This window comes from Pseudomonas sp. WC1, from assembly GCF_050586565.1.
Classification (GTDB): Bacteria; Pseudomonadota; Gammaproteobacteria; order Pseudomonadales; family Pseudomonadaceae; genus Aquipseudomonas.
The window spans coordinates 1-57,018 of the sequence record NZ_JBOBDQ010000016.1 but is presented as its reverse complement, the minus strand read 5'-3'; the positions used below and the strand labels follow the sequence as shown (position 1 = coordinate 57,018).

Annotated in this window: 52 protein-coding genes (1 of these 52 only partly in view); 23 read left to right on the top strand and 29 right to left on the bottom strand. The window is 63.5% G+C overall.

What is annotated here, in order from left to right; genetic code table 11:
• The 5 genes from ACQ4OD_RS09975 to ACQ4OD_RS09955 form a co-directional block, all read right to left on the bottom strand.
• On the bottom strand, positions 1-1,290 hold the 5' portion of the coding sequence (locus tag ACQ4OD_RS09975; RefSeq protein ID WP_430944224.1) for a hypothetical protein. It extends 852 nt beyond the left edge of the window; 1,290 of the gene's 2,142 nt are visible here — the first part of the coding sequence; its start codon is at positions 1,288-1,290; the stop codon falls past the left edge of the window.
• A 66-nt stretch (positions 1,291-1,356) separates the two neighbouring features.
• Positions 1,357-3,459: a hypothetical protein gene (locus tag ACQ4OD_RS09970; RefSeq protein ID WP_430944223.1), complete on the bottom strand. Its 2,103-nt coding sequence runs from the start codon at positions 3,457-3,459 to the stop codon at positions 1,357-1,359.
• A gap of 445 nt (positions 3,460-3,904) precedes the next feature.
• Positions 3,905-4,729 (bottom strand): ATPase, encoded by an 825-nt coding sequence (locus ACQ4OD_RS09965; protein WP_139669376.1) that lies wholly within the window; start codon positions 4,727-4,729, stop codon positions 3,905-3,907.
• Positions 4,730-4,816: 87 nt separating this feature from the next.
• Positions 4,817-5,812, bottom strand: a complete 996-nt coding sequence (locus tag ACQ4OD_RS09960; RefSeq protein WP_430944222.1) for an NAD-dependent epimerase/dehydratase family protein — start codon at positions 5,810-5,812, stop codon at positions 4,817-4,819.
• 49 nt (positions 5,813-5,861) lie between these two features.
• Positions 5,862-6,752: a LysR family transcriptional regulator ArgP gene (locus ACQ4OD_RS09955; protein WP_139669372.1), complete on the bottom strand. Its 891-nt coding sequence runs from the start codon at positions 6,750-6,752 to the stop codon at positions 5,862-5,864.
• Between the two features lie 124 nt (positions 6,753-6,876).
• Here ACQ4OD_RS09955 and ACQ4OD_RS09950 point away from each other — a divergent pair, with 124 nt between their 5' ends.
• The 9 genes from ACQ4OD_RS09950 (at position 6,877) to ACQ4OD_RS09910 (ending at position 20,397) form a co-directional block, all read left to right on the top strand.
• The gene (locus tag ACQ4OD_RS09950; RefSeq protein ID WP_430944221.1) at positions 6,877-7,476 is read left to right on the top strand and encodes a LysE/ArgO family amino acid transporter; all 600 of its coding nucleotides are present in this window, start codon (positions 6,877-6,879) and stop codon (positions 7,474-7,476) included.
• 238 nt (positions 7,477-7,714) lie between these two features.
• Entirely contained in the window at positions 7,715-8,311 is a 597-nt protein-coding gene (locus ACQ4OD_RS09945; RefSeq protein WP_102682810.1) for a superoxide dismutase, read from the top strand.
• Between the two features lie 320 nt (positions 8,312-8,631).
• On the top strand, positions 8,632-10,683 hold the full coding sequence (locus tag ACQ4OD_RS09940; RefSeq protein WP_110697564.1) for a putative bifunctional diguanylate cyclase/phosphodiesterase: 2,052 nt from the start codon (positions 8,632-8,634) through the stop codon (positions 10,681-10,683).
• A 159-nt stretch (positions 10,684-10,842) separates the two neighbouring features.
• Positions 10,843-12,180 carry an imelysin family protein gene (locus ACQ4OD_RS09935; protein ID WP_198755795.1) on the top strand — a complete coding sequence of 446 codons (1,338 nt, stop codon included), beginning with the start codon at positions 10,843-10,845 and terminating at the stop codon, positions 12,178-12,180.
• Between the two features lie 200 nt (positions 12,181-12,380).
• Positions 12,381-13,802, top strand: coding sequence for a di-heme oxidoredictase family protein (locus ACQ4OD_RS09930; protein WP_430944220.1), 1,422 nt, complete (start codon positions 12,381-12,383; stop codon positions 13,800-13,802).
• An 18-nt stretch (positions 13,803-13,820) separates the two neighbouring features.
• A complete protein-coding gene (locus tag ACQ4OD_RS09925) occupies positions 13,821-14,885 on the top strand; it encodes an imelysin family protein (protein ID WP_139669365.1) in 1,065 nt (354 codons plus the stop codon).
• Positions 14,886-14,887: 2 nt separating this feature from the next.
• Entirely contained in the window at positions 14,888-15,985 is a 1,098-nt protein-coding gene (locus ACQ4OD_RS09920) for a DUF1513 domain-containing protein (protein WP_139669363.1), read from the top strand.
• Between the two features lie 217 nt (positions 15,986-16,202).
• Positions 16,203-17,345 (top strand): efflux RND transporter periplasmic adaptor subunit, encoded by a 1,143-nt coding sequence (locus ACQ4OD_RS09915; RefSeq protein WP_430944219.1) that lies wholly within the window; start codon positions 16,203-16,205, stop codon positions 17,343-17,345.
• A 13-nt stretch (positions 17,346-17,358) separates the two neighbouring features.
• Positions 17,359-20,397, top strand: coding sequence for a multidrug efflux RND transporter permease subunit (locus tag ACQ4OD_RS09910; RefSeq protein ID WP_430944218.1), 3,039 nt, complete (start codon positions 17,359-17,361; stop codon positions 20,395-20,397).
• Positions 20,398-21,271: 874 nt separating this feature from the next.
• On the opposite strand, the gene hisC is transcribed toward ACQ4OD_RS09910, so the two are convergent.
• From hisC to ACQ4OD_RS09860, 10 genes are all read right to left on the bottom strand, one after another.
• Positions 21,272-22,321 carry a histidinol-phosphate transaminase gene (gene hisC, locus ACQ4OD_RS09905; protein ID WP_430944217.1) on the bottom strand — a complete coding sequence of 350 codons (1,050 nt, stop codon included), beginning with the start codon at positions 22,319-22,321 and terminating at the stop codon, positions 21,272-21,274.
• 2 nt (positions 22,322-22,323) lie between these two features.
• Complete coding sequence (gene hisD / locus ACQ4OD_RS09900) at positions 22,324-23,646, bottom strand: histidinol dehydrogenase (protein WP_430944216.1); 1,323 nt, start codon at positions 23,644-23,646, stop codon at positions 22,324-22,326.
• 126 nt (positions 23,647-23,772) lie between these two features.
• The gene (gene hisG / locus ACQ4OD_RS09895; protein ID WP_023630427.1) at positions 23,773-24,408 is read right to left on the bottom strand and encodes an ATP phosphoribosyltransferase; all 636 of its coding nucleotides are present in this window, start codon (positions 24,406-24,408) and stop codon (positions 23,773-23,775) included.
• Positions 24,409-24,501: 93 nt separating this feature from the next.
• A complete protein-coding gene (murA, locus tag ACQ4OD_RS09890) occupies positions 24,502-25,767 on the bottom strand; it encodes a UDP-N-acetylglucosamine 1-carboxyvinyltransferase (RefSeq protein WP_046856963.1) in 1,266 nt (421 codons plus the stop codon).
• A 23-nt stretch (positions 25,768-25,790) separates the two neighbouring features.
• Complete coding sequence (locus ACQ4OD_RS09885) at positions 25,791-26,030, bottom strand: BolA family protein (protein ID WP_023630425.1); 240 nt, start codon at positions 26,028-26,030, stop codon at positions 25,791-25,793.
• Positions 26,031-26,148: 118 nt separating this feature from the next.
• On the bottom strand, positions 26,149-26,451 hold the full coding sequence (locus ACQ4OD_RS09880; RefSeq protein WP_023630424.1) for an STAS domain-containing protein: 303 nt from the start codon (positions 26,449-26,451) through the stop codon (positions 26,149-26,151).
• The gene (locus ACQ4OD_RS09875) at positions 26,448-27,101 is read right to left on the bottom strand and encodes an MlaC/ttg2D family ABC transporter substrate-binding protein (protein ID WP_046856965.1); all 654 of its coding nucleotides are present in this window, start codon (positions 27,099-27,101) and stop codon (positions 26,448-26,450) included. The genes ACQ4OD_RS09880 and ACQ4OD_RS09875 overlap by 4 nt, the downstream gene beginning before the upstream one ends.
• Positions 27,102-27,110: 9 nt before the next feature.
• On the bottom strand, positions 27,111-27,596 hold the full coding sequence (gene mlaD / locus ACQ4OD_RS09870) for an outer membrane lipid asymmetry maintenance protein MlaD (RefSeq protein WP_023630422.1): 486 nt from the start codon (positions 27,594-27,596) through the stop codon (positions 27,111-27,113).
• Entirely contained in the window at positions 27,596-28,393 is a 798-nt protein-coding gene (mlaE, locus tag ACQ4OD_RS09865; RefSeq protein ID WP_031315029.1) for a lipid asymmetry maintenance ABC transporter permease subunit MlaE, read from the bottom strand. Before mlaE ends, mlaD begins: the two co-directional genes overlap by 1 nt.
• Positions 28,393-29,202, bottom strand: a complete 810-nt coding sequence (locus tag ACQ4OD_RS09860; protein WP_430944215.1) for an ATP-binding cassette domain-containing protein — start codon at positions 29,200-29,202, stop codon at positions 28,393-28,395. Before ACQ4OD_RS09860 ends, mlaE begins: the two co-directional genes overlap by 1 nt.
• A 245-nt stretch (positions 29,203-29,447) precedes the next feature.
• Between ACQ4OD_RS09860 and ACQ4OD_RS09855 the strand changes: the two genes are divergently transcribed.
• The 10 genes from ACQ4OD_RS09855 to ACQ4OD_RS09810 all read left to right on the top strand — a co-directional run bounded on the left by ACQ4OD_RS09855 (position 29,448) and on the right by ACQ4OD_RS09810 (position 36,449).
• Entirely contained in the window at positions 29,448-30,422 is a 975-nt protein-coding gene (locus ACQ4OD_RS09855; protein WP_139668828.1) for a KpsF/GutQ family sugar-phosphate isomerase, read from the top strand.
• The gene (locus ACQ4OD_RS09850) at positions 30,423-30,947 is read left to right on the top strand and encodes a KdsC family phosphatase (protein WP_046856967.1); all 525 of its coding nucleotides are present in this window, start codon (positions 30,423-30,425) and stop codon (positions 30,945-30,947) included.
• A gap of 8 nt (positions 30,948-30,955) precedes the next feature.
• Positions 30,956-31,528 carry an LPS export ABC transporter periplasmic protein LptC gene (lptC, locus tag ACQ4OD_RS09845; protein WP_139668826.1) on the top strand — a complete coding sequence of 191 codons (573 nt, stop codon included), beginning with the start codon at positions 30,956-30,958 and terminating at the stop codon, positions 31,526-31,528.
• The gene (lptA, locus tag ACQ4OD_RS09840) at positions 31,515-32,039 is read left to right on the top strand and encodes a lipopolysaccharide transport periplasmic protein LptA (protein WP_023629083.1); all 525 of its coding nucleotides are present in this window, start codon (positions 31,515-31,517) and stop codon (positions 32,037-32,039) included. The genes lptC and lptA overlap by 14 nt, the downstream gene beginning before the upstream one ends.
• Positions 32,040-32,765, top strand: coding sequence for an LPS export ABC transporter ATP-binding protein (gene lptB / locus ACQ4OD_RS09835; protein ID WP_023629084.1), 726 nt, complete (start codon positions 32,040-32,042; stop codon positions 32,763-32,765).
• Positions 32,766-32,939: 174 nt separating this feature from the next.
• A complete protein-coding gene (locus ACQ4OD_RS09830) occupies positions 32,940-34,436 on the top strand; it encodes an RNA polymerase factor sigma-54 (RefSeq protein WP_102682718.1) in 1,497 nt (498 codons plus the stop codon).
• A gap of 78 nt (positions 34,437-34,514) precedes the next feature.
• Positions 34,515-34,823: a ribosome hibernation-promoting factor, HPF/YfiA family gene (hpf, locus tag ACQ4OD_RS09825; RefSeq protein WP_023629086.1), complete on the top strand. Its 309-nt coding sequence runs from the start codon at positions 34,515-34,517 to the stop codon at positions 34,821-34,823.
• 12 nt (positions 34,824-34,835) lie between these two features.
• Positions 34,836-35,300, top strand: coding sequence for a PTS IIA-like nitrogen regulatory protein PtsN (gene ptsN / locus ACQ4OD_RS09820; RefSeq protein ID WP_198755567.1), 465 nt, complete (start codon positions 34,836-34,838; stop codon positions 35,298-35,300).
• A gap of 2 nt (positions 35,301-35,302) precedes the next feature.
• Entirely contained in the window at positions 35,303-36,157 is an 855-nt protein-coding gene (gene rapZ, locus ACQ4OD_RS09815) for an RNase adapter RapZ (RefSeq protein ID WP_023629088.1), read from the top strand.
• Positions 36,158-36,176: 19 nt separating this feature from the next.
• On the top strand, positions 36,177-36,449 hold the full coding sequence (locus tag ACQ4OD_RS09810; protein WP_139668824.1) for an HPr family phosphocarrier protein: 273 nt from the start codon (positions 36,177-36,179) through the stop codon (positions 36,447-36,449).
• Positions 36,450-36,482: 33 nt separating this feature from the next.
• On the opposite strand, the gene ACQ4OD_RS09805 is transcribed toward ACQ4OD_RS09810, so the two are convergent.
• The 6 genes from ACQ4OD_RS09805 to pmbA all read right to left on the bottom strand — a co-directional run bounded on the left by ACQ4OD_RS09805 (position 36,483) and on the right by pmbA (position 41,808).
• Positions 36,483-37,376, bottom strand: coding sequence for a ZIP family metal transporter (locus ACQ4OD_RS09805; protein ID WP_110700674.1), 894 nt, complete (start codon positions 37,374-37,376; stop codon positions 36,483-36,485).
• 11 nt (positions 37,377-37,387) lie between these two features.
• Positions 37,388-37,999, bottom strand: coding sequence for a superoxide dismutase (locus tag ACQ4OD_RS09800; RefSeq protein ID WP_110700396.1), 612 nt, complete (start codon positions 37,997-37,999; stop codon positions 37,388-37,390).
• A 1-nt stretch (position 38,000) separates the two neighbouring features.
• Complete coding sequence (locus ACQ4OD_RS09795) at positions 38,001-38,462, bottom strand: hypothetical protein (RefSeq protein WP_110700398.1); 462 nt, start codon at positions 38,460-38,462, stop codon at positions 38,001-38,003.
• A gap of 25 nt (positions 38,463-38,487) precedes the next feature.
• Positions 38,488-39,864 carry a class II fumarate hydratase gene (locus tag ACQ4OD_RS09790; RefSeq protein ID WP_430944214.1) on the bottom strand — a complete coding sequence of 459 codons (1,377 nt, stop codon included), beginning with the start codon at positions 39,862-39,864 and terminating at the stop codon, positions 38,488-38,490.
• On the bottom strand, positions 39,857-40,258 hold the full coding sequence (locus ACQ4OD_RS09785) for a hypothetical protein (protein WP_046856974.1): 402 nt from the start codon (positions 40,256-40,258) through the stop codon (positions 39,857-39,859). The genes ACQ4OD_RS09790 and ACQ4OD_RS09785 overlap by 8 nt, the downstream gene beginning before the upstream one ends.
• 203 nt (positions 40,259-40,461) lie before the next feature.
• Positions 40,462-41,808: a metalloprotease PmbA gene (gene pmbA / locus ACQ4OD_RS09780; RefSeq protein ID WP_102682710.1), complete on the bottom strand. Its 1,347-nt coding sequence runs from the start codon at positions 41,806-41,808 to the stop codon at positions 40,462-40,464.
• A 109-nt stretch (positions 41,809-41,917) separates the two neighbouring features.
• Here pmbA and yjgA point away from each other — a divergent pair, with 109 nt between their 5' ends.
• Entirely contained in the window at positions 41,918-42,439 is a 522-nt protein-coding gene (gene yjgA, locus ACQ4OD_RS09775; protein ID WP_023632090.1) for a ribosome biogenesis factor YjgA, read from the top strand.
• Positions 42,440-42,495: 56 nt separating this feature from the next.
• On the opposite strand, the gene tldD is transcribed toward yjgA, so the two are convergent.
• The 8 genes from tldD to mreB form a co-directional block, all read right to left on the bottom strand.
• The gene (gene tldD / locus ACQ4OD_RS09770; protein ID WP_102682709.1) at positions 42,496-43,935 is read right to left on the bottom strand and encodes a metalloprotease TldD; all 1,440 of its coding nucleotides are present in this window, start codon (positions 43,933-43,935) and stop codon (positions 42,496-42,498) included.
• Between the two features lie 2 nt (positions 43,936-43,937).
• Positions 43,938-44,789: a carbon-nitrogen hydrolase family protein gene (locus tag ACQ4OD_RS09765; RefSeq protein ID WP_110700406.1), complete on the bottom strand. Its 852-nt coding sequence runs from the start codon at positions 44,787-44,789 to the stop codon at positions 43,938-43,940.
• Positions 44,790-44,803: 14 nt separating this feature from the next.
• Positions 44,804-48,613 (bottom strand): YhdP family protein, encoded by a 3,810-nt coding sequence (locus tag ACQ4OD_RS09760; RefSeq protein WP_198755568.1) that lies wholly within the window; start codon positions 48,611-48,613, stop codon positions 44,804-44,806.
• An 88-nt stretch (positions 48,614-48,701) separates the two neighbouring features.
• Complete coding sequence (gene rng, locus ACQ4OD_RS09755) at positions 48,702-50,159, bottom strand: ribonuclease G (RefSeq protein WP_046856978.1); 1,458 nt, start codon at positions 50,157-50,159, stop codon at positions 48,702-48,704.
• 54 nt (positions 50,160-50,213) lie between these two features.
• The gene (locus ACQ4OD_RS09750; RefSeq protein ID WP_139668818.1) at positions 50,214-50,813 is read right to left on the bottom strand and encodes a Maf family protein; all 600 of its coding nucleotides are present in this window, start codon (positions 50,811-50,813) and stop codon (positions 50,214-50,216) included.
• A 29-nt stretch (positions 50,814-50,842) separates the two neighbouring features.
• Complete coding sequence (gene mreD / locus ACQ4OD_RS09745) at positions 50,843-51,331, bottom strand: rod shape-determining protein MreD (protein ID WP_102682705.1); 489 nt, start codon at positions 51,329-51,331, stop codon at positions 50,843-50,845.
• On the bottom strand, positions 51,331-52,320 hold the full coding sequence (mreC, locus tag ACQ4OD_RS09740) for a rod shape-determining protein MreC (protein WP_371926739.1): 990 nt from the start codon (positions 52,318-52,320) through the stop codon (positions 51,331-51,333). Before mreC ends, mreD begins: the two co-directional genes overlap by 1 nt.
• Positions 52,321-52,533: 213 nt before the next feature.
• Complete coding sequence (gene mreB, locus ACQ4OD_RS09735) at positions 52,534-53,571, bottom strand: rod shape-determining protein MreB (RefSeq protein WP_003255163.1); 1,038 nt, start codon at positions 53,569-53,571, stop codon at positions 52,534-52,536.
• 203 nt (positions 53,572-53,774) lie between these two features.
• On the opposite strand from mreB, the gene gatC reads away from it, so the two are divergent.
• The 3 genes from gatC to gatB are packed head-to-tail and all read left to right on the top strand — an operon-like array spanning position 53,775 to position 56,986.
• Positions 53,775-54,062 (top strand): Asp-tRNA(Asn)/Glu-tRNA(Gln) amidotransferase subunit GatC, encoded by a 288-nt coding sequence (gatC, locus tag ACQ4OD_RS09730; protein WP_023631156.1) that lies wholly within the window; start codon positions 53,775-53,777, stop codon positions 54,060-54,062.
• 15 nt (positions 54,063-54,077) lie between these two features.
• Entirely contained in the window at positions 54,078-55,529 is a 1,452-nt protein-coding gene (gene gatA / locus ACQ4OD_RS09725; protein WP_110700413.1) for an Asp-tRNA(Asn)/Glu-tRNA(Gln) amidotransferase subunit GatA, read from the top strand.
• A gap of 11 nt (positions 55,530-55,540) precedes the next feature.
• A complete protein-coding gene (gatB, locus tag ACQ4OD_RS09720) occupies positions 55,541-56,986 on the top strand; it encodes an Asp-tRNA(Asn)/Glu-tRNA(Gln) amidotransferase subunit GatB (protein WP_139668814.1) in 1,446 nt (481 codons plus the stop codon).
• Positions 56,987-57,018 lie beyond the last annotated feature (32 nt).

Sequence of the window (57,018 nt, the reverse complement as noted above, 5' to 3'; positions counted from 1 at the left end):
TGGCTTGCCTGCGCTGTTGGTCCCCCTCCACTCGAGCAACAGATGATCACCTGCCACCATGTGCTTGTAGGGTTGAATTTTCACAGTGGCACCCTTTCTGGGCACGTCCTGGGGATCAAGCCATCTCCCCTCGGCCTCGACGATCTCCGGCTTCTCAAGAGAAAATGCACCGGCAATCTTGACCGTATAGGTGTCAGAGGTGCGCCAGGGCGAGCCGCTGATACGATAAAGCACCGTGGCGCTGCCCTGCAGCGCCTGCGCCGCGTGGCTGTTGTCTAGCGTGAACGCCAGATCTTCCGCGAGATCGTCTGCCTCCAGCTTTTCGATTCCGTCGAAGACCGGAGGCAGTGACGAACCATTGGCAGTCAACCCAACCCAGATCAACTCCAGCGTCTTGCCAAGCCAGGCGGGCTCAGGTGTGACGATGACCTTGACAGGGGCACCGTCCAGCGCATTGAAGTCGAGCTCATCGCGTTCATTGACGCCCTCAACCCTAGGCGCAGGTAGCGTCTGGGTCAGGCGCAGGGCCAGCGAATTATGGGCAAGCGAGACCACGGACTCATTGCCTGCCAGGTCTTGCACTTGGTAGGTGAAGCGGATCGGTATGCTGTCGAACAAGGCCTGCAAGTTCGTCAACGATATCGTGACCTCGGTGGGATCAGTCTCGCTCTCGACCTTGAACGGGCCTTCGGTCACCGATACGACGCCGTCGGTGATGGTGAGGGTGATCTGATCACCCAACTGCCGACCGTCGTAACCACTGACACTTATCGTAAGCTTGCCACCGACGAAATCGGACTCTAGGATGTGCCCTCGCTCCTCAACGTCGGCAGGAAATACCACCTTGCCCAGAGCCCCTTCCGAGCCGCCTGGTGCCTGCCTGTCGATGCGCACGTAAAAAGAGTTCTTGGCGAATTCCCAATCATCACTGCCGACCTGCTTGGCCCCGTAGCCAAGCAGGAATCGCTCGTCCTGGCCTTCGGTGACGCTGTCCCAGTAACTGGGGGGGATAGCGAGCATGAAATCGGGGCCGGGTTCGCCAGGAGGATTCGCTTCCTCCTCAGTGACAACATGATAGGCCCCCGCTACACCCTCAAGGTTAACGTCATCCCATATCAAGGCGATGACGACCCCTTCGCCGATGTGCTGCCACCAAGGCACTTTCACCGTTAGGGCCTGGCCCTGCCGTTCGACAGGCAGGAGTTCGGCGTTTCCCTTACCGTCGTCGCGCAAATCGACAACCAGATCCGGGAGTGCGAGCGTCCCGGTGACTTCAGTAGATCCTGCCATGCGCTCACCCTCCACGGGTCGTGGTTTCTTGGCTTGTCGAGGCGACAATCAATTGCCGTTTCAGCGTCACTTCCGGGCGCTGGCACGCAACCCAGGGAACGGGCAGGAGTCTTCGCCTACGTTTCTGATCGATACAAAGACGCGCTTGTGGCCGGATCGTTTGCTCCCAATCGAGTTGGTCGCCGTATATTCAACCGTCGCGCTACCCAGGCAGACCTTGTACGCCCACTCCTCATCGACCGTGGCAGTGATCTCCCCAAGCCTCACATCATCGACACTGAGCTCTCGCATAGGGAGATCCTTTGTAGCCCCTGGGATCGGATTGCCTTCGGCACCCACCCTCCCGTCATCCGCCTTGAGATGGATCTGGATCGTGTCGCCCTGATTTGCTGTGCTAAACAGTTTGATGCGAATCGGCAGGCCATTCTTGGCATGGGTTCGATCGATCGAGTCTTGGGAATTGAGGCGAGTGAATTCAAGGACATCAAGATCAGCACCACCGCCTGGCAGGTCTCCGGGGCGAATGACCTTGACCGCTTTGAAGGGCGGGAACGCAGGGTTGTTGTCAGGAGCCGAGTTGAACAGCCGGGTGACAGTGTTGGTCATGGGTACCTGGCCACTCGGTTGACTCGCCAACCATGTCGGCAATATATTACGGGTAACATCTGCCGCTGCGCCTGCTTCGGCAGCACTCACCGGATCAAGATCAAAGACGTTGATGAAGTTGTTATCGCCATCAACCGCATCCCCCCAGACAAATTGGAGCACGTCGTCCTTCGCCAGCAGAGGGTCACCATTCTGGTCGGTCCAGGGGATGGTCAACACCGCCCCCTGCAAGACATCCTCCGGCGTCAGGTCATCGACATTTCCGCTGGCATTACCTGTGATGGTCGGTTGTTTCAGATTACCGTGCCCCGGAATCTCCGGATCAGGGTCAGGCCCGCCAGGCAGTCGCAGGTCGACATTGACCACGTTCGGCGTTGCCGTCTCGGCGATCTTGGAGCCTGCGCGCCACAGCTGATAGCCGACGTTGACCGCACCGTTTTGCGGGCCATTACTGGTAAGCGCATACAACAACTCGATCTCCATCAGATCACCTGAACCTGGTGGAAACGGTACTATGTGGTCGTCAGACGGTTGTCCGTTCCACAGCACGACAATCTTGTCGTTGGCGTGAATGCCTGTAATCGCCGGGATCACAACTCTGACCCCTGCCCGGGCATCCTTTTCGAGCAACAGCTGAGGCGGTGTTTCTTCATCGCCAAACTTCGGCACTTTCAATTTATCAAGCGTGACCGGGATATCCTTCAGCAAAAGTTTCAGATTATTATGCGGCACGGAAACGGCTGAAGTATGACCGGCCCGATCAGTCACGACATATGAAAAGGTGATAGGTACTTCATCCGCTAACGTATCAAATGCCGCCAATGACAACTGCACGAGCGTCGCATCACTACTACTAACAACCTTGGCTGACTGTGGCGGGCTGGTATTGGCGCGGTCCGACATGGTCACGGCAATCGTGTCATAGGGCCGTTGTTCCATATATCCCTGAACGGTTGCCGCCAACTTATCCCCAACAAAGTCCGATTTCAGAATATATCCCCTGGTCTCGATTGCATCAGAGAACTTTATCTTCGCCAGGGTACCCGCGCTGCCCCCCGGGGTAATCTTGTCGATCCGCACGGGCCGAACGGGGCTATTGGTCCAGTCACCAGAGCCGACTTGCCTGAGTGAATACCCCAGCATGACCGTTTTATCCGTTCCTGGGGCAATGGCATCCAGGTACTTGACGGGCACTGAGAGCTTGAACGTGAATGTAGGATCTAAGGCTTCCGCCTCAAGTACCTCGTGCCAGGCGAGGTCCTCCTCATCAACCGCCTCTAACTGCTTCCCATCCCAAAAAAGAGCGATAGTCTGGCCCTCTTCGGCGTTGTCCCAGATAAGGACTTCCGTTGCCAGGTGCTTGCTCTGCTCTGCTACGGGCAGCACTACGCCGGGTGCGCTGCTAGCATCGGGATCTTCCGAGATCAGGCTGGGAACTTCCAAGGGATTTAAGGCATCCACAAAGAGCGTGCCGCGTGGATAGACAGCCGTGGAGCGTTTGGGCAGTGCCTTTGATGATTGACGAAGTTGTTCACTATCTTGAGCGGACACAGGCTTATTCATGAAAATCTCCAGAACCGATACATTTCAAGAAAAAGTAACACGCCTCTATAATTGGCCATCGGGCTAGTACGGCCTCCCAATCGACCACATAAACGTTCACACTCGATCTTTACTTGCAGTACTGTCGACGTGCTGCATATAGATTTAACAAACCTAGAAACATTCGGCACCTGGCAAAAATGCTAGGTGGCAGGCTACGCGTGTCTATAGTTGAGAGGCGGCACTTATTGAGAGGGGCTATCCGATCCGCTGCATATACAGTGCAGGGCAGCGCAGATAATGTGTGGGAGCGGGCTTGCGCCGCACTGCGGCGCAAGCCCGCTCCCACGCTGGTGATGCTTGCAACTCTGCGCCCTTTGCGGCAACGCAGTGCGGAAGGCTGGGCGCTCTGCTGTAAGGCCCCGCCATATCAGGAAATGACACCGGCGGCACACCGCTCACTGGCTCACGGGCGTGCGTTGATCTGCTGCTGCAGGTTCTGGATCTGGCTTTGCAGCGTGCTGATACTGCGCGTTACCTGCCCGCGGAAGGCATCGAATTCCTGCACCGATGCGCCACCGGCGGTGGGCGCCGAACGATTGTCCACCTGGCTCTTGAGCACCAGCATATCTTGCTCCAGGCTCTCGATGGCGGCACTCGGGTTGCCCTGTTTCTTCAGCGCCGCCACGTCGTTGCTCAGGCTCTTTAGCTGGCCATCGAGCTTACCGCCGTCCACCTGCCCCGACTTGAGCGCAGCCAGCTCGGCATTGACGGCCTTGAGTTGCGCCTGCAACTGGCTTTGCAGTTCGGTGACCACCTTCTGCTGTTCACGGGTATCGGCCAGCACCTGCTCAAGGCGCTTGCCCAGGTCTCCCGCCTGGCCGGCAACGCCCAGCTGCTGCTTGCCCTGCTCGGCCAGGGAAGCCTGCAACTGGCGAATCTGCAACTTCAATGCCTCGCTGCCCGTACTGTTGCTGGATTCACTGGCGTCGACCTTGCCGCTGATCACCTGCAGGCGGCCGGCGGCCTCTTCACTGATACGGGCAAAGCTTTCCTGAGTCGCGACCAGTTGCTGCTCCATCAGCGCGAGCTGCTGGAAGCTCCACCAGCCAAGCCCGGCCAGGGCGATGAAAGCGGCGCCCAGCAACGTCCACAGCGGGCCATTACTGCGCGGCCGTGCCGCCTTCTGGCGGCTGCGGGCGACATGGGCGGGCAGCAGTTCGTCGTCATCGGGAGTGCCGGCACGCAAGGAGGGCACGTCGTCAAAATCTTCATGGGCGTCGTTACGCATGGGTGCATTCAACCGCGGTAGTAGCAAAGAGGCATGAGTATAAACCGCCAGGGCGGCGCACTGATGACCATCATCCCACCCACAGGTTCAGCGCTGCCCTGGTTGTGCCTGCCACCAGTTGCAGAATTCATCCAGCGCCGACCACACATCGGTGCCTGGCCGGTAGTCCAGATACTGGCGGGCGCGGCTGATATCGAGGGTGAAATCCGTGCTCATCACCTGCACCGCGGTGCGGCTCAGGGTCGGCTGCGGGCGTCCGGGCCAGAGCAGGCAGGCGCCTTCGTTGAGCGCCGCCAGGCTGTAGGCCAGGCCGGGTGAGCGATAGCGGGTGACCTGGGGCAGCTGCATGCGGCGCATCACGTAGTTGACCACATCCCACAGCGGCAGTGGCTGGCCGTTGCTGATGTTGTAGGCCTGGCCCAAGGCCTGGTCCTCGACGAACAGTGCGCTGAGCAGTGCCTCGTTGAGGTTGTGCACACTGGTGAAATCGACCTTGTTCAGGCCATTGCCGATGATCGCCACACGCCCCTTCGCCTGCATGCGCATCAGCCGTGGGAAGATGCTCGCGTCGCCGGCCCCGGTGACGAAGCGCGGCCGCAACGCCAGCACCTCCAGGCCGAACTCCTGGGCGCCGAACACTTTCTGCTCGGCCAGGTGCTTGGTCTGCGCGTAGTGGTCGTGGAAGCGGCGTGGGACCTGGTCTTCGCGGATGTCCAGGCGCGAGCGGCCGGTGAAGTAGATCGACGGCGACGACAGGTGCACCAGGCGCCGTACATGCTCCTTGATACAGCCCTCGACCACGTTCTCGGTGAGCACCACATTGCCTTGGTGGAAGTCCTGGTAGCGTCCCCAGGTGCCCACCGCTCCCGCACAATGCACCACCGCGTCCATCCCCTGGCACAGGCGCCGGGCCAGTTCGGCATCACCCAGGTCGCCGGGGATGAACTGCGCCCCGCGTTTGACCAGATGCTCAACGCCCTCCGCCCGCCGGCCGTTGACCCGCACCTCAAGGCCTTGCTCCAGGGCGAAGCGCGCAAAGCGCCCGCCGATGAAGCCGCTCGCGCCGGTGACCAGAATTCGCATGTAAGACTCCGCCTTGCCCTATTTCGGATGCAGCTGACGCTTGAAGTGCCTACAAGGGCACCAGCCAGGCCCGCGCCGAATGGCGCAGGTGGTCGGTCAACTGGGCGAGCAACTGCCCGCCGTTGCGCCAATGATGCCAGTACAACGGCACATCGATGGGTGTATCTGTACAGATTTCCACCAGTTCGCCACGCGCCAGTTGCTTGGTCACCTGCCGTTCCGGCACCAGCCCCCAGCCAAGACCAGCCTCGGTCATGCGCATGAAACCTTCGGACGAGGGGCACAGGTGATGCAGGAAGCCCTCCTGCACACCCAACGACGCCAAGTAGCGATGCTGCAGGAAATCGTCCGGCCCGAACACGACCGCCGGGGCACGGGCCAGGCGCTCGACCGCGAACCCCTGGGGAAAGTAACGCGCCATGAACGCGGGACTGGCCAGCGCCCGATAGCGCATCGAGCCCAACGGCAGGCTGCGCGCCCCGGCCACCGGCCGTTCGCTGCCACATAGGCAGGCCGCCACTTCGCCGGCGCGCATGCGCTTCAGACCGACCTCCTGGTCCTCGACCACCAGGTCGAGCAGCACCTGCTGCTCGGCGCAGAACGGGCCTACCGCACCGGCCCACCAGGTTGCCAGGCTGTCGGCATTGAGGGCGATACGCAGGCGCTCGGGCATGCCTTCTTCGTCCAGTGCCGGCACCTGGCGTTGCAGGTCGCGCTCGAGCAGGCGCACCTGCTGCACATGGTTGAGCAACTGGCGCCCGACTTCGGTCGGGCTCGGTGGCGTGGCGCGCACCAGCACTGGCTGGCCAACCCGTGCTTCAAGCAGCTTGATGCGTTGCGAGATGGCCGATTGCGACAACCCCAGTACCTGGGCCGCACGCTCGAAACCACCTTGCTCGATCACCGCAGCGAGAGCAGCGAGCAATTTGTAGTCGAACATCGATTTCTCTAATGACTGATCAGCTCTATTTGTTTTTCTTATACCGCCACAACAGCCAGAATGGCCACATCTTTCTTGGCAACCCGCGCCGATCGTGCATCGGCGCCAGTGGAGTGTTCCCGCTATGTGGCAAAGCTATCTCAACGGCATGCTGGTGGCCTTCGGCCTGATCATGGCCATCGGCGCGCAGAACGCCTTCGTCCTGGCACAAAGTCTGCGCCGTGAACACCACCTGCCCGTAGCCGCATTGTGCATCGTCTGCGATGCGCTGCTGGTCGCCGCCGGGGTATTCGGCCTGGCCACGGTGCTGGCGCACAACCCCACCTTGCTGGCCGTGGCCCGCTGGGGCGGTGCGCTGTTCCTGATCTGGTACGGCGCCAAGGCCCTGCGCAGCGCCTGCTCTAAACAGAGCCTGCAGCATCAGGAAGGCCAGGGCGTGCGTTCGCGCCGCGCAGTGTTGCTCAGCGCCCTGGCGGTGACCCTGCTCAATCCGCACGTCTACCTCGATACCGTGTTGCTGATCGGCTCCCTCGGCGCCCAGCAGACCGTGCCCGGCGCCTACGTGGCCGGCGCCGCCAGCGCCTCGCTGGTATGGTTCTCGACCCTGGCGATCGGTGCCGCCTGGCTGGCGCCATGGCTGGCGCGCCCGGCGACCTGGCGCATGCTGGACCTGATGGTGGCGGTAATGATGTTCGCGGTGGCGGCGCAGTTGATCTTCAACTGACGCCGCGAAAAAACCGGGTATCCCACGCTGAGCTGCGACAGTCACGCAGCCCACCTGTCGGCCCCAGCCAACCGCTCTGGAACCTCTATTCCCTATAGATGTTGCGTGGTTAAGCGCCGAGGCCGGTGCTATGATCCAGCCCTTGCGTCGCAAAGAGTACAAACTCGCCGACGCTCACCGGGCCGCCCGTGATCGGCCTTGCGCATACCGCAAACAGACCTGAATCAGGAGATCCACCATGGCTTTTGAATTGCCGCCGCTGCCGTACGCCCACGATGCCCTGCAGCCGCACATCTCCAAGGAAACCCTGGAGTTTCACCACGACAAGCACCACAACACCTATGTCGTGAACCTGAACAACCTGGTCCCAGGCACCGAATTCGAAGGCAAGACCCTGGAAGAGATCGTCAAGAGCTCTTCGGGCGGCATCTTCAACAACGCAGCCCAAGTCTGGAACCACACCTTCTACTGGAACTGCCTGTCGCCAAACGGCGGTGGCCAACCGACCGGTGCCCTGGCTGACGCCATCACCGCTGCCTTCGGTTCCTTCGACAAGTTCAAGGAAGAGTTCACCAAGACTTCGGTCGGCACCTTCGGTTCCGGCTGGGGCTGGCTGGTGAAGAAGGCCGACGGTTCCCTGGCCCTGGCCAGCACCATCGGCGCCGGCTGCCCGCTGACCAGCGGCGACACCCCGCTGCTGACCTGCGACGTCTGGGAACACGCCTATTACATCGACTACCGCAACCTGCGTCCGAAGTACGTCGAGGCGTTCTGGAACCTGGTCAACTGGAAGTTCGTTGCCGAGCAGTTCGAAGGCAAGACCTTCAAGGCCTGATTGCTCGCCTTGAATTCAAAAGACCCGGCCCGGCGCCGGGTTTTTTATTGCCTGGGGAAATGCGTTCGCCTCCTGCAAGGGCAGACCTGACAGAATTCCTTGCAACCCATCTTCGCGCTCTTGCTCAGCCCGCATAGCGCGCTAACATCAACCTTCTGGAAAGTTGACGCAGCGCACTCAAGTCGCATGACCGCTCGACCGATACAGAGTCAAGGGCAATTCCGTCGACGGACAGGTTGCCTGACGGGGTATGGGGTCGATAGTCTCTCGCCATGGTTGATGGCAAAATAATGGCATGCGCATGGATTAAGGAAACCCCATTGAAGCTGGAATTCCGAAACAGCTTATCGGTCAAGTTGCTGAGGGTCGTACTGCTCTCGGCATTGGCTGTCGGCGTCGTACTCAGCTGTGCGCAGATCGTCTATGACGCCTACAAGACCCGCCAGTCCGTGAACAACGACGCCCAGCGCATCCTCGACATGTTCCGCGACCCCTCGACGCAGGCGGTGTACAGCCTCGATCGGGAGATGGGCATGCAAGTGATGGAAGGCCTGTTCCAGGACGGCTCGGTGCGCATGGCCTCCATCGGCCACCCCAACGAAACCATGCTCGCGGAAAAATCCCGGCCACTGCAGGACATGTCCATGCGCTGGCTGACCGACCTGATCCTCGGCCAGGAGCGCACCTACACCACGCAGTTGGTCGGCCGCGGCCCCTACAGTGAATACTACGGCGACCTGAGCATCACCCTCGACACCTGCGCCTATGGCGAGGGTTTCCTGGTCAACGCGGTGATCATCTTCATCTCCGGCGTGCTGCGCGCCCTGGCCATGGGCCTGGTGCTGTACCTGGTGTACCACTGGCTGTTGACCAAGCCGCTGTCGAAGATCATCGAGCACCTGACGCAAATCAACCCCGACCGCCCCAGCCAGCACCAGATCCCCCTGCTCAAGGGGCACGAGCGCAACGAACTGGGCATCTGGGTCAACACCGCCAACCAGTTGCTGGCCTCCATCGAACGCAACACCCACCTGCGCCACGAGGCCGAGAACAGCCTGCAGCGCATGGCCCAGTACGACTTTCTCACCGGCCTGCCCAATCGCCAGCAACTGCAACAGCAACTGGACAAGATCCTCGTCGACGGTGGCCGCCTGCAGCGCCGCGTCGCCGTGCTGTGCGTGGGTCTGGACGACTTCAAAGGCATCAACGAGCAGTTCAGCTACCAGGTCGGCGACCAGCTGCTGCTGGCCCTGGCCGACCGCCTGCGCGCGCACAGCGGCCGCCTCGGCGCCCTGGCGCGATTGGGCGGCGACCAGTTCGCCCTGGTCCAGGCCAATATAGAGCAGCCCTACGAAGCCGCCGAGTTGGCCCAGAGCATCCTCGACGACCTCGAGGCACCCTTCGACCTCGACCACCAGCAGATCCGCCTGCGCGCCACCATCGGCATCACCCTGTTCCCCGAGGACGGCGACAGCACCGAGAAGCTGTTGCAAAAGGCCGAGCAGACCATGACCCTGGCCAAGGCCCGCTCGCGCAACCGCTACCAGTTCTACATCGCCAGCGTCGACAGCGAGATGCGCCGCCGCCGCGAGCTGGAAAAGGACCTGCGCGAAGCCCTGACGCGCAACCAGCTATACCTGGTGTACCAACCGCAGATCAGCTATCGCGACCACCGCGTGGTCGGCGTCGAAGCGTTGCTACGCTGGCAGCACCCGGAGCTGGGCATGGTCCCGCCCGACCAGTTCATCCCCCTGGCCGAGCAGAACGGCAGCATCATCAGCATCGGCGAGTGGGTGCTCGACCAAGCCTGCCGGCAGTTGCGCGAATGGCACGACCAGGGCTTCAGCGAACTGCGCATGGCGGTGAACCTGTCCACTGTGCAGTTGCACCACAACGAGCTGCCGCGGGTGGTCAACAACCTGCTGCAGGCCTACCGCCTGCCACCGCGCAGCCTGGAGCTGGAAGTCACCGAGACCGGCCTGATGGAAGACATCAGCACCGCCGCCCAACACTTGCTGAGCCTGCGCCGCTCCGGGGCCTTGATCGCCATCGACGACTTCGGCACCGGGTACTCCTCGCTCAGCTACCTGAAGTCGCTGCCGCTGGACAAGATCAAGATCGACAAGAGCTTCGTCCAGGACCTGCTCGACGACGATGACGACGCCACCATCGTTCGCGCCATCATCCAGCTGGGCAAGAGCCTGGGCATGCAGGTGATCGCCGAAGGCGTGGAAACCGCCGAACAGGAGACCTACATCATCGCCCAGGGCTGCCATGAGGGTCAGGGCTACCACTACAGCAAACCGCTTTCCGCGCGTGAACTGACCAACTTCCTCAAGCAGGCGCAACGCAACCAGGTTTCCGCGTTGTAACCACCGCCAACCTGGGTGAAGCCGCGCAAACGGGCGTTTGCATGAAATGCGCGCCCGCCCCTTTACAGCAAATGCAAATCTTTCGCATGATGTTGCGGTTTCGCGTGCCACGGCGCACGGTCCACCCATGGTCCAACCACACGACGCAGGAAACCAACAATGATTCGAATGCCTCTGGCCTCCGCCAGTCTGCTGGCCATCGCCATCGCCCTCGCCGGTTGCGGCGAAGGCAAGGACGACAAGGCCGCCGCACCGCAAGCCCAGGCACCTGCCGCTGCCAGCACCACCACCGCGGCACCAGGGGCTGTCGATGAAGCCGCCGCCAAGGCCGTGGTCAAGCACTACGCCGAGATGGTCCATGCCGTGTACAGCGACTCGCTGAGCACCGCCAAGCAGTTGCAGACCGCCGTCGACGCCTTCCTCGCCAAGCCCGACGACCAGACCCTCAAAGCCGCCCGGGACGCCTGGGTCGCCTCGCGCGTGCCGTACCTGCAGAGCGAAGTATTCCGCTTCGGCAACACCATCATCGATGACTGGGAAGGCCAGGTGAACGCCTGGCCCCTGGATGAAGGCCTGATCGACTACGTCGACAAGAGCTACGAGCACGCCCTGGGCAACCCGGCGGCCAACGCCAACATCATCGCCAACACCGAGATCCAGGTGGGCGAAGACAAGATCGACGTCAAGGACATCACCCCCGAGAAGCTGGCCAGCCTGAACGAGCTGGGCGGCTCCGAAGCCAACGTTGCCACCGGCTACCACGCCATCGAATTCCTGCTCTGGGGCCAGGACCTCAACGGCACCGGCCCAGGCGCGGGCAACCGCCCGGCCTCCGACTACCTCGAAGGCAAAGGTGCCACCGGCGGGCACAACGACCGTCGTCGTGCCTACCTGAAGGCGGCCACCGACCTGCTGGTCAAGGACCTCGAGGAAATGGTCGGCAACTGGGCGCCGAACGTCGCCGACAACTACCGCGCCAGCCTGGAAAAAGAGCCGGCCAACGATGGCCTGCGCAAGATGCTGTTCGGCATGGGCAGCCTGTCGCTGGGCGAACTGGCGGGCGAGCGCATGAAGGTCTCGCTGGAGGCCAACTCGCCGGAAGACGAACACGACTGCTTCAGCGACAACACCCACTACTCGCACTTCTACGACGCCAAGGGCATCCGCAACGTCTACTTGGGCGAATATACCCGTGTCGACGGCAGCAAGCTGAGCGGCCCGAGCCTGTCGTCGCTGGTGGCCAAGGCCGACCCCGCCACCGACGCCACCCTCAAAGCCGACCTGGAAGCCACCGAAGCCAAGATCCAGGTGATCGTCGACCACGCGCTCAAGGGCGAGCACTACGACCAACTGATCGCCGCCGACAATGCCGCCGGCAACCAGATCGTGCGTGATGCCATCGCTTCGCTGGTCAAGCAGACTGGCGCGATCGAGCAGGCTGCGGGCAAGCTGGGGATCGACAACCTGAACCCGGACACCGCCGATCACGAATTCTGATCAGCGTCGCGGTTCAGCAGAGGCGGCCTTCGGGCCGCCTTTTTCATTTCCGTGTCATGCGCCTCCGGGAGCGAAATGGACGGGCGCGGACATTTCCAGGTAAAGCCAATTTCATCTGGCAATTGCAAATTGCTCTTATTCAATCACCCCCGGCCTGATAAGCTTGCACGCCGGTTTTTCGCCCATGCCCAGGATCCTCGATGTCCTTGCTCCGCCTAAGCCCCCTGCTGCTGGCCTTCGCCCTCGCCGCCTGTGACGACGCCCCGCGTTTCACCCAGGCCGAGCCCGGCGAGGCGCTCTCCGGCGGCAAGGCGACGGTGCAGCGCAGCGATCGCAACGCCTACTCGCTGCCCTCGGCCAACCTCACGCCCGAGCGACGCCTGGACTTCGCCGTGGGCAACAGCTTCTTCCGCAACCCCTGGGTAATCGCCCCCTCTACAACCACCGCCCGCGATGGCCTGGGCCCTTTGTTCAACACCAATGCCTGCCAGAACTGCCACGTACGCGATGGTCGCGGCCACCCACCGGAGCCAGACGACAGCAACGCGGTGTCGATGCTGGTGCGCCTGTCGATTCCCGACCAGCCGTACTACGCCCAGGTGATCGAGCGCCTGGGCGTGGTCCCCGAGCCGATCTACGGTACCCAGTTACAGGACATGGCCATCCCTGGCGTGGCCCCGGAAGGCAAAGTCCGCGTGACCTACGACAACCACAGCGTCACCTTCGCGGACGGCCACCAGGTCGAGATGCGCCGCCCGACCCTGCGGATCAGCCAGCTCGGCTACGGCCCGCTGCACCCGGACACCCGCTTCTCCGCCCGGGTCGCCCCGCCGATGATCGGCCTGGGCCTGCTCGAGGCCATCCCCGAAGCCGACCTGCTGGCCAACGAGGACCCGGACGACCACAACCGCGACGGCATCCGTGGCCGCGCCAACCGAGTGTGGGACGATGCCCAGGGCAAGACCGTGGTCGGCCGCTTCGGCTGGAAGGCAGGACAGCCCAACGTCAACCAGCAGAACGTGCACGCCTTCGCCGGCGACATGGGCCTGACCACCACCCTGTTGCCCAAGGACGACTGCACCGCAGCCCAGGTCGATTGCCTGACTGCGCCCAATGGCGATGGCCAGGGCGGCGAAAAGGAGGTCAGTGACAATATCCTGCGCCTGGTCACCTTCTACACCCGCAACCTTGCCGTGCCGGCCCGGCGCAACGTCGATGCGCCGCAGGTACTGGCCGGCAAGAATCTGTTCTACCAGGCCGGTTGCCAGGGCTGCCACACCCCGCAATTCACCACCGCCGCCAATGCGGCCGAGCCGGAACTGGCCAACCAGGTGATCCGCCCCTACAGCGACCTGCTGCTGCACGACATGGGCCCGGGCCTGAGTGACGAGCGCACCGAATTTGCCGCCAACGGCCAGGACTGGCGCACCCCACCGCTGTGGGGCATCGGCCTGAGCGAAACCGTCAGCGGCCACAGCCAGTTCCTGCATGACGGCCGCGCCCGCAACCTGCTCGAGGCCGTGCTCTGGCACGGCGGCGAAGCCCAGGCGGCGCGCGACCATGTACTGACCTTCAATGCCGAGCAGCGCGCCGCGCTGCTGGCCTTCCTGAATTCACTTTAAACGCACAAGGAGCCGGGCATGTTCCGACCCAAACTGTTGTTCACCAGCCTCGCCGCACTCGCCTTGGGCGCCTGCTCGCCACAAGACCCACAGGCAGTGACCTCCGCGGCCATCGCCAAACAAGTGATCCTGCCGACCTACAGCCGCTGGGTCGAGGCCGACCGGCAACTGGCTGCCAGTGCCCTGGCCTACTGTGAGGGCAAGCAGGACCTCGAGGCCGCCCGTGCCGACTTCCTCAGCGCGCAAAAAGCCTGGGCCGAATTGCAGCCATTGCTGGTCGGCCCGCTCGCCGAAGGCAACCGTGCCTGGCAGGTGCAGTTCTGGCCAGACAAGAAAAACCTGGTCGGCCGCCAGGTCGAGCAACTGGTCAACGGCGAGCAGGCGGTCACCGTCGAATCGCTGGGCAAGGCCAGCGTCGTGGTGCGTGGCCTGTCCGCCTACGAATACATCCTGTTCGACAGCAAGCCGGACATCGCCAGCGCCGAACAGAAGGCCCGCTACTGCCCGCTGCTGGTCGCCATCGGCGAACACCAGAAGGCCTTGGCCGAAGAAATCCTCAAAGGCTGGAACAGCACCGACGGCATGCTGTCGCAGATGACCAAGTTCCCCAACCAGCGCTACGCTGACTCCCACGAGGCGATCGCCGACGTGCTGCGTGCCCAGGTCACCGCCCTGGACAGCCTGAAGAAGAAACTTGGCGCGCCGATGGGCCGGCAGAGCAAGGGCATTGCCCAACCACTGCAAGCCGAGGCCTGGCGCAGCCACTCCTCGATCAAGAGCCTGGAAGCCTCGCTCAAGGCCGCCCAGACCGTCTGGGTCGGGGTCGACAATCAAGGCCTGCGCGGCCTGTTGGGCAAGGACCAGGCGGCACTGGCACAGAAGATCGACGATGCCTATGCTGCTGCGCTCAAGCTGCTGGCCGACAACCAGAAGACCCTCGGCGAACTGCTGGCCGACGACGCTGGCAAGCAGACCCTCAACCAGATCTACGATGCCCTCAACGTCGTCCACCGCCTGCACGAAGGCGAGCTGGCCAAGGCGCTGAATATCCAGCTGGGCTTCAACGCCAACGACGGTGACTGATCATGCTGCGACGCCAGGCCCTGAAACTCGGTAGCGTTCTGCTCAGCGCCCTCACCCTGGGTGGCTGGAGCCTGTTCCGCGGCAAAGGCAGCGAACCCTTGCTGCTGTCGGCCCGTGACGATGGCGACGGCAAGCACTACGCCGTCGGCTTTCGCCTGGACGGCACCCAGGTGTTCAGCACCGAGGTGGCCCAGCGTTGCCATGCGATCATCAACCACCCGACGCTGCCGATCGCGCTGTTCGTCGCGCGCCGGCCCGGCACCGAGAGCTATCTGGTCGACCTGCGTGACGGGCGCCTGCTGCAGACCCTCGCCTCACAGCCCAACCGGCACTTCTATGGCCATGCGGTAATCCACAAGGGTGGCGAGTGGCTGTATGCGACCGAGAACGACACCAGCGACCCGGGCCGTGGCGTATTGGGCGTCTACCGCTTCGAGGGCGAGCGCCTGGTGCACAGTGGCGAACTCTCCACCCACGGCATCGGCCCCCATGAAGTGGCCTGGCTGCCCGATGGCGAGACCCTGGTGGTGGCCAACGGCGGCATCCGCACCGAGGCCGAAAGCCGGGTGGAGATGAACCTCGACGCCATGGAGCCGAGCCTGGTGCTGATGCAGCGTGACGGCACGCTGCTGAGCAAGGAGACCCTGGCCCAGCAGATGAACAGCGTGCGTCACCTGGCAGTTGGCGACGATGGCACCATCGCCGCCTGCCAGCAGTTCATGGGGGGCTCGGAAGAAACCGCCGAACTGCTGGCGATCAAGCGCCCAGGCGAGCCGTTCAAGGCCTTCCCGGTGCCGGAGCGCCAGCTGCAATCGATGGCCCAGTACACCGCCAGTGTCGCCATCCACAGCGACCTGCGCCTGGTGGCGCTGACCGCGCCGCGGGCCAACCGCCTGTTCATCTGGGACCTGGACAGCGGCGCAGTGAAGCTCGACGCGCCGATGCCCGATTGCGCCGGGGTGGGGGCGGTGAAGGACGGCTTCGTCGTCACCTCCGGGCAGGGCCGCTGCCGCTTCTATGACTGCCGCAAGGCGCAGTTGATAGGGCAACCGATGGACCTGCCGTCCGGGTTCTGGGACAACCACCTGCATCTAGTCTGATCGTTCTATTGCCTGCACCGGCCCCATCGCCGGCAAGCCGGCTCCCACACCAGCAACACCCTCCTGTGGGAGCCGGCTTGCCGGCGATGAGGCCACAACAGGCAATCTATCTCCTCCCCTTTTCCAGAAAACCGACAATACTTGCCCCATCGCCCGTGGAGCGGATCGCCCGTGGTCGTGCCCGATAAATAAAAACCTACCTCCAGGGAACCGGACCATGTTGCGCCGCCGCATGCTGATCATGTTGGCCGTCGTCCTGCTGATCGTGTTGATCCTGGGGGGCATCAAGGCCTTTTCCATCTACCAGCAAGTGCAGATGTTCTCGCAGCCCAGGCCCCCGGTCAGCGTGGCCGCGGCCCAGGCCGAGCTGCGCCAGTGGCAGGAGCGCCTGCCGGCAGTCGGCAGCCTCAAGGCCTACCAGGGCGTGGAATTGAGCCTGGAAGTGGCCGGCACGGTGAAGTCGCTGCATTTCGAGTCGGGGCAACAGATCAAGGCGGGCCAGTTGCTGCTGCAACTGGACAGCGACCAGGAAACCGCCCTGCTCGGCACCGCCCAGGCCGACCTGGGGCTGGCCAAGGTCGACTTCGGCCGGGGCAGCCAATTGGTCGGCGATTCGGCGATCTCCCGCGGCGAGTACGACCGCCTGACCAGCCAGTACCGGCGCAACCAGGCCGTGGTCGACCAGCTGAAGGCATCGCTGGCGAAAAAGAGCATCAGCGCCCCGTTCAGCGGCACCATCGGCATCCGCCAGGTGGACGTCGGCGCCTACCTGCCCAGCGGCACGGTCATCGCCACCTTGCAGGACCTGTCCAGCCTCTATGTCGACTTCAATGTGCCTGAGCAAGCGCTGCCTCGTCTGAGCCTGGGCCAGCGGGTGCTGGCCCAGGTGGCGGCCTATCCGCAGCAGACCTTCCCCGCCAGCCTCAGCGCGATCAACCCCAAGGTCGAGGAAAGCACGCGCAACCTGCTGGTCCGCGCCACCCTGGCCAACCCCGAAGGCAAGCTGCTGCCGGGCATGTTCGCCAGCCTGCAACTGCTGCTGCCCGACCCGCAACCGCAGGTCGTGGTGCCGGAAAACGCCATCACCTATACCCTCTATGGCAACTCGGTGTATCGCGTCAGCCCGAAAAAGGGCGAGGACGGCCAGCCGTTGCGCGACGCCAACGATCAGCCGCAACTGATCGCCGAACAACTCACCGTACAGACCGGCGAACGCCGCGAGGGTTGGGTCGTGGTGCTCAAGGGCCTGCAGGCCGGCGACCAGGTCGTCACCGCCGGCCAGCTCAAGCTGAGCCCAGGCGCGGCGATCCGAATCAGCACCGATACGCCCCTGAAACCCACCGCGCCCGGCGCGCAGTGAACCGGAGGCGGCCATGGCGTTCACCGACCCGTTCATCCGCCGCCCGGTGCTGGCCTGCGTGGTCAGCCTGCTGATCCTGCTGCTGGGCCTGCAGGCCTGGAGCAAGCTGCAGATCCGCCAGTACCCACAGATGGAAAACGCCCTGATCACGGTGACCACCGCCTACCCCGGAGCCAACGCCGAGACCATCCAGGGCTACATCACCCAGCCGCTGCAACAGAGCCTGGCCAGCGCCGACGGCATCGACTACATGACTTCGGTGAGCCGGCAGAACTTCTCGATCATTTCGGTCTACGCGCGGATCGGCGCCGACACCGACCGCCTGTTCACCCAGTTGCTGGCCAAGGCCAACGAGGTGCGCAACAAGCTGCCCCAGGACTCCGAGGATCCGGTACTGAGCAAGGAGGCCGCCGACGCCTCGGCACTGATGTACATCAGCTTCTACAGCAAGGAAATGAGCAACCCACAGATCACCGACTACCTGTCACGGGTCATCCAGCCCAAGCTGGCCACGTTGCCGGGCATGGCCGAGGCCGAGATCCTCGGCAACCAGGTGTTCGCCATGCGCATCTGGATCGACCCGGTGAAGCTGGCCGGCTTCGGCCTGTCGGCGGTAGACGTGACCAACGCCGTGCGCCGCTACAACTTCCTCTCTGCGGCCGGCGAAGTGAAGGGCGAGTACGTGGTCACCAGCATCAACGCCACCACCGAGCTCAAGTCGGCCGAAGCCTTCGCCGCACTGCCGGTGAAGACCAGCGGCGACAGCCGGGTGCTGCTGGGCGACGTGGCCCGGGTGGAAATGGGTGCGGAGAACTACGACACGGTCAGCTCGTTCGACGGCACGCCATCGGTGTACATCGGCATCAAGGCCACGCCGGCAGCCAACCCGCTGGAGGTGATCAAGGAGGTGCGACGGATCATGCCGCAGCTCGAGGAAGCACTGCCCTCCGGCCTCAAAGTGTCTATCGCCTACGACGCCACCCTGTTCATACAGGCCTCTATCGACGAGGTGATCAAGACCCTCGGCGAAGCGGTACTGATCGTCATCGTCGTGGTGTTCCTGTTCCTCGGCGCCCTGCGTTCGGTGGTGATCCCGGTGGTGACCATTCCGCTGTCGATGATCGGCGTACTGTTTTTCATGCAGATGATGGGCTACTCGCTGAACCTGCTGACCCTGCTGGCGATGGTACTGGCCATCGGCCTGGTGGTGGATGACGCCATCGTCGTGGTGGAAAACATCCACCGTCATATCGAGGAAGGCAAGACGCCTTTCGAAGCGGCCCTGGAGGGTGCCCGCGAGATCGCCCTGCCGGTCGTGTCGATGACTATCACATTGGCAGCTGTGTACGCTCCCATCGGCTTTCTTACCGGGCTGACCGGCGCCCTGTTCAAGGAGTTCGCCCTGACCCTGGCCGGTGCCGTGGCCATCTCCGGCATCGTCGCGCTCACCCTCTCCCCGATGATGTGCGCCTTGCTGCTGCGCCACGAACAAAACCCCAGTGGCCTGGCCCACCGCCTGGACCTGATCTTCGACGCGCTCAAGGTGCGCTACCAGCGCCTGCTGCACGGCACGCTGAACAGCCGCCCGGTGGTGCTGGTGTTCGCCGTGCTCATCCTGTGCCTGATCCCGGTGCTGCTGATGTTCACCCGCAACGAGCTGGCCCCGGAGGAGGACCAGGGGGTGATCTTCATGATGAGCAGTTCGCCGCAGACCGCAAACCTGGACTACCTCAACGCCTATACCGACCAGTTCACGCCTATCTTCAAAGGTTTCCCCGAGTACTACTCGTCATTCCAGATCAATGGTTTCAACGGTGTGCAGAGCGGTATCGGCGGCTTCCTGCTCAAGCCCTGGAACGAACGCGAGCGCACGCAGATGCAGCTGTTGCCGTTGGTACAGGCCGAACTCGAACAGATCGGCGGCCTGCAGATCTTCGGTTTCAACCTGCCGTCGCTGCCCGGCACCGGCGAGGGCCTGCCGTTCCAGTTGGTGATCAACACCGCCGGTGACTACCCGGCGCTGCTAGAGGTGGCGCAACGGGTCAAGGAGCGCGCCCAGGCCTCGGGCAAGTTCGCCTTCCTCGACATCGACCTGGCCTTCGACAAACCCGAGGTAGTGATCGACATCGACCGCGCCAAGGCGGCGCAGATGGGGGTGTCGATGGACACCCTGGGCAGCACCCTGGCGACCTTGCTGGGCGAGGCCGAGATCAACCGCTTCACGCTGGAGGGCCGCAGCTACAAGGTCATCGCCCAGGTCGAACGGCCCTACCGCGCCAACCCCGGCTGGCTGAACAGCTATTACGTGAAGAACGAGCAAGGCCAGCTGTTGCCATTATCGACCTTGATCACCCTGAGCGACCGCGCCCGACCGCGACAGCTCAACCAGTTCCAGCAGCTGAACTCGGCGATCATCCAGGGCGTTCCGCTGGTGAGCATGGGTGAAGCACTGGATACCGTGCGCGCCATCGCCCGCGAGGAGGCGCCGGAAGGTTTTTCGCTGGACTATGCCGGGACAGCGCGGCAGTTCGTCCAGGAGGGCAGCGCGTTGTGGGTGACCTTCGGCCTGGCGCTGGCGATCATCTTCCTGGTGCTGGCCGCGCAGTTCGAGAGCTTCCGCGATCCGCTGGTGATTCTGGTGACCGTGCCGTTGTCCATCTGCGGGGCGCTCTTGCCGTTGTTCCTTGGGGTCTCGAGCATGAACATCTATACCCAGGTAGGGTTGGTGACACTGATCGGGTTGATTACCAAGCATGGGATTCTCATTGTCGAGTTTGCCAACCAGCTACGGGACGAGCGGGGGCTTGGGGTACGCGAGGCGATCGAAGAAGCCGCCGCGATTCGCTTGCGGCCGGTGCTGATGACCACGGCGGCCATGGTGTTCGGCATGGTGCCCTTGATATTGGCAACCGGGGCCGGGGCGGTCAGCCGGTTTGATATCGGGATGGTGATTGCTACCGGGATGTCGGTGGGGACTTTGTTTACGTTGTTTGTTTTGCCGTGCATTTATAGTGTTTTGGCGCATAAGGAAGGGATTGGTATTCGAGGGTGATTGTTTTTGGTTTTGTATGCGTATTCGTAGACGATATCGACATTTAGTCACCTTTCCGCCCTTACGGCGGCCGACTTTTGTCGTGGCAAAAGTCGGCAAAACCGTTCGGCTCCGTTCATACGGCCCCTACGCTTCGCTCCGGGGTTCCCTCGCTCCGTTCTTGCTCCCGTGGGTACCGCGCTGTACGCCCCATCCTGGGGCGCAGCGCTCGACGGCCATCCATGGCCGTCGCCCCACTACGCAAGAACTCCGCTCGGCCTCCTGAAGTCGCAATTGGCAGCGCCTGAACTGTCGCGCGCTTAGAAGCAAGAGCAAGAGCAAGAGCAAGAGCAAGAGCGAGAGCGAGAGCGAGAACAGGAAATGCGAAGTTTACTGTTTCAAAGTAATTTATATATTGGCTGTTCCGGTCTATCGCGGGGCAAGCCCGCGAAACAATCGAGAGATTAATTGCGCTCCAACTAGCGACAGCTGCGCCAGTCCAGGCGCCGCCCGTAACTTCGCGACTTCAGGAGGCCGAACGCAGGTCTTGCGGAGGGAGGTGACGGGCATGGATGCCCGTCAAGCGCTGCGCCCCAGGATGGGGCGTTCAGCGCGGTCCTCCCGGGAGCAAGACCGGAGTGAGGGAACCCGGAGCGAAGCGGAGGGCCGGATGAATGGAGCGCCACGGCTTTGCTTACTTTGGCCGCGGACGGCGAGTTACGACCAAAGTAAGCCGCCGTAAGGGCGGAAAGGTGAATAAGCGTCGACATCACAAATGAATGCGCATACAACTTCCAAAACCACCAAACAACAACAACAACAACAACAACAACAAGGGGCGAATCAGAAGTCAGAACAACCAACCCCAATCCGCCCCCCTGTCAAAACCCTGATATCAATTCAAAGCATCAAGCAAAGCCTGATTCATCTCCGGCGTCCCAATGGTAATCCGCAGGAACTGCGCAATCCGCTCCTGCTTGAAGTGCCGAACAATCACCCCCTGCTCACGAAGCCGCGCCGCGATCCCGGCAGCATCCTGGCCGGGATGCCGGGCAAAGATAAAGTTCGCCGCCGAAGGCAGCACTTCGAACCCACGCGCCACCAACTCAGAAACCAGCACGTCCCGGCTGTCGATAACCTTGCGGCAGGTCTCATCGAAATACTCACGGTCGTCGAACGCCGCCGCCGCCCCGACAATCGCCATGCGATCCAACGGATAGGAGTTGAAGCTGTTCTTGATCCGCTCCAACGCCTCGATCAGGTCAGGATGCCCCACCGCCAGGCCAACCCTGAGCCCCGCCAGCGAACGCGACTTGGACAAGGTCTGGGTCACCAGCAGGTTGTCATAGCGATCAATCAGGCTGATGGCCGTTTCACCACCGAAATCAATGTAGGCCTCATCGACCACCACCACCGAATCCCGGTTGGCCTGCAGCAGTTGCTCGACCGCCTCAAGCGGTAACAGGCAGCCGGTCGGCGCATTGGGGTTGGGGAAGATGACCCCGGCATTAGGCTTGCTGTAGTCCGAAACACGGATCTGGAACTGCTCATCCAGCGCCACCTGCTCGAACGCGATACCGTACAAGCCGCAATACACCGGGTAGAAGCTGTAGCTGACGTCCGGGAACAGCAGCGGCCCACGGTCGTGCTGGAACAGGCCATGGAAAATGTGCGCCAGCACCTCGTCCGAACCGTTGCCGACGAACACCTGGGCCGACGTCACGCCGTAGTACTCGGCCACCGCCTGCTTTAGCCGGTCACCGTTCGGGTCCGGATACAGCCGCAGGTTGTCGTTGAGCTCGCCGCGCATGGCCTCCAGCGCCTTGGGCGACGGGCCATAGGGGTTCTCGTTGGTGTTCAGCTTGACCAGACGCGCCAGCTTGGGCTGCTCGCCCGGCACGTAAGGCACCAGGTCCTTGACGAAGGGACTCCAGAAACGACTCATGCTCAGTTCCCCTTCTCGTTGAGGATGCGGTATTCAGCGCTACGGGCATGGGCGGTCAGCGACTCGCCACGGGCCAGCACCGAAGCGGTGTGACCCAGTTCGGATGCGCCCTGCTCGGAGCAGAAGATGATCGACGAACGCTTCTGGAAGTCGTACACACCCAGTGGCGAAGAGAAGCGCGCGGTGCCGGAGGTTGGCAACACATGGTTGGGGCCTGCGCAGTAGTCGCCCAGCGCCTCGCTGGTGTGGCGGCCCATGAAGATCGCGCCGGCATGGCGGATCTGCGGCAACCAGGCCTGCGGGTCGGCCACCGACAGCTCCAGGTGCTCAGGGGCGATGCGGTTGGCCACCTCGATGGCCTGCTGCATGTCACGCACCTGGATCAGCGCGCCACGGCCGTTGATCGACTTCTCGATGATCTCGGCACGTTCCATGGTCGGCAGCAGCTTGTCGATGCTGGCAGCGACGCGATCGAGGAAAGCGGCGTCCGGGCTGACCAGGATCGCCTGGGCATCCTCGTCGTGTTCGGCCTGGGAGAACAGGTCCATGGCGATCCAGTTCGGATCGGTCTGGCCGTCGCAGACCACCAGAATCTCCGAAGGGCCGGCGATCATGTCGATACCAACCTGGCCGAACACATGGCGCTTGGCAGTGGCCACGTAGATGTTGCCCGGGCCGACGATCTTGTCCACCTGCGGCACGCTCTCGGTACCGTAGGCCAGGGCTGCCACGGCCTGGGCACCACCGACGGTGAACACCCGATCGACCCCGGCGATACAGGCTGCGGCGAGGACCAGTTCGTTGACCTCGCCACGGGGGGTCGGCACTACCATCACCACCTCGCCGACGCCCGCGACCTTGGCCGGAATGGCATTCATCAACACCGACGACGGGTACGATGCCTTGCCACCAGGCACATACAGCCCGGCGCGGTCCAGCGGCGTGACCTTCTGGCCGAGGACGGTGCCGTCAGCCTCGGTGTACTGCCACGAGTCCTGCTTCTGCCGCTCATGGTAGATACGCACGCGGTTGGCGGCCTTTTCCAGGGCCTCGCGCTGCACCGGGGTAATGCGCGTCAGCGCCAGCTCCAGGCGCTCGCGATCGAGGATCAGGTCATCGATTGTCTTGGCATCGACGCCATCGAAACGCTGGGTGAACTCCACCAGCGCCTGGTCACCGCGCTCACGCACGGCCTTGATGATGTCGAGCACGCGCTGGTTGACCGCGTCATCGGACACACTTTCCCAGCTCAGCAGATGATCCAGATGTCGGGCGAAATCCTGGTCAGCGGCGTTGAGACGGGCAATTGCAGTGGACACGGTCATGGCGAGGGCCTCGTTATTAGCGGATGTTCAGGCGCCCTAAAGCTACCACTCCATCCGCGCGGGCACCTGAGAAAAAAGGCTATGACGCGGATAGACGGGCGCGACAGCGGAGGTCGCGCGCAGAGGTCAGCCGCGGTGTCGCGATTCGACGGCGTTGCGCAGGGTGTCGATCAGGCTCTGGATACGGGCGTGCTGCATCTTCATGGAGGCCTTGTTGACCACCAGGCGAGAGCTGATCGTGGCGATCAGGTCCTGGGGCTCGAGGCCGTTGGCGCGCAGGGTATTGCCGGTGTCGACCACGTCGATGATCTTGTCGGCAAGGTTGATCAGCGGCGCCAGCTCCATGGAGCCGTACAGCTTGATGATGTCGACCTGGCGGCCCTGTTCGGCATAGTAGCGCTTGGCTACATTGACGAACTTGGTAGCCACGCGCAGGCGACCTTTGGGCTCGGGTGCGCCGGTTACGCCAGCGGTCATCAGCTTGCACTGGGCGATCTGCAGGTCCAGGGGTTCGTACAGGCCCTGGCCACCGTACTCCATCAGCACGTCCTTGCCGGCCACACCGAGGTCGGCGGCGCCATGCTCGACATAGGTCGGCACATCGGTGGCACGCACGATGAGCAGGCGCACATCATCCTGCGTGGTGGGGATGATCAGCTTGCGGCTCTTGTCCGGATTCTCGGTCGGCACAATACCGGCCTCGGCCAGCAGTGGCAGGGTATCGTCGAGAATACGGCCTTTGGATAGCGCGATGGTCAACATTGGAACGTCGGTCCTTAAGCGTCTACTGCCGGCCGGGCTCAGCAGCCCGACCGCATAGGATTCGGCTGGCGCGTCCCTGCGCCACGATGACTGCTAGCCCGGTACGCGACGGATCTTCGCGCCCAGCATCTGCAGTTTCTCCTCGATGCACTCGTAGCCACGGTCGATGTGGTAGATGCGATCGATCAGGGTGTCGCCTTCGGCGACCAGCGCCGACAGCACCAGGCTGGCGGAAGCGCGCAGGTCGGTGGCCATCACCGGCGCACCTTTGAGCGCCTTGACGCCAGTGACGATGGCGGTGTTGCCCTCGACCTGGATCTGCGCACCCATGCGGTGCATCTCATACACGTGCATGAAGCGGTTCTCGAAGATGGTCTCGATTACCGCGCCAGTGCCTTCGGCGATGGCGTTGAGCGAAATGAACTGCGCCTGCATATCAGTTGGAAACGCCGGGTAAGGAGCGGTACGCAGGTTCACGGCCTTCGGACGCTTGCCGTGCATGTCCAGCTCGATCCAGTCTTCGCCAGTGGTGATGTCGGCGCCGGCTTCCTTGAGCTTCTCGAGGACGGCTTCGAGGATGGTCGGATCGGTATCCTTGACCTTGACGCGGCCACCGGTAACGGCAGCGGCGACCAGGTAGGTGCCGGTCTCGATACGGTCGGGCATGACGCGGTAGTTGGCCGAGTGCAGGCGCTCGACGCCATCGATGGTGATGGTGTCGGTACCGGCGCCCTGGATCTTCGCACCCATGGCGATCAGGAAGTTGGCCAGGTCGACCACCTCCGGCTCACGGGCGGCGTTCTGCAGCACGCTGCGGCCCTTGGCCAGGGCGGCGGCCATCATGATGTTCTCGGTGCCGGTGACGCTGACAGTGTCGAAGAAGAAGTGCGCGCCACGCAGGCCGCCTTCGGGGGCCTTGGCCTTGATGTAGCCACCCTCGACGTCGATCTTCGCGCCCATGGCCTCAAGGCCGCGGATGTGCAGGTCGACCGGACGCGAACCGATGGCGCAGCCACCCGGCAGGGCCACTTCGGCTTCACCGAAGCGGGCTACCATGGGGCCGAGCACCAGGATCGAGGCGCGCATGGTCTTGACCAGCTCGTAGGGAGCGACCAGGGTCTTGATGGTGCGCGGGTCGATCTCCACCGAGAGCTTTTCGTCGATCACAGGCTCGATGCCCATGCGGCCGAACAGCTCGATCATGGTGGTGATGTCGTGCAGGTGCGGCAGGTTGCCGACCGTGACCGGGCCATCGCACAGCAGGGTGGCCGAAAGGATCGGCAGGGCGGAGTTCTTTGCGCCGGAAATGCGGATCTCGCCATCGAGACGCGCGCCACCAGTGATAATCAGTTTGTCCATACGTATCTCGCCGCCAAGTAGGCTCAGGTGCGCTCAGCCCAGGCTGCGCTGCTGAAGAATTTCATGGTTACCGCGTGAATGCTGCCGTTGGCGATCCACGGATTGAGGTGAGCATAGATCGCCTGCTGACGCTTGACCGGGCTTTGGCCGGCCAGCTCGTCGCTGATCACGTTCAACTGGAAGTTGCAGCCTTCGCCTTCAACTTCGACCTGGGTTCCCGGCAATTTCTCTTCCAGAAAGCTTTTAACTTCTACGGCCTGCATGCTCAACCTCGATCGGCGCCCAACGCGCGCGGGTCGGCCATCATACAAAAAAGCCCCTCGCCTGCGAAGCCCATGAAGGGGCGCACTGACCGAGGGGCCTTTCCCGAACGGCAGGGCATCAGCCCGCCAATACCTCATCGAGGTCATAGACCCCGGCAATTTCCTGCATGTTCTCGGGGATACCGCGCAACTCCCAGGTTTTTCCGGCTGCCTGGGCATCGCGCATGAACCCCAGCAGCAACGACAGGCCGACGCTGCTCGATTTGACCACCGCAGTGCAATCGAACACCAGGCGCGCCTCGCCACTGGCGGCGATCAACGCCTTGCCCTGTTTGCGCAGGGCCGGGCCGCTGCGGTAATCCAGCACGCCGGCCAGGGCAAGAACGCCCGGCGCGGCCATGCTCACGGCGGCGTCGCTCATTTGACTTCCTTATCCGGCGAGCTGTCGGCTGTTTCCTTGGCCTTGGCCACTTCACCGGCCCAACCGTCGATGGTCTTGTCCAGGTTGTTGCCGTTACGCTGCATGGCATCCTGGAACTGGTCGCGGAACAGCTTGCCGATGTTGATGCCGTTGACGATGACGTTACGCACCTTCCACTCGCCGTCCAGCTTGACCATGGTGTACTGCACCGGATAGACCGCGCCGTTGGTGCCGGTGATCTTCATGCCGACGCTGGTGCGATCGTCACCCTCGGCCTTGGCCGGGTCGACGGTGATGCCCTGGTTGTTGTACTCCAGCAAGGCGTTGCCATAGAACTGCATCAGGCTGCGCTTGAAGTTCTCCTGGAAGCGCTGCATCTGCTCGGGCGAGGCCTTGCGCGAATACTTGACCGTCATGATGCTCTTGGAGATGCCGTCGGCATCGACCACCGGGCCGAGATTGGCGTTGAGCGCGTTGTAAAACGCATTGGGGTCGGCCTTGTACTGCTCCTTGTTGCTCTTCAGATCGCTGAGCAACTGGGTGGTGGTGCCCTGGATCACATCACGGGCAGACTGCCCAGGCGCGGCCAGGGCCAGCAGGGGGAAGGCCGCCAGCAGAACCAGCAGGCCACGTCGCAGGATCGAAATCATGGAAACTCCTTAATTAGCTGGTTGAGCTTCTTTCGGTTCCTTGCCCACCGAGTTGAGCAGGAACTTGCCGATCAGATCTTCCAGCACCAGCGCCGACTGCGTGTCGTGGATGGTGCTGCCATCCTTGAGAACCACGTCCTCGCCGCCCACGCTGATGCCGATGTACTTCTCGCCCAGCAGGCCGGCGGTCAGGATCGAGGCAGTGGAGTCGGTCGGCAGGTTGTCGACATGCTTGTCCAGCTGCAGCGTGACCCGACCGGTGTAGGAGTCGCGATCCAGATCGATGGCGGTGACCTTGCCGATGGTCACACCAGCCATGGTCACTTTAGCTCTGACCGTCAAACCGGCGATATTGTCGAAGTACGCATAAACTTTATATGTGTCGCTGCTCGGGCTGGCCGACAGCCCGCTGACACGCAGGGCCAGCAGCAGCAGCGCCAGGATCCCGGCCAGGAGGAACAGGCCGACACCGATTTCCAGGGTGCGGTTTTGCATCAGAAATCTCCAAACATCAAGGCGGTCAGAATAAAGTCCAGACCCAGGACTGCCAACGAGGCATAGACCACGGTCTTGGTGGTGGCACGGCTGATCCCTTCTGAAGTGGGCTCACAGTCGTACCCCTGGAATACGGCGATCCAGGTAACGACGAAGGCGAACACCAGGCTCTTGATCAGCCCGTTGAGCACGTCGTCGCTGAAAGAGACACTGTTCTGCATGTTGCCCCAGAACGAGCCTTCGTAGACGCCCAGCCAGTCCACGGCGACCCACGAGCCGCCCCAGATGCCCACCACGCTGAAGATCAGCGCCAGCAGCGGCAGCGAAATGAAGCCGGCCCACAGGCGTGGCGCCACGATGTACTTGAGCGGGTCGACGCCGATCATTTCCAGGCTCGACAGTTGCTCGGTGGATTTCATGTTGCCGATTTCGGCGGTCAGCGCAGAACCCGCGCGGCCAGCGAACAGCAAAGCGGTGACCACCGGCCCGAGCTCGCGCAGCAGGGTCAGGGCGACCATCTGCCCGACCGCCTGTTCCGAGCCATACTTGTTGAGAATGCTGTAGCCCTGCAGCGCCAGGACCATGCCGATGAACACGCCGGACACGACGATGATCGCCAGCGACAGCACGCCCACCGAATACAGTTGCTTGACCAGCAGCTGGAAACCGCCGCCGATACCACTGCGCCCGCCCAGAGAATGGCCGAGGAACAGGCACGAGCGTCCCAGTACGGCCAGCACATCGATGGCCGAACGGCCGAACAGACGGATACGTTCGAGTAAGGATTTTCTGCGCATCAACGCGCCCCCAGCAAATCGGCGCGGTAGTCAGGCGCAGGGAAGTGGAAGGGTACCGGGCCATCAGGGTCGCCTTTCATGAACTGGCGGATGCGCGGGTTGTCCGAGCCCATCAGTTCGTCCGGCGTGCCCTGCCCCAGCACCTGGCCATCGCCGACCACATAGATGTAGTCGGCAATGCTCGCGGTTTCCGCAAGGTCATGGGACACCACGATACTGGTGATGCCCAAGGCATCGTTGAGCAGGCGGATCAGGCGCACCAGCACGCCCATGGCGATCGGGTCCTGACCGACGAACGGCTCGTCGTACATGAGGATCTGCGGGTCCAGGGCGATCGCACGGGCCAATGCCACACGGCGCTTCATGCCGCCAGACAGTTCGTCGGGCATCAGGTCGATGGCGCCGCGCAGCCCCACGGCCTGCAGCTTCATCAGCACGATGTCGCGGATCATCTCGTCCGACAGCTGCGTATGTACCCGCAGCGGGAAGGCCACGTTCTCGAACACATCCAGGTCGGTGAACAGCGCACCGCTCTGGAACAGCACGCCCATCTGCTTGCGCGCATCGAACAGGTCGCCCCGCGACAGCGCCGGCAGGTTCTGCCCATTGACCCAGACTTCGCCGCCGGCCGGGCGCAACTGCGCGCCCATCAGGCGCAGCAAGGTGGTCTTGCCGCACCCCGAAGGCCCCATGATGCCGGTGACCTTGCCGCGGGGAATGCGTATGTCCACGTTGCTGAAAATGCTGCGCGAACCGCGCTTGAAGGTGACGCCCTTCAACTCGACCGCGTAGGCGCTATCCACACTCATCTAGACTCCTTGCTAGTGCAGCCTCGTCATAGTGGACGCCTGCCTTCATCTTGAAGGCACACAGGTCCCCGGCGGGCCGAATAGCGGCGAACTATAGCACCGCTGATAGGCCCGCCCCAAGGCCGTCACCCCACTCGTTCAGGGCACAGACAGGCAGGCGCGGCATCCATATGACATTCGAAGGATGAGCCTTTCACACATTGCGGCTATAATCGCCGCCTTTTCATCAGGCATTGCGTTCCGACATGACCCAATCCAGCGAGCTGATCCAATCCGCCCAGCGCACCCTGCGCCTCGAACTCGAGGCCGTGGAGGCCCTGCTGGCCCGCATCGACGGGGACTTCGTCAAGGCCTGCGAACTGATCCTGGCCAGCAAGGGGCGGGTCGTGGTGGTAGGCATGGGCAAGTCGGGGCACATCGGCAACAAGATCGCCGCCACCCTGGCCAGCACCGGCACCCCGGCGTTCTTCGTGCACCCGGCCGAGGCCAGCCATGGCGATATGGGCATGATCACCCGTGACGATGTCATTCTTGCCCTGTCCAACTCCGGCAGCACCGCCGAGATCATCACCCTGCTGCCCTTGATCAAGCGCCTGGGCATCCAGATGATCAGCCTCACCGGCAAACCGGACTCGCCCCTGGCCCAGGCCGCCGAGGTCAACCTCGACGCCAGCGTCGCCCAGGAAGCCTGCCCGCTCAACCTTGCGCCGACCTCCTCCACCACTGCGGCGCTGGCGCTGGGCGACGCCCTGGCCATCGCCCTGCTGGAGGCTCGCGGCTTCACCGCCGAAGACTTTGCCTTCTCCCACCCGGGCGGCGCGCTGGGCCGTCGCCTGCTGCTGAAGGTCGAGAACGTCATGCATGCCGGCGAAGAGCTGCCCGTGGTAAAGAGCGGCACCCTGCTCAAGGACGCGCTGCTTGAAATGTCTCGCAAAGGTTTGGGCATGACCGTGGTGCTGGGTAACGACGGCAAGCTGGCCGGCGTCTTCACCGACGGTGACCTGCGCCGCAGCCTGGACCGCAACATCGACGTGCACAAGACGCTCATCGACGAAGTCATGACCGTGCACGGCAAGACCGCCCGCGCCGAGATGCTCGCCGCCGAGGCACTGAAGATCATGGAAGACCACAAGATCAGCGCGCTGGTGGTTGTCGATCAGGACGACCGCCCGACCGGCGCCCTGAACATGCACGACCTGCTGCGCGCCGGAGTGATGTAAATGACCCAGGACCTGATGCAACGCGCCAAGGCCATCAAGCTGGCGGTGTTCGACGTCGACGGCGTGCTCACCGATGGCCGCCTGTACTTCCTCGAAGACGGCAGCGAGTTCAAGACGTTCAACACCCTCGACGGCCACGGCATCAAGATGCTCATGGCCTCGGGCGTGACCACCGCGATCATCAGCGGTCGCAAGACCCCCGTGGTCGAGCGCCGGGCGAAAAATCTCGGCATCCCGCACCTGTTCCAGGGGCGCGAGGACAAACTGGTGGTGCTGGACGGCCTGCTCGCCGAACTCAATCTAAGCTATGAGCAGGTCGCCTACCTCGGCGACGACCTGCCCGACCTGCCAGTGATCCGCCGCGTCGGGCTGGGCATGGCGGTGCAGAATGCCGCGGCCTTCGTTCGCCAGCACGCCCACGGGGTTACCCAGGCCCGCGGCGGCGAAGGCGCCGCCCGCGAGTTCTGTGAACTGATCATGCAGGCCCAGGGCACCCTGGACGCTGCCAACGCCCATTACCTGTAAGGCTGCCCATGCTCAGCAAGAAGATCAGAAATGTCGCGCTGCTAGGCGGGATCGCCGCCGTGCTGGTTGCTGTAGGCTACTGGAACATCAGCCCGGAGAGCTTCCTCGAACAGCCCCAGGCCCAGGTCGACCAGAGCGCTGTCGACTACTACGCGATCAACGCCCACAGCTTGCAGTTCCTGCCCGACGGCAAGCTGCAGTACGAAATGACCGCCGCCAAGGTCGAGCACCTCAAGGCCAGCGAGGTTACCCTGGTGACCACCCCCGACCTGCACATGTACCGTGGTACCGAATACCCGTGGCATGTGCAGAGCAAGCGCGCCGAGGTCAACCCGGACGGCACCGAGGTGGAGTTGATCGACGAGGTGCGCGTGGCGCGCACCGACGAGAAGCAACGCGAAACCATCATCACCAGCACACGCATGACCGTGTTCCCGCAGAAGCAATATGCGCAGACCGAGCAAGCCGTTAGAATCGACGGCGCCGGTGGCACGACTACGGGCAAAGGAATGAAAGCGTATTTGAAAGAAGGCAGGATGGACCTGCTCTCTAACGTAAGAGGACAGTATGAGGCTCGTTAAAACCATCCCCCTTCTGCTCAGCCTGGGCGTAGCACTGGGAAGCGCGAGCGCCTTCGCCCTGCCGAACGACCGTGACCAGCCGATCCGCATCCAGGCGGACAACGCCCACCTGGACGACAAACAGGGCGTGGCCACCTACACGGGCGACGTGATCATCACCCAGGGCTCGATGATGATCAAAGGCAACACCGTGACCATGACCCGCGCCGCCAACGGCGATATCGATGTGGTCACCTCGGTGGGCAACCTGGCCTACTTCGAGCAGCAGCAGAGCGCCGCCAAGCCCGACAAGATGAAAGGCTGGGCGGTGACCATCCAGTACCAGGCGCAGAAAGACGTGGTGATCCTCACCGACCGCGCCAAGGTCGAGAACGAAGGCAACACCACCGAAGGCGAGAAGATCGTCTACAACACCAAGACCCAGGTGGCTACCGCCGGGCGCGGTGGCAACGTGACTGCACCGCGTCAGCGTATCGACATGGTCATTCAACCGAAGAAAAAGGCCGAGTAAATGGCAACCCTCAAAGCCCAGCACCTGGCCAAGAGCTACAAGGGCAGGCAAGTCGTGCGCGACGTCAGCCTGTCCATCGACAGCGGCCAGATCGTCGGCCTGCTCGGCCCCAACGGCGCCGGCAAGACCACCTGTTTCTACATGATCGTCGGCCTGGTCCAGGCCGACCAGGGCCGTGTGCTGATCGACAGCCTCGATGTCAGCCACCAGCCGATGCACGGGCGCGCCCAGGCCGGTATCGGCTACCTGCCGCAGGAAGCGTCGATCTTCCGTAAACTGTCGGTGGCCGACAACATCATGGCCATCCTCGAGACCCGCAAGGACCTCGATCGCGAAGGCCGCCGCAAGGAGCTGGAAAGCCTGCTGCAGGAGTTCCACATCAGCCATATCCGCGACAATCTGGGCATGAGCCTGTCCGGTGGCGAACGTCGCCGGGTCGAGATCGCCCGCGCCCTGGCCACCGCACCCAAGTTCATCCTGCTGGACGAACCGTTCGCCGGTGTCGACCCGATTTCCGTCGGCGACATCAAGCAGATCATCCACCACCTCAAGAACAAGGGCATCGGCGTACTGATCACCGACCACAACGTTCGCGAGACCCTGGACATCTGCGAGACGGCCTACATCGTCAACGATGGCCAATTGATCGCCGAAGGCGATGCCGAGACCATCCTGGCCAACCAGTTGGTCAAGGAAGTTTACCTGGGGCACGAGTTCCGACTCTGACCACAGGCCTGCCCGGAGCACTGGCGAATGCGCCTGATCGGGGCTTAAGTTGTTACAGTGCTCTAGGCAAACGCTGCAATTTCAGGCATATAACTTGCTTAAAGTCGGCGCCCAAGCGCCCTACGTGTAGTGGATGGCGCATGCGCGCCGGCAACAAGGTATTAAGCCCCAGCCATGAAACCATCGCTCGTCCTAAAAATGGGCCAGCAACTGACGATGACACCTCAGTTGCAACAGGCCATCCGCCTGCTTCAGCTCTCCACCCTGGACCTCCAGCAGGAAATCCAGGAAGCGCTGGAGTCCAACCCGATGCTCGAACGTCAGGAAGACGGCGAGGACTTCGACAACAGCGACCCCATGGCGGACAACGCCGAGAACAAGCCGACCGCCGAAGCCCAGGACAACAGTTTCCAGGAAACCTCCAGCAGTACCACGGAAAACCTGGAGGACGGCGAATGGGCCGAGCGGATCCCCAACGAATTGCCGGTCGACACTGCCTGGGAAGACATCTACCAGACCAGCGCCAGCAGCCTGCCGAGCAACGATGACGACGAATGGGACTTCACCACCCGTACGTCGGTGGGCGAGAGCCTGCAAAGCCACCTGCTGTGGCAGCTCAACCTGGCGCCGATGTCCGACACCGACCGGCTGATCGCCGTCACCCTGATCGACAGCATCAACGCCCAGGGCTACCTGGAAGACACCCTCGAAGAAATCTGCGCTGGTTTCGACCCGGAGCTGGACATCGAGCTGGACGAGGTCGAGGCGGTGCTGCACCGCATCCAGCAGTTCGAGCCGGCCGGCATTGGCGCCCGCACCCTCGGCGAATGCCTGCTGCTGCAACTGCGCCAGCTGCCGGCCTCGACACCCTGGATGAGCGAGGCACAGCGCCTGGTCACCGACTTCATCGACCTGCTCGGCAGCCGCGACTACAGCCAGCTGATGCGCCGGATGAAGCTCAAGGAAGACGAACTGCGCCAGATCATCGAACTGGTACAGAGCCTCAACCCGCGCCCGGGCTCGCAGATCGAGTCCAGTGAACCCGAATACGTCGTGCCCGACGTCATCGTGCGCAAGGACAGCGAGCGCTGGCTGGTCGAGCTCAACCAGGAGGCGGTGCCGAAGCTGCGCGTCAATCCGCAGTACGCCGGCTTCGTCCGGCGCGCCGACACCAGCGCCGACAACACCTTCATGCGCAATCAGCTGCAGGAAGCGCGCTGGTTCATCAAGAGCCTGCAGAGCCGCAACGAGACGCTGATGAAAGTGGCGACGCAGATTGTCGAGCACCAGCGTGGCTTCCTCGACCATGGCGACGAGGCCATGAAGCCGCTGGTCCTGCATGACATCGCCGAGGCGGTGGGCATGCACGAATCGACGATTTCCCGGGTGACCACGCAGAAATACATGCACACCCCGCGCGGCATCTACGAACTGAAATACTTTTTCTCGAGCCACGTGAGCACCGCCGAAGGCGGCGAATGCTCGTCCACGGCAATCCGCGCGATCATCAAGAAACTGGTGGCTGCGGAAAATCAGAAAAAGCCATTGAGTGACAGCAAGATCGCTGGTTTACTGGAGGCACAAGGCATCCAGGTAGCCCGTCGCACCGTCGCCAAGTATCGCGAGTCGTTGGGGATCGCCCCTTCGAGCGAGCGCAAGCGGCTGATGTAGCCCCCGGATGTGCCACAGCGTTTCAGTGGCAGGTGCAACACCTGCCTCTTTATGCACGGGCAACAAAGGAGAAGCTGTATGCAAGTCAACATCAGTGGACAGCATGTAGAAGTCACCCAACCACTGCGCGATTACGTGCTCGAGAAGCTCGCCCGGGTGGAGGGTCATTTCGACAAGATCACCAACGTGACGGTGATCATGAAAGTCGAGAAGCTTCAGCAGAAGATCGAAGCCACGCTCCAGATTCCCGGCGGTGAGGTGGTTGCAAACGCCGAACACCAAGACATGTATGCAGCGATCGATGCCCTGGCCGACAAGCTCGACCGCCAACTGAAAAAACACAAGGAAAAACAGCAAAGCCTGCTGCAAGGCGCAGCCGCCCGCTGATCCCCCTCATCCATGATCCGACTTGAAACCATCCTGACCCCCGGCCGTTCCCTCGTGAACGTGCCGGGCGGCAGTAAGAAGCGCGCCCTGGAAAAGGTCGCCAACCTGATCGCCGAGCAAGTACCCGAGCTGGAGATGCAAGACGTCTTCGACAGCCTGTGGGCTCGCGAAAAACTGGGCTCCACCGGTTTTGGCAATGGTATCGCCATACCCCATTGCCGCCTGGCAGGTTGCAGCGCGCCTGTCAGCGCCCTGCTGCATCTGGACGCCCCCATTGATTACGATGCCATCGATGGCGCCCCGGTCGACCTGCTGTTTGTCCTGCTGGTCCCGGAAGCCGCCACCGACGCGCACCTAGAACTGCTGCGCCAGATCGCCAGCATGCTTGATCGCAAGGAGGTCCGCGATAACCTGCGTGCCGCCGATAGCAGCGAGACCCTCTACCAGGTCGTCCTGGACGTACAAAACGAGCACTGAACATGCGCCTGATCATCGTCAGCGGTCGCTCCGGCTCCGGTAAGAGCACCGCCCTCGACGTGCTGGAAGACAACGGCTATTACTGCATCGACAACCTGCCCGCCGGGCTGTTGCCGCAGCTGGCTGAAAACGCCTTGATCAACACAGAGCTGTTGCAACCCAAGGTTGCGGTCTCGATCGATGCACGCAACCTGCCCAGCCATCTGTCACGCTTCCCTCAGTTGCTGGAAGAGGCACGCTCCCGGCATATTCAGTGCGACGTGCTGTATCTGGATGCCGACGAAGACACACTGCTCAAGCGTTTTTCGGAAACCCGCCGCCGCCATCCACTGACCAACGACAGCCGTTCGCTGGCTGAGGCAATCCGGGTGGAGAGCGAGCTGCTTGGGCCGATCGCCGACCTTGCCGACCTGAAGATCGATACCACCAACCTGAACCTGTACCAGTTGCGTGACTCGATCAAGCTGCGCCTGCTCAACCAGCCCGAGCCCGGCACTGCGTTTCTCGTCGAGTCATTCGGTTTCAAGCGTGGCATGCCGGTGGATGCCGACCTGGTGTTCGACGTGCGCTGCCTGCCCAACCCGTACTGGAAGCCGGAACTTCGCGAACATTCCGGCCTCGAACAGCCGGTGATCGACTACCTGGCCGCGCAGCCGGACGTCGAGGAGATGTTCCAGGACATTTCCAGCTACCTGCTCAAATGGCTGCCGCGCTTCGCCGCCAGCAACCGCGCCTATGTCACTATCGCCATCGGCTGTACCGGCGGCCACCACCGCTCGGTGTACATTACCGAACGGCTTGGCCAACTGCTCCAGCAATCCCTGAAAAACGTCCAGGTCCGCCACCGCGACCTCTAGCCACAGGATCCGCCCCACGATGCCCGCCCGCGAAATCACCATCATCAACAAGCTGGGCCTGCATGCGCGGGCGGCCGCCAAGTTCGTCGGCGTGGCCGGGCGTTTCCCCTGCCAGGTACGGGTCGGGCGCGCGCCGGACAAGCTGGTGGACGGCAAGAGCATCATGGCGGTAATGATGCTCGCCGCCGGCAAGGGCACTCAGGTGCACCTGCTCACCGAGGGCGAGCAGGACAGCGACGCCATGGAGGCGTTGGTCGCTCTGATCGAGAACTTCTTCGACGAAGGCGAATGAGCCAGGCGGCACGCCAAACAGATAATTGGGGCGTCAGGACATCGCCGTATCCATCACCATCATCAGACAGAACCCGACACACAACCCCAGGCTCGCCAGGCGGTGATGCCCGTTGCTGCGTGACTCCGGAATGATCTCCTGGGTCACCACCAGCAGCATCGCCCCCGCCGCGCAGGCCAGGCCCAACGGCAGCAACAGTTCGGCAATGTTCACCAGCCAGGCACAGATCACCGCGGCCAGCGGCTCGACCAGCCCCGATGCCGCACCGATCAGGAACGCCTTGAAGCGCGGCATGCCCGCCCCTGCCAGCACCAGCGCGATCACCAGGCCCTCCGGCACATCCTGCAACGCGATGCCCATGGCCAGGCTATCGGCATCAGGCATCCCGCCACCGGCGGAAACCCCGATCGCCATGCCTTCGGGGATGTTGTGGGCAATGATGGCGATGACGAACAGCCAGATCCGCGCGGCGATAACCGGTTGCCGCTCACTGCCGACCAGGGCCTCCGGTGAAGCGCCGGAGACCTTGAGGTCGACCAGAAACAGGCACAACGCGCCGAACAACAGGCCGCTGCTGATCACACCACCGGCGCCCCATGGGCTGAAGCCGATGGCCTGGGCCGCATCCAGCCCGGGAATGATCAGCGAGAACGCGGTGGCCGCCAACATCACCCCAGCACCAAAACCGAGCAAGGTGTCGGCCACGGCCACTGGCATGTTACGGATTACCAGCACCGGCACCGCGCCCAAGGCCGTCCCCAATGCGCACAGTGCTCCGCCCTCCAGGGCTCGCAACATGCGCGGTTCCAGGTCCAACCAGGCGATGCCACGCGTCACCAGCAACGCGGTGCCGACCAGCAACAACACAGTCCCAAGCGCCAGACGGAACAGGCGCACACTGCTGACAGACATCACCTGGGAGCGCATACCGGTCACACTCACTTCAGGGCTTCAAGGTAGCGGCGTTCCACTTCGGCCCAGTCGACCACGTTGTAGAAGGCGCCAATGTACTCAGGACGGCGGTTCTGGTACTTCAGGTAATAGGCGTGCTCCCACACATCCAGGCCGAGGATCGGCGTGTTGCCGTGCATCAGCGGGCTGTCCTGGTTACCGCTGCTCTCCACAACCAGCGTTTTCTGCGGGGTCACGCAGAGCCAGGCCCAGCCACTGCCGAACCGGCTCAGCGCGGCCTTGGTGAAGGCCTCCTTGAACGCCTCGAAACCACCAAGTTGCTCGTCAATGGCCTGGGCTACCTGACCCTCGGGTTGGCCACCGCCCTTGGGCGACATGACGGTCCAGAACAACGTGTGGTTGGCATGGCCACCGCCCTGGTTGACCACCGCCCCTTGCAGTTTCTCGGGCAGTTGCTTGACTGCGCCCACCAGTCGCTCCACCGGCCATTCGGCCCATTCGGTGCCCTCGATGGCGGCGTTGAGGTTGTTGATGTAGGTCTGATGGTGCTTGCTGTGGTGGATCTCCATGGTTTGGGTATCAATGTGCGGTTCCAGCGCATCGTAGGCGTAGGGCAACGCAGGCAAGGTATGTGGCATGTCAGTGTATTCCGTAGGCAGGTTTGCGTTCCGTGATGTCCGCGTGCGCGACCAGCTCGCTGGCTGCGGGCGCCTGGCGGTTCAGCAGGCGCTCGGTACGCGGGTATTGGCCGTACTCGGCGATGAAGCTCAGTAGTTCGGTGTAGGTGCGCCCGCTGTGGCGCAAGGCCGCGTCGCGCAGGGCCTGGGGCAGGCGCAGCTCCTGGCTGGCCTGGAGCAGCCGCTGGTGCGCCGCACACAGGTAGTCGGCGCTTTCGTGCGGCTGGTTCAGGCGCAGGTGCAGGTCGGCCAGGTTATGGTGGGCGATAACCAGTGCGGCCACCGCCTCGTCGACGTCATGCCAGCGCTCGAACAGCACCTGCGCCAGGGCCAGTGCCTGCAGGTAGTGCTCCCGGGCGTCGACCAGCTCGCCCTGCTCGAACAGGCGGTTTGCATCTTGGGTGGTGCGTTTCCAATGCTGCATGACGTGCCTCCTGGGCGGCCCGGGTTCAGATACCGCCAGCGGTGAGTTTTTCCGGGTCCAGCAGCGCTTCGAGCTGGTCACGCGACAGGTCGGTGTGCTCCAACGCCACGTCGATGATCGGACGCCCCTGCTTGTAGGCGGTCTTGGCGATCTCGGCGGCCTTCAGGTAGCCGATGATCGGATTGAGCGCGGTAACCAGGATCGGGTTGCGCGACAGCGCTTCCTTGAGCTTGGCCTCATTGACCTTGAAGCTGGCAATCGCCTTGTCGGCCAGCAATCGGCTGACGTTGGCCATCAGCTCGATGCTCTCCAGCAGGTTGCGGGCGATTACCGGCAACATCACGTTGAGCTCGAAGTTGCCCGACTGGCCGGCCACGGCGATGGTCGTGTCGTTACCGATTACCTGAGCAGCGACCATGGCGGTGGCCTCCGGGATCACCGGGTTGACCTTGCCCGGCATGATCGAAGAGCCTGGTTGCAGACCCTGCAGCTCGATTTCACCAAGGCCGGCGAGCGGGCCGGAGTTCATCCAGCGCAGGTCGTTGGCGATCTTCATCAGCGCCACGGCAGCCGTCTTGAGCTGGCCCGACAGCGCCACCGCGGTGTCCTGGGAGCCGATCAGGGCAAACAGGTTCTCGCCGGGGGTGAACTCGACCTGGGTCAGGACGCTCAACTGGCGGGCAAAGCCTGCGGCGAACTGCGGGTGGGCATTGATCCCGGTACCCACGGCCGTGCCACCCTGGGCCAGCGCTTGCAGGCTCGGCAGCGTGGCTTCGATATGCGCCTGGGCCCCCTTGATCTGGGCGGCCCAGCCACCAAGCACCTGGCTCATGCGTACCGGCATCGCGTCCATCAAATGGGTGCGGCCGGTCTTCACGTGCTTGTGCACCTCGACTGCCTTGGCCTCGATCACCTGGGTGAGATGGCGCAAGGCCGGCAGCAGCTGTTCGTGCAGGACCAGGGCGGCGCTGACATGAATGGTGGTGGGGATGATGTCGTTGCTGCTCTGGCCACAGTTGACGTGGTCGTTGGCATTGACCGGCTCGCCCAGCACATGGCTGGCCAGGGTCGCGATGACCTCGTTGGCGTTCATGTTCGAGCTGGTGCCGGAGCCGGTCTGGAACACGTCCACCGGGAAGTGCCGGATGAAATCCTCGGCCAGCAACTGTTCCACCGCCTTGACGATGGCCGCGCCCTGCCCTGCGCTCAGCTGTTCCAGCTCGACGTTGGCCTTGGCCGCAGCGGCCTTGGCCAGCAGCAAGGCGCGGATGAACTGGGCCGGCATCGGCTTGCCGCTGACCGGGAAGTTGTCGACCGCGCGCTGGGTCTGGGCACCGTACAGGGCCTGGGCCGGCACCTGCAGTTCACCCATGCTGTCGCGCTCGATACGGGTATCACTCATCTTCAAGTCCTTGCATCAGTTCTTCGGGAGAAATCGACGGCAGCAACACGCAATTGGCGAGCTGCATCGCGTAGGGCTGCCAACGCTGGTTTTGTTCGAGGCGGTCGAGATTGCGCAGGTCGAGCAGCGGCCGCCAGGCCTGGTCCAGGCACAGGCAGCGCCAGTGCCAGGGCAACATGCGATCGTTGGCGGTATCGAGCAGCAGACGCAAGGCGGTCAAGGCCACCGTCCACGGCGAGGTCTCGGTGCAGCACACCAGATAGCGGCCTTCGGCGAGGTAGTGCTCGATCAGGCGTGGCTCGTCGGGTTCCAGCGCGCAGCGGATACGCCGGCTGAGCCAGCGCCAGTTTTCCAGGTAGGGCAGTTCGTGGAGGACGGTTTTCATGAACATCATCGCCGGGTTACTGGATAATGATATTCATTATTAAGTGATAAATAGAATCAGTTCAAGCTAGACGATAGGCAAAATAAACCCGGCGCGATGGCCGGGTTGGGGAAAATGGGAGTTACGGCGTGGGAGCGGGCTTGCCCCGCGATGTTCTTGGAGGGCATCGCGGGGCAAGCCCGCTCCCACGTCCTATCCCTACAGAGCGCCGATCAGCTGCCCGCCACCGTCATGCGCTCGATCAGCACCGAGCCGCTGTGGATATTGCTACGCGTCTCGATATCGCTGCCAATGGCGACGATCTGCTGGAACATGTCCTTCATGTTGCCGGCAATGGTCACTTCTTGTACGGCGTGCTGGATCTCGCCGTTTTCCACCCAGAAGCCCGCCGCACCCCGCGAATAGTCGCCGGTCACCATGTTCAGCCCATGGCCCATCAGCTCGGTTACCAGCAGGCCACGGCCCATGCGCCGGATCAGTGCGGCCTGGTCCTCGACGCCGTGGGTGACAAACAGATTGTGCACGCCACCTGAGTTGGCGGTGCTTGGCAAACCCAGTTTGCGCCCCGAATAGGTGCCCAGGATGTACGACACCAGCTCGCCTTTGTCGACGAACGGCTTGGCGTAGGTGGCCAGGCCATCGCCATCGAACGCTGCACTGCCCAGAGCACGCGGGATGTGTGGCCGCTCGTCGAGGGTCAGCCAGGTGGGGAACAGGCGCTGACCAAGGGTACCCTCGAGGAACGACGACTTGCGGTACAGGTTGCCGCCGGAAATCGCCGACAGGAAGCTGCCGAACAGGCCGCCAGCGAGCTCGGCCGAGAACAGCACCGGCACCTCGCAGGTGGGGACCGGGCGAGCACCCAGTCGGCTTGCCGCGCGCTGCGCGGCACGCAGGCCGATGCTACGCGGGTCGGCCAGCAGCTGGCCCTGGCGATTGACGTCGTACCAGTAGTCACGCTGCATCTGCCCATCGGCTTCGGCGATCATCACGCAGCTCAGGCTGTGACGGGTTGAGGCGTAGCCACCGATAAAACCATGGCTGTTACCATACACCCGCACACCCTGATGGGTATTGAGCGTGGTGCCGTCGGCGTTGCTGATGCGCTTGTCGGCATCGAACGCCGCCGCCTCGCAGGCCAGCGCCATCTCGATGGCTTTCTCCGGTTCGATGTCCCAGTCATGGTAGAGATCCAGGTCGGGGATCTCACGGGCCATCAACGCGGCATCGGCCAGCCCCGAGCAGGCGTCCTCGGAGGTATGTTTCGCGATTGCCAGCGCGGCGGCGACCGTCTCGCGGATCGCCTCAGGGCCGCTGGCCGAAGTGCTGGCCGACCCCTTGCGCTGGCCCACGTAAAGGGTGATGCCGAACCCCTGGTCGCGATTGAACTCGACCGTCTCGACTTCGCGCTGGCGCACCGTGGTGGACAGGCCTTGCTCCAGCGACACCGCCACTTCGCAGGCGCTGGCGCCCTGGCGGCGCGCCTCGGCGACGATCGCCTCGACCTGCTCCTGCAACGCCGGCAGGTCCTTGGGGCCTACGCTCTGGACTGCACTCATGGTTTTCTCCACTGAAAATTCTGCGTACGGCTTGGGTCATTCTACGACCGGGCCGGACAAGCGGCCCCCGACTGGTTATCATGGCGGCGATTTCTTGCGGACGGCCCCCATGGTTGATTCTTACGACGACGCCTTCGATGGCGAAAAAAGCAAAACCCAGATCAAGCGCGAGCTGCATGCGCTGGTCGAACTCGGTGAACGCCTCACCACCCTCAAGGCCGACACCCTGGCCCGCCTGCCGCTGACCGACGAGCTGCGCAAGGCGCTGGACGAAGCCAGCAAGCACACCGCCCACGGCGCCCGCAAACGCCACATGTCGTTCGTCGGCAAGCTGATGCGCGTGCAGGACCTGGACGCCATCCATGCCGTGCTCGAGCAGATCGACAGCTCCAGCCGCCAGTACAACGAGCGCTTCCACGGCCTCGAGCGTTGGCGCGATCGCCTGATCGACGGTAACGACGAAGACCTCGAGCGCTTCGTCAACGAGTTCCCCGACACCGATCGCCAGCACCTGCGCTCGCTGATCCGTCATGCCCAGCATGAAAAGGCGCGGAACAAGCCGCCTGCCGCTGCGCGTAAAGTGTTCAAGTACATCCGCGACCTCGACGAGACCCAACGCGGGTTGCGCTGAGGCCATCGCGGGCAAGTCGCATCGGCGCACCGATGCGACTTGCCCGCGATTGAACATCACCCGCCGGTACCACCGACGGTGATCGCATCCAGCTTCAGGGTCGGCTGGCCAACGCCCACCGGCACCGATTGACCATCCTTGCCGCACGTGCCCACGCCGCTGTCCAGCGCCAGGTCGTTGCCGACCATCGACACACCGCGCATCGCTTCCGGACCATTGCCGATCAAGGTCGCACCTTTTACTGGCGCGGTGATCTTGCCGTCCTCGATCAGGTAGGCCTCGCTAGTGGAGAACACGAACTTGCCGCTGGTGATGTCCACCTGGCCACCGCCAAGGTTGGCGCAGTAGATGCCTTTCTTCACCGACCGGATGATTTCCTCGGGATCGCTGTCGCCGGCACGCATGTAGGTGTTGGTCATGCGCGGCATCGGCAGGTGCGCGTAGGATTCGCGCCGGCCGTTGCCGGTCACCGCCATGCCCATCAGGCGGGCATTGAGCTTGTCCTGCATGTAGCCCTTGAGGATGCCGTTCTCGATCAGCGTGGTGCACTCGGTCGGAGTGCCTTCGTCATCGACGCTGAGCGAGCCGCGACGGCCTTCGAGGGTGCCGTCGTCGACGATGGTGCACAGGCTCGAAGCCACCTTTTCACCGATGCGCCCGCTGAACGCCGAGCTGCCCTTGCGGTTGAAGTCGCCTTCCAGGCCGTGGCCGACTGCCTCGTGCAGCAGCACCCCGGACCAGCCTGGGCCGAGCACCACTGGCAGCGTGCCGGCCGGAGCGGGAATCGCCTCGAGGTTGACCAGCGCCTGGCGCAGTGCCTCACGGGCGTAACCCATCACCCGCTCTTCACTGAAATAGCGATAGTCGGTGCGCCCGCCGCCGCCCTGCCCACCACGCTCGCGACGTCCGTTGTGCTCGACGATCACACTGACGTTGAAGCGCACCAGCGGACGCACGTCGGCGGCCAGGCTGCCATCGGCAGCGGCCACCAGAATGCGTTCCCACACCCCTGCCATGCTCACGCTGACCTGCTGGATACGCGGGTCGAGTGCACGGGTAGCGGCATCCACGCGCTTGAGCAGCTCGACCTTCTCGGCGCGGGTGAGTACATCCAGGGGATTGTCAGGCGCGTACAAAGCAGTCACGTCCTGACTGCGGAAGGCTTGCACAGTGCCGTTCTGCCCGGCGCGGGAGATCGAACGGGCGGCACGCGCCGCCGAAGTCAGGGCTTCGAGGTTGATCGCATTGCTGTAGGCAAAGCCGGTCTTCTCGCCGGATTGGGCACGCACGCCCACGCCCTGGTCGAGGTTGAAGCTGCCCTCTTTGACGATGCCGTCCTCCAGTGCCCAGGTTTCCGAGATCTGGCCCTGGAAATACAGGTCGGCGGCATCGATGCCGGGACCGGCCAACTCGCCCAGCACCGTCTGCAAGCTGTCGAGGGTCAACCCGCCCGGGGCCAGGAGCTGCTCACTGACGGTGGATAACATCTGGCTCATAGTCACTCCGAGGTATGCGCAGGCCGCAAGGCGTCCTGCGAGAAAAAGCGCCGGTGCGTAGTTACCGGCATACGCGCCCGGATGGACGCCTGTTCTTCGATATCGCGTGTGGCGAGCAACACCGCCTCGCCCCGCGCCTGTTGCGCGACGATCCGCCCCCAGGGGTCGACGATCGCCGCCTGGCCGTGGGTTTCCCGCGGCCCCGGATGCAGGCCGCCCTGGGCGGCCGCCAGTACGTAGCACTGGGTCTCGATGGCCCGTGCGCGAATCAGCACTTCCCAGTGCGCCGCCCCGGTCACCGCGGTGAACGCCGCCGGTGCGCTTATCAGTTCGGCCCCAGCGGCGCGCAACGCGCTGTACAGCTCGGGGAAGCGCAGGTCATAGCACACCGACAGGCCCAGGCGGCCCACCGGTGTGTCGGCCACCACCACCCGGCTGCCGTGGGCATAATCGTCCGACTCGCGGTAGCGGCCACGGTTGTCGGCCACGTCCACATCGAACAGGTGCAGCTTGTCGTAGCGAGCGGCGATCTCGCCGTGCTCGTCGACCAGTAACGAGCAGGCATGGGCCTTGGCCTCCGGCTGGCCGACCGGCGGCAGCGGCAGGGTACCTGCGACTATCCATAACCTGAGGTCGCGAGCGGTGCGTTTCAACCATGGCAGGATCGGCCCCTCGCCCAGCGCCTCGGCCCTGCCGATGGCGGCGGCGTCGCGCCGGCCCATGGCCGCGAAGTTTTCCGGCAACACCGCCAGGCGCGCGCCTCCGGCTGCGGCCTGCTCGAGCAGCGCCGTGGCACGTTGCAGGTTGGCCAGCACATCGTCCTGGCTGACCATCTGGATCACTGCTGACGTCATGACCACCCCTGGGGTTACTTGTCGAAAGGTTTCACAAAGGTGATTTTAGGCTCTTTGACCGGACCCTCGACGCGATAATGCACGCTGGCGAAGCGCGCCACCCGGTCACCGATCAGACGATCGACGAGGAACAGCGCGCCACCGACCGCCGGCGCGCCAACAATCAAGGCGGCCAATGGCAGGTTGTTGGTGACCGGCAACGTCACCAGCAGCTTGGCGTCGACCCGATCACGGACGAAGTCCATGGTGCCGTCGAGTTCGAAATTGCTCGACGGGCCGGTGACGGTGATCGGCTCCCGCGTCACGTAGACCCCTTCGCTGGCCACCAGCAGGCCTTTGACCCGATCGTAGGCCAGGCCCTTGCTGAACAGGTCGGAGAAGTCCAGGCGCAGGCGTCGGCCAATGGAATTGAAGTTGAGCAGCCCGAATACCCGCAACGCCTGGGCGCTGCCCTCGACCTCGACGAACTGACCGCTGCGCAGCGCCGCGTCGAGGCTGCCGGAGTACCGGTTGAGGCTGACCCAAGCCGGCGAGCCCGGCCAGCGGCCATCCACGTCCATGCGGAAGTCGCGGCTGGTGACGGTGGGGGCAAAACCCCAGGCCTTGAGCACATTCCCCAGGTCCTTGCCGTCCACGCGGCCTTTGTACCAGCTGGACGTGCTGCCGGGCTCGCCTTCCCAGCCACCGCTGCCGTCGATGTGCAGCCCCTTGAGGTCCAGGTCGATGTCGCTCATGGCCATGCCCCGGGGCGTCTGGCGCAGCTTCAGGGTGGCGCTGCCAAACAGGTCGTCACCGCGGTACAGCTTGTCGATGGTCAGGTCCAGCGGCGGCGCCTTGCGCGGGTCGAACCCGGCCAATGGGTCCGGCGCATTCTCGGCCTGGGCCTCGTTCGGGTCGGCGGGCGGCAGGCGCAGGCTCTGCAGGCGGACAGTCATGGGCGCGGCCTTGGCATCGGGAATGCGCGCATTGCCGATGACTTCCTGGCTGTCCAGGCGCAGGTCCCAGGCCGGGCCACCACGCATCAGGCGGATCACCGCCTGGTTGAGATCCATGCCGAACGCCTTGAGCTGGCCGATGCTGAGGTCAACGCTCTGCAGGTTCTGCCGGGCACTGCCGCCCGGATCCTTGCCGGCGAAGCGCTCCATCTGTTGCTGCCAAGGGGCCAGGTCCAGCGTCTCCAGCCGGCCACGCACCCGCAGGCCCTGGCCAGACGGCAAGCTGGCCTCGCCCGTGCCCAGCAACAGCTCGCCACGCCCTTGGGCCAGCTTGTCGGCAGGCGCGGCATAAGCGAAGCGGGCCAGGTCCGCGTAGCTGCCATCGATGCGCCGTTCCGGGCCCTGCAGGGTCAGGCTGAAACGGCTGTCGCGGGTCTCTGCGGCGGCCTTGCCAAAAGGCGCCGGCAGATCGATGGCCAAGCCCTTGAGCGACGAATTGACGGTCAAGCGGTTGTCACGACTGCCCAGTGTTACTTGCACCTGATAGGGCAGCTCACCCGAGGCTGGCAGCGGCTGCGCGAACTGCAACCAGTCGGTCAGGGCCTTGAGGCCGACCTGACCATTGGCATTGATCCGGGTCTGGAGCTGCCCACCCTGCCCTTCTGCGGTGATTTGCGCGCTGACCGCCTTGCCAAAGGCGTGCAGGCTGATGTCCTTGCCGCTCAGGCCCTTGTCGAGGTCGAAGGTGAAGTCGCCCTTCAGCTGGCTCAATTCCAGGGCCGGGGGCGCCACTTTCAAAGTAGCGTCGGCTGTCGCGAAGTTCACCAGCACCTTGGGCCGCTGCCCATGGGCCAGGGGTACGTCGAGCTTGATCTTGCCCTTGAGCGGCCCCTCGCCTTCCCAACCGGCGAAGATCTCCCCAGTGCCGATGGGCGCTTCCTTGAGGATCTTCAAGCCATCGCCGAGGCTGCCGTCGAAATTACCGTCGAGGATCAGGTGGCTGTGCTGGTCGCCTTCGACATGGGGAATATCGACGCTGACATCACTGACCTTGGTGTCCAGCAGCAGACCATGATGGGCCTGGATGCGCACACCGGTGTCTTCGATATACACATTGCCGTCGACCTGCTGCACCTGTGGCCAGCCTGGCTGGAAGTCCAGCGCGGCGTCATGCACCTTGAAGAACAGGCTGATATCGCGGGCATGGGGCGGCGCATTGTGATGCAGCGACCCCTGGTACTGGAAATAGCCCTCGTCGACATTGCCCTTGACGATGGCGCTGCGCAGCCATTCGTCCAGGGCGGGGCTGAGCACCTCGGGCAGGTACTTGGCGGTGTAGCGCCCGTCGCCTTCGGTAAGGCCGACGCGCAGGTCCATGTAGTCTTCGTGGCCCGGCTGCAGGTGGATGCGAATAAGGAAGTCCGCCGCGATCTTGCCCTCGTCGCCCACTACCTTGATGTAGGGGGCAACCAGGGTGAAAGCCTCCTTGTCCAGGGTCCAGGTCAAGCGCGCATTGGCTTTCGGGTAATGCCAGGGTTTGCCGAAGATCGGGTACAGGTGCAGCATGAACGCCTGGGTATCCAGGCGCAGCTCGCCATGCCCAAGGTCACCGCTGATCGCCCCGGAGACATTGCCCGCCGCCGGCGCGCCGTGATAGGCATCGAAACCGACCTTCTCCAGATTGGCGGCAAACTGCAGCCGTTGGTCGCCCTCGGCCTTGGGTCGGATGTCCAGGCGCACGTTGCGCAGGGCGCCGCTGACCTTGAGCGCATCGACCACGGTCATCAGCTTGTCCGGCAATGGCGCCAGGGCGTCGATCAAGGGCGTCAGCGGGGTCAGGTCGAGGCGGTCCGCCTGCACCTGCCAGCTTTCCTCGGCCGGGTTCTGGCCCGGACGCTGTGCCAGTTGCAGGTGCGACTCCCAACGGTTCTTGCCAAGGCTCATGGCCAGCGAGTCGACAACGACGTCGAAGCCCTGGTCCCGACGCTGGAACCAGGCCGACAGGGCCAGATTGTCCACGGTGATGGCCTTGCGCCCGGTGTAGGCGCCCTTGAGCTGCGGGGCATTGAGGCGAACCATCGCCTGCTGCAACTGCCCTTGCCGCCAGTCGATCCACAGCTCACCACCGGCGCGCAGCGCGCCGGCCTGCCATTGGCCCAGCAACTGCGGCGGCAGCCAGCGTGCCCAATCGCTTTGCGGCAGGCTCAGGTAAGCCTGCACGCGCCCGTCGCGCCAGGCCTTGGCCGTGGCGCGGCTGTTCAGGCTCAAGGCCAGCGGCTGGCCGTCGGGCAGCGTGGCGCGCAGGTCGACGCTCTGGCGCGAAGCGCCTGCCTGCACGCCGAGGCTGACGTAGGTGAGGGTCAGGGGGTCTCGTTGCCAGGGCTGCAAGGTGACCTGGCTGTCGAAGACATCGATTCGGCCAAGCTGGCGTAGACGCTTGAGCGCATCGGCCGGATCGAGCGGCGCATCATCCTTGTGCGGCAGACCTTCCAGGGTCCAGTCGCCCTGCTCGTTCTCGCGCAGGATCAGTTGCAGCCCACCGAGCTGGATACGCGCCAGGCGCACTTCACGCGCCTTGAGACTGGCCCACAGGTCAGGCACCAGCTTGACGTCGTCCAGGCGCAGCGCCGCAGCGCCTTCGCCCAGTTGCAGGTCACGTACACGCAGTACAGGCGCCAAGCCACTCCAGCGCCCTTCGAGCGCACCGACGTGCACGGGCATGCCCAAGGCCTGTTCGGCCTTGAGTTCGGCGTCTGCACGGTATTCGGCGACCAGAGGAACCAGTTGCCGACCGAGGCTGACATACAGCGCCACCAGCACCGCCAGCAGGGCGCAGATAACCAGCCCCCAGCGGGTCAAGGCGCTCAGAACGCGGGTCAGACGTTCCATGGCCGAGGCCCTCCAAGTCGTCCCTTAACTATGGCCGGTGTAAAACGCTTTGCCAGCCCGTCCATGGGGCAACCGCTGTTAGAAGGGGTCAGAGCAGCACCACATCGTATTGTTCCTGGGAATACATGGACTCCACCTGGAAACGGATGGTTCGCCCGATGAACGCTTCAAGTTCGGCAACGTTACCCGATTCTTCATCGAGCAACCGATCCACCACCTTCTGGTTGGCCAGCACACGATAGCCCTCGGCCTGGTAGGCACGGGCTTCACGAAGGATCTCGCGGAAAATTTCGTAACAGATCGTCTCCGGGGTCTTCAGCTTGCCACGCCCCTGGCACGCCGCACAGGGCTCGCACAACACCTGCTCGAGGCTTTCGCGGGTGCGCTTGCGGGTCATCTGCACCAGGCCCAGCTCGGTGATGCCGATGATGTTGGTCTTGGCGTGATCACGCTCGAGCTGCTTCTCCAGGGTACGCAGGACCTGGCGCTGGTGCTCCTCGTCCTCCATGTCGATGAAGTCGATGATGATGATCCCGCCGATGTTGCGCAGGCGCAGTTGCCGGGCAATCGCGGTGGCCGCCTCGAGGTTGGTCTTGAAGATGGTCTCTTCAAGGTTGCGATGGCCGACGAACGCACCGGTGTTGACATCGATGGTGGTCATCGCCTCGGCCGGGTCGACCACCAGGTAGCCGCCGGACTTGAGCGGCACCTTGCGTTCCAGGGCCCGCTGGATTTCGTCCTCCACCCCATACAGGTCGAAGATCGGCCGCTCGCCGGGATAATGCTCCAGGCGATCGGCGATCTCCGGCATCAATTCGGCCACGAACTGGGTGGTCTTCTGGAAGGTCTCCCGCGAGTCGATGCGGATCTTTTCGATCTTGGGGTTGACCAGATCGCGCAGGGTCCGCAGCGCCAGGCCAAGGTCTTCGTAGATGACCACGGGCGCTCCGCAGGTCTTGATCTGCGAGCCGATCTGCTCCCACAGGCGGCGCAGGTAGCGGATGTCCTGGAGGATATCTTCCGCGCGGGCGCCCTCTGCGGCGGTGCGCAGGATGAAGCCCCCGGCATCCTTCATGTCTTCCTGGGCCATGCAGTCGGTGACCACCTGTTTGAGGCGATCGCGCTCGGCTTCTTCCTCGATCTTGAGCGAGATGCCGACATGACTGCTGCGCGGCATGTACACCAGGTAGCGCGACGGAATCGACAGCTGGGTGGTCAAGCGTGCACCTTTGCTACCGATGGGATCCTTGGTGACTTGCACCACCAGCGCCTGGCCTTCGTGGACCAGTGCGGTGATGGTCTCCACGGCCGAGCCTTCGCGCTGGGAAATTTCCGAGGCATGGATGAACGCCGCCCGCTCCAGGCCGATATCGACGAAAGCCGCCTGCATGCCCGGCAATACCCGCACTACCTTGCCTTTGTAGATGTTGCCGACGATGCCACGGCGCTGGGTGCGCTCTACATGCACCTCCTGCAGGACTCCGTTCTCCACCACCGCCACGCGTGATTCCATCGGGGTGATGTTGATCAGGATCTCTTCACTCATGGCGCGCTCTCGTCAGTGGTCTGGGGTAATGATGGATTGCTGCGGCGTGGCTGGCTAGCGCTGTGCGGAATCCTCTTGCAGTTGCCAACATGGCACGCCGAATTGCTCGAGCAGTTCGGCGGTTTCGCTCAGGGGCAGCCCGACCACGGCCGAGTAGCTGCCCTCGATGCCGCTGACAAACACAGCGCCCAGGCCCTGGATGGCATAGCCACCGGCCTTGTCGACAGGTTCACCGCTGTCCCAGTAGCGCAGCGCCTCCTCGAAGGAGATGGTACGAAAACGCACCGTGGTGCTGACGCAGCGGCTGATACTGCGCTGGCCATCGGTCAGCGCCACGGCGGTGAGCACCTGGTGTTCGCGCTTGGACAGGTCGCCGAGCATGGCCAAGGCCTGCTCGCGATTCTCCGGCTTGCCAAGGATCTGGCCATCAAGCACCACGGTGGTGTCGGCGCCCAGCACCACTCCTGCCCCATCCGTGTAGGCAAAGCCCGCAACGGCCTTGGCCTGGGCCAGGCGCTCGACGTAGGCCGCCGGGGCTTCACCCGGCAACGGGGTTTCATCGATGGGTGCGCTGACGACTGTGAACGGCACACCTATCTGGTTCAGCAGTTCACGGCGGCGTGGCGAGCCGGAGGCCAGGTACAGCTGGGTCATGTGGACATCTCCCTGTCAGTGGCGGCGCGTCAGTGAATATGCAGGCGACGGCGCAGGCCGCGCAGGGCAAAGCTGACCCACGGCCAGAGCAAGGCGCTGATCACCGCGGACCAGACCAACGCCAGGGTTGGCAGGCGATTGCCGGTCAACGCGCTGAGCCACAGCTGGATCAGTTGGGCGATACCGAAGATCACCAGGATCACCAGGCTCTGCTGCCACATGGGGAACATGCGCAGGCGCTGTTGCAACGAAAGCACCAGGAAAGTGATCAGGGTAAGGATCAGGGCGTTCTGGCCGAGCAGGGTGCCGTACAGCACGTCCTCGGCCAAACCAAGCAGGAACGCGGTGGTCATGCCGACCTTGCCCGGCACCGCAAGGGTCCAGAAGGCCAGCAGCAGCGCCAGCCACATGGGCCGGAACACTTCCATGAACTGCGGCATGGGCGAGACGCTGAGCAACAGGCCGATGGCGAAGCTCAGCCAGATGGCCCAGCCGTTTCTGCTACGGGTGCTGGCCATTATTGTCTCCGGGGTTGGGTGTTCGCAGGCGCCGGGGGCACCGCTGCCGGGCTTGCCGCAGGCGTCGCAGTCGCTGGGGCTGCGCCGGGCACAGGCTGAACCGCGCTACCCGCCGCAGATGCAGCCGGCGTGGCCGGTGCCTGGCCGTGGCCAGCGCCTTGACGGTCGGCCTCTTCCTGGGCGATCGCCGCCTCGGTGGCGCGTTCCTCGGGCGTGCGCCGGTCACTGAACACCAGCAGCATGTAGCGGCTGCGGTTGAGCGCGGCAGTTGGGATGGCACGGACGATGGCGAACGGCTGGCCGGAGTCATGGATCACTTCGTTGACCGTGGCTACCGGGTAGCCCGCCGGGAAGCGCTGGCCCATGCCCGAACTGACCAGCAGGTCGCCTTCCTTGATGTCGGCGGTGTCGGCCACGTGGCGCAGCTCCAGGCGCTCCGGGTTGCCCGTGCCGCTGGCAATGGCGCGCAGACCGTTGCGGTTGACCTGCACCGGAATGCTGTGGGTGGTATCGGTGAGCAGCAGTACCCGCGCGGTGTAAGGCATCAGCTCGACCACCTGGCCCATCAGGCCGCGGGCATCGAGCACGGGCTGGCCGAGAAACACGCCATCGCGCTCGCCCTTGTTGATCAGGATACGGTGCGTGAACGGATTGGGGTCGACCCCGATCAGCTCGGCGACCTCGACCTTCTCATTGACCAGCGCCGAGGAATTTAGCAACTCGCGCAAGCGCACGTTCTGCTCGGTCAGGGCGGCCAGCTTCTGCAGGCGCCCCTGCAGCAGCAGGGCCTCGGTCTTGAGTTTCTCGTTCTCGGCGATCAGCTCGGTGCGGCTGCCGAACTGGCCTGCCACGCCCTGCCACGTGCGCTGCGGCAGGTCGGTGATCCAGTAGGATTCCATCAGCACCAAGCCCATCTGGCTGCGCACCGGCTTGAGCAGGTCGAAACGCGAGTCGACCACCATCAGCGCGACCGACAGCACGACCAGCACGAGCAGGCGAACGCCCAGCGAGGGGCCCTTGGAGAAAAGCGGTTTAATGGGCCGTTCCTCGTGGACGACTCAGGAGGTCATTGGACATGGGGCAATGCACCGGCCTGCTTGCGGGTTGACGGAAAAGGCGCCCGGGCGGGCGCCAGCACAGCGCTTACAGGTAGCACTGTGCGTGTCACCTGTAAACCTGGGCATACACTACTGCACCAGCGATCACTCGCTGGAGAGCAGGTCCATGGCGTGCTTGTCCATCATCTCCAGGGCACGGCCACCGCCGCGGGCGACGCAGGTCAGCGGGTCTTCGGCGACGATCACCGGCAGGCCGGTTTCCTGAGCCAGCAGCTTGTCCAGGTCGCGCAGCAGCGCGCCACCACCGGTCAGCACCAGGCCGCGCTCGGCGATGTCCGAGGCCAGCTCCGGCGGCGACTGCTCCAAGGCGCTCTTGACCGCCTGGACGATGGTTGCCAGCGATTCCTGCAGCGCCTCGAGCACTTCGTTGGAATTCAGGGTGAAGGCACGCGGCACGCCCTCGGCCAGGTTGCGGCCACGGACGTCGACTTCGCGTACTTCGCCGCCCGGGTAGGCGGTACCGATTTCCTGCTTGATGCGCTCGGCGGTGGATTCGCCGATCAGGCTGCCGTAGTTGCGGCGCACGTAGGTGACGATGGCTTCGTCGAAGCGGTCGCCGCCGACGCGCACGGATTCGGCGTAGACCACGCCGTTGAGCGAGATCAGGGCGATCTCGGTGGTACCGCCACCGATATCGACGACCATCGAGCCGCGGGCCTCTTCGACCGGCAGGCCGGCACCGATGGCGGCGGCCATGGGCTCTTCGATCAGGAATACTTCACGGGCACCGGCACCGAGGGCCGATTCACGGATGGCGCGGCGCTCGACCTGGGTCGACTTGCACGGCACGCAGATCAGCACGCGTGGGCTGGGCTGCAGGAAGCTGTTCTCATGCACCTTGTTGATGAAGTACTGCAGCATTTTTTCGCAAACGCTGAAGTCGGCGATCACGCCGTCCTTCATCGGACGAATGGCAGCAATGTTGCCGGGGGTGCGGCCCAGCATGCGCTTGGCTTCGGTACCGACTGCGACGACGCTTTTCTGGTTGCCGTGGGTACGGATGGCAACAACCGAGGGCTCATTCAGGACGATACCGCGCTCACGCACGTAGATAAGGGTGTTGGCAGTACCCAGGTCGATGGACAGATCGCTGGAAAACATGCCACGCAGTTTCTTGAACATGGGAAAGTGACCCTGGGGAAAGCGTGGGTAAAAAAGTGCGGCAAACTCTAACAATGGCAGGGATTTTGGGCAAGGAGCCAATATGTTAAATTGGTTGTTTTTCCGAGCATGCCTGCCGATGTTCGCGGCCCTTTGACCGCCAGAATGCCGGCATGTTCCTCATCTGCGGACCCATTCCGTTTTTCGTTTCCCTGGAGATCCCCATGGCGCTTCAACGCTCCGACGTGGAAAAGATCGCCCATCTGGCCCGCCTGGGCCTGAATGAAGGCGAATTGCCACGCATCACCGATGCCTTGAACAGTATTCTCGGGCTGGTCGACCAGATGCAAGCCGTCGACACCTCTGGCATCGAGCCCCTCGCCCACCCGCTGGAAGCCACCCAGCGCCTGCGCCCCGACCAGGTCACCGAAAGCAACCAGCGCGACCGCTACCAGGCCGTCGCCCCGTCGACCGAGAACGGTCTGTACCTGGTTCCGAAAGTCATCGATTAAGGGATAGCGCCTGCCATGCATCAACTCACTCTGGCCGAAATCGCCCGCGGCCTCGCCGACAAGTCGTTCTCCTCGGAAGAACTGACCGGTGCCCTGCTGTCGCGCATCAAGCAGCTCGACCCGCAGCTCAACAGCTTCATCACCGTCACCGAAGCACAGGCCCTGGAGCAGGCGCGCGCCGCCGACGCCCGTCGTGCCTCTGGTGAGACCGGCGCGCTGCTGGGTGCGCCGATCGCCCACAAGGACCTGTTCTGCACCAACGGCGTGCGCACCAGCTGCGGCTCGAAGATGCTCGACAACTTCACCGCGCCATACGACGCCACCGTGGTCGCCAAGCTGGCCGAAGCCGGCATGGTCACCCTGGGCAAGACCAACATGGACGAATTCGCCATGGGCTCGGCAAACGAGTCCAGCCACTACGGCGCGGTGAAGAACCCATGGAACCTCGAGCACGTGCCCGGTGGTTCGTCCGGCGGCTCGGCCGCCGCCGTGGCCGCGCGCCTGCTGCCGGCCACCACCGGCACCGACACCGGCGGTTCTATCCGCCAGCCGGCCGCGCTGACCAACCTCACCGGGCTCAAGCCGACCTATGGCCGCGTATCGCGCTGGGGCATGATCGCCTACGCCTCGAGTCTCGATCAGGGCGGCCCGCTGGCCCGCACCGCCGAAGACTGCGCCCTGCTGCTGCAAGGCATGGCCGGTTTCGACGCCAAGGACTCGACCTCGGTCGACGAGCCGGTGCCGGACTTCAGCGCCAACCTGAACGCCTCGCTGCAGGGCCTGCGCATCGGCCTGCCCAAGGAATACTTCGGCGCCGGCCTCGACCCGCGCATCGCCGACCTGGTCCAGGCCAGCGTCAAGGAGCTGGAAAAGCTCGGCGCGGTGGTCAAGGAAATCAGCCTGCCGAACATGCAGCACGCCATCCCGGCGTACTACGTGATCGCCCCGGCGGAGGCCTCCTCCAACCTGTCTCGCTTCGACGGCGTGCGCTTCGGTTATCGCTGTGAAGATCCGAAAGATCTGACCGACCTATACAAGCGCTCCCGTGGCGAAGGCTTCGGCGCGGAAGTGCAGCGGCGCATCATGGTCGGTACCTACGCCCTGTCGGCAGGCTACTACGACGCCTACTACGTCAAGGCGCAACAGATCCGCCGCCTGATCAAGAACGACTTCATGGCCGCGTTCGCCGACGTCGACGTGATTCTTGGCCCGACCACGCCGAACCCGGCCTGGAAACTTGGCGCCAAGAGCAGCGACCCGGTCGCTGCCTACCTGGAAGACGTCTACACCATCACCGCCAACCTGGCGGGCCTGCCGGGCCTGTCGATGCCGGCCGGCTTCGTCGATGGCCTGCCGGTGGGCGTGCAACTGCTGGCCCCGTATTTCCAGGAAGGCCGCCTGCTCAACATCGCGCACCGTTACCAGCAAGTCACCGACTGGCACACCCGCGCCCCCAACGGCTTCTGAGGAGTTCACACATGCAATGGGAAGTTGTGATCGGGCTGGAGATTCATACCCAGCTCGCCACCCAGTCGAAGATCTTCTCCGGCAGCGCCACCACCTTCGGCTCCGAGCCGAACACCCAGGCCAGCCTGGTCGACCTGGGCATGCCCGGCGTGCTGCCGGTGCTCAACCAGGAGGCTGTGCGCATGGCGTGCATGTTCGGCCTGGCGATCGATGCCGAGATCGGGCCGCGCAACGTGTTCGCGCGCAAGAACTACTTCTACCCCGACCTGCCCAAGGGCTACCAGATCAGCCAGATGGACCTGCCGATCGTCGGCAAGGGCCACCTGGACATCGCCCTGGAAGACGGCACCATCAAGCGCATCGGCGTGACCCGCGCGCACCTTGAAGAAGATGCCGGCAAGAGCCTGCATGAAGACTTCAACGGCGCCACCGGCATCGACCTGAACCGCGCCGGCACCCCGCTGCTGGAGATCGTCTCCGAGCCGGACATGCGTAGCGCCAAGGAAGCCGTGGCCTACGTCAAGGCAATTCACGCCCTGGTACGCTACCTGGGTATCTGCGACGGCAACATGGCCGAAGGTTCGCTGCGCTGCGACTGCAACGTGTCGATCCGCCCGAAAGGCCAGGCCGAGTTCGGCACCCGCTGCGAAATCAAGAACGTCAACTCGTTCCGCTTCATCGAACGTGCGATCAACAGCGAGATCCAACGCCAGATCGACCTGATCGAGGACGGCGGCAAGGTGGTACAGGAAACTCGCCTGTACGACCCGAACAAGGACGAGACCCGCTCCATGCGCAGCAAGGAGGAAGCCAACGACTACCGTTACTTCCCCGACCCGGACCTGCTGCCGGTGGTCATCGAGCCCGGCTTCCTCGACACCGTGCGCGCCGCCCTGCCGGAGCTGCCACCACAGAAGGTCGAGCGCTTCCAGAGCCAGTACGGCCTGTCGGCCTATGACGCCAACGTGCTGGCCTCCAGCCGCGAGCAGGCCGACTACTTCGAGCAGGTGGTGAAGATTGGCGGCGACGCCAAGCTGGCGGCCAACTGGGTGATGGTGGAACTGGGCAGCCTGCTGAACAAGCTCGGCGTCGAGATCGACCAGTCGCCGGTCAGTGCCGAACACCTCGGCGGCATGCTGCTGCGCATCCGTGACAACACCATCAGCGGCAAGATCGCCAAGACCGTGTTCGAGGCCATGGCCGCCGGCGAAGGTGATGCCGACAGCATCATCTCCAGCCGCGGCCTCAAGCAGGTCACCGATACCGGCGCGATCGACAAGATGCTCGACGAGATGCTCGCCGCCAATGCCGAACAGGTTGAACAATACCGCGCCGCCGATGAAGCCAAGCGCGGCAAGATGTTCGGCTTCTTCGTCGGCCAGGCGATGAAGGCGTCGAAAGGCAAGGCCAACCCGGGGCAAGTGAACCAATTGCTCAAGGCCAAGCTCGAAGGGTGATCCTGATCGCGGGGGAAGACCACCCCCAAAGC

Coding starts and splice junctions, on each gene's coding strand:
- ACQ4OD_RS09970 (WP_430944223.1), bottom strand. CDS start 3,459: ATGAATAAGCCTGTGTCCGCTCAAGATAGTGAACAACTTCGTCAATCA.
- ACQ4OD_RS09965 (WP_139669376.1), bottom strand. CDS start 4,729: ATGCGTAACGACGCCCATGAAGATTTTGACGACGTGCCCTCCTTGCGT.
- ACQ4OD_RS09960 (WP_430944222.1), bottom strand. CDS start 5,812: ATGCGAATTCTGGTCACCGGCGCGAGCGGCTTCATCGGCGGGCGCTTT.
- ACQ4OD_RS09955 (WP_139669372.1), bottom strand. CDS start 6,752: ATGTTCGACTACAAATTGCTCGCTGCTCTCGCTGCGGTGATCGAGCAA.
- ACQ4OD_RS09950 (WP_430944221.1), top strand. CDS start 6,877: ATGTGGCAAAGCTATCTCAACGGCATGCTGGTGGCCTTCGGCCTGATC.
- ACQ4OD_RS09945 (WP_102682810.1), top strand. CDS start 7,715: ATGGCTTTTGAATTGCCGCCGCTGCCGTACGCCCACGATGCCCTGCAG.
- ACQ4OD_RS09935 (WP_198755795.1), top strand. CDS start 10,843: ATGATTCGAATGCCTCTGGCCTCCGCCAGTCTGCTGGCCATCGCCATC.
- ACQ4OD_RS09930 (WP_430944220.1), top strand. CDS start 12,381: ATGTCCTTGCTCCGCCTAAGCCCCCTGCTGCTGGCCTTCGCCCTCGCC.
- ACQ4OD_RS09925 (WP_139669365.1), top strand. CDS start 13,821: ATGTTCCGACCCAAACTGTTGTTCACCAGCCTCGCCGCACTCGCCTTG.
- ACQ4OD_RS09920 (WP_139669363.1), top strand. CDS start 14,888: ATGCTGCGACGCCAGGCCCTGAAACTCGGTAGCGTTCTGCTCAGCGCC.
- ACQ4OD_RS09915 (WP_430944219.1), top strand. CDS start 16,203: ATGTTGCGCCGCCGCATGCTGATCATGTTGGCCGTCGTCCTGCTGATC.
- ACQ4OD_RS09910 (WP_430944218.1), top strand. CDS start 17,359: ATGGCGTTCACCGACCCGTTCATCCGCCGCCCGGTGCTGGCCTGCGTG.
- hisC (WP_430944217.1), bottom strand. CDS start 22,321: ATGAGTCGTTTCTGGAGTCCCTTCGTCAAGGACCTGGTGCCTTACGTG.
- hisD (WP_430944216.1), bottom strand. CDS start 23,646: ATGACCGTGTCCACTGCAATTGCCCGTCTCAACGCCGCTGACCAGGAT.
- hisG (WP_023630427.1), bottom strand. CDS start 24,408: ATGTTGACCATCGCGCTATCCAAAGGCCGTATTCTCGACGATACCCTG.
- murA (WP_046856963.1), bottom strand. CDS start 25,767: ATGGACAAACTGATTATCACTGGTGGCGCGCGTCTCGATGGCGAGATC.
- ACQ4OD_RS09885 (WP_023630425.1), bottom strand. CDS start 26,030: ATGCAGGCCGTAGAAGTTAAAAGCTTTCTGGAAGAGAAATTGCCGGGA.
- ACQ4OD_RS09880 (WP_023630424.1), bottom strand. CDS start 26,451: ATGAGCGACGCCGCCGTGAGCATGGCCGCGCCGGGCGTTCTTGCCCTG.
- ACQ4OD_RS09875 (WP_046856965.1), bottom strand. CDS start 27,101: ATGATTTCGATCCTGCGACGTGGCCTGCTGGTTCTGCTGGCGGCCTTC.
- mlaD (WP_023630422.1), bottom strand. CDS start 27,596: ATGCAAAACCGCACCCTGGAAATCGGTGTCGGCCTGTTCCTCCTGGCC.
- mlaE (WP_031315029.1), bottom strand. CDS start 28,393: ATGCGCAGAAAATCCTTACTCGAACGTATCCGTCTGTTCGGCCGTTCG.
- ACQ4OD_RS09860 (WP_430944215.1), bottom strand. CDS start 29,202: ATGAGTGTGGATAGCGCCTACGCGGTCGAGTTGAAGGGCGTCACCTTC.
- ACQ4OD_RS09855 (WP_139668828.1), top strand. CDS start 29,448: ATGACCCAATCCAGCGAGCTGATCCAATCCGCCCAGCGCACCCTGCGC.
- ACQ4OD_RS09850 (WP_046856967.1), top strand. CDS start 30,423: ATGACCCAGGACCTGATGCAACGCGCCAAGGCCATCAAGCTGGCGGTG.
- lptC (WP_139668826.1), top strand. CDS start 30,956: ATGCTCAGCAAGAAGATCAGAAATGTCGCGCTGCTAGGCGGGATCGCC.
- lptA (WP_023629083.1), top strand. CDS start 31,515: ATGAGGCTCGTTAAAACCATCCCCCTTCTGCTCAGCCTGGGCGTAGCA.
- lptB (WP_023629084.1), top strand. CDS start 32,040: ATGGCAACCCTCAAAGCCCAGCACCTGGCCAAGAGCTACAAGGGCAGG.
- ACQ4OD_RS09830 (WP_102682718.1), top strand. CDS start 32,940: ATGAAACCATCGCTCGTCCTAAAAATGGGCCAGCAACTGACGATGACA.
- hpf (WP_023629086.1), top strand. CDS start 34,515: ATGCAAGTCAACATCAGTGGACAGCATGTAGAAGTCACCCAACCACTG.
- ptsN (WP_198755567.1), top strand. CDS start 34,836: ATGATCCGACTTGAAACCATCCTGACCCCCGGCCGTTCCCTCGTGAAC.
- rapZ (WP_023629088.1), top strand. CDS start 35,303: ATGCGCCTGATCATCGTCAGCGGTCGCTCCGGCTCCGGTAAGAGCACC.
- ACQ4OD_RS09810 (WP_139668824.1), top strand. CDS start 36,177: ATGCCCGCCCGCGAAATCACCATCATCAACAAGCTGGGCCTGCATGCG.
- ACQ4OD_RS09805 (WP_110700674.1), bottom strand. CDS start 37,376: ATGCGCTCCCAGGTGATGTCTGTCAGCAGTGTGCGCCTGTTCCGTCTG.
- ACQ4OD_RS09800 (WP_110700396.1), bottom strand. CDS start 37,999: ATGCCACATACCTTGCCTGCGTTGCCCTACGCCTACGATGCGCTGGAA.
- ACQ4OD_RS09795 (WP_110700398.1), bottom strand. CDS start 38,462: ATGCAGCATTGGAAACGCACCACCCAAGATGCAAACCGCCTGTTCGAG.
- ACQ4OD_RS09790 (WP_430944214.1), bottom strand. CDS start 39,864: ATGAGTGATACCCGTATCGAGCGCGACAGCATGGGTGAACTGCAGGTG.
- ACQ4OD_RS09785 (WP_046856974.1), bottom strand. CDS start 40,258: ATGATGTTCATGAAAACCGTCCTCCACGAACTGCCCTACCTGGAAAAC.
- pmbA (WP_102682710.1), bottom strand. CDS start 41,808: ATGAGTGCAGTCCAGAGCGTAGGCCCCAAGGACCTGCCGGCGTTGCAG.
- yjgA (WP_023632090.1), top strand. CDS start 41,918: ATGGTTGATTCTTACGACGACGCCTTCGATGGCGAAAAAAGCAAAACC.
- tldD (WP_102682709.1), bottom strand. CDS start 43,935: ATGAGCCAGATGTTATCCACCGTCAGTGAGCAGCTCCTGGCCCCGGGC.
- ACQ4OD_RS09765 (WP_110700406.1), bottom strand. CDS start 44,789: ATGACGTCAGCAGTGATCCAGATGGTCAGCCAGGACGATGTGCTGGCC.
- ACQ4OD_RS09760 (WP_198755568.1), bottom strand. CDS start 48,613: ATGGAACGTCTGACCCGCGTTCTGAGCGCCTTGACCCGCTGGGGGCTG.
- rng (WP_046856978.1), bottom strand. CDS start 50,159: ATGAGTGAAGAGATCCTGATCAACATCACCCCGATGGAATCACGCGTG.
- ACQ4OD_RS09750 (WP_139668818.1), bottom strand. CDS start 50,813: ATGACCCAGCTGTACCTGGCCTCCGGCTCGCCACGCCGCCGTGAACTG.
- mreD (WP_102682705.1), bottom strand. CDS start 51,331: ATGGCCAGCACCCGTAGCAGAAACGGCTGGGCCATCTGGCTGAGCTTC.
- mreB (WP_003255163.1), bottom strand. CDS start 53,571: ATGTTCAAGAAACTGCGTGGCATGTTTTCCAGCGATCTGTCCATCGAC.
- gatC (WP_023631156.1), top strand. CDS start 53,775: ATGGCGCTTCAACGCTCCGACGTGGAAAAGATCGCCCATCTGGCCCGC.
- gatA (WP_110700413.1), top strand. CDS start 54,078: ATGCATCAACTCACTCTGGCCGAAATCGCCCGCGGCCTCGCCGACAAG.
- gatB (WP_139668814.1), top strand. CDS start 55,541: ATGCAATGGGAAGTTGTGATCGGGCTGGAGATTCATACCCAGCTCGCC.